Below are 57,671 nucleotides of genomic sequence, written 5' to 3'. Positions count from 1 at the left end.
ACCACGCCGCGATCAGAGCAAAGACAAAGAGACTCATCGCGAACTGAAGAAGGAATATCACTGTGGGCGTCATCTGATCGGTCCTTTCGATATGCGTTTGTTTACGTGAATTGGAGGTAGGCAGACCTTCACCCTCGAACCGCAGTTTGCGATACGCTCACCTCGGCCCGGATCGCCCCCAATGATGCGGCCGGAGCAATCTCGTGGGCTATTCCAGTGGCGACATCACAAAGCAAGGCTGAGACGGTGATCGCGTCCGGTACCTCCGATGCTACCGCTAGGCGCTTGATGTCTGCGAAAAGGTCGCTTTCCTGATCCGTGATCGCGTACTCGGACACATCTATCCCAAGCTTTTTCAGCAGCGCGTCCTGAAGGTCTGGATTGGACAGCCGCTGGGCTCCACATTGTGTGTGCTGCATCAGGATTACGTTGAACGCCTGTTCGCGGCCCTCCGTCATGACGCTCACCAGAAAGGCGAGGGTGGCGATTTCTTCGATTGCGGCGCGTGTAACCCGTCCGCCATTGTTTCGGATTACAACCGCATCACCAAGCTCCAGCCCGAGGATGTGCGCGGGATCGACCCGGGCATCGCCGCAGGTCAGAACAACCGTTCGCAACTTTGGCAGGATCGGCAGGTTAGCACTGTCAAAGCCCGCCGCGAATTCTTGGTTTCGAGTGATGAGTTCATTTTGAACGTTCATAAAAATGTCCTTTCGTCGGGTGGGTCAATCCTTCGTCTCGCGCAGTCTCAGGCGACACGCATCGGTGCGGTCTTTCTGGCGGTGGGTTGGTGACTTTCCGCCCACGCGGCGTCGTCTTGGCAATACGACGGGGACGAAAGCTGTACATAGTCTCGCTGCATCTGGGCGCGATCAAGATCGAAGGAGCGCGTCGTGAGGATCTTCAGAAAGCTGCCGATCGCGCCTATGCTGCGGGACTGGCTGCGCACCAAGTCCGGTTGATCAGCGACCTTGCGCCGTACAATGCTTTCGAAGGCTTCAGGTTCATGCCCGCTGACTTGGAACACGTCTTCGGTTGGGGCGTTCACCGCGAAGGCACCTCGCCTGTACTCTTCTGAATAGATTGCAAGCTGGGTGACTGCCGCTTCCGAATAGTTTGCTGGGCGCAGGGCTTTCAGCGCCTTGACCATCATACGCTCGGAAATGTCGACATAACGTACCCGCCGCCCCAGCGCGCGGCCCATTGCTTCAGCGATCTCGTTGGGTGACAACAGCGTTGGGCCCGTGGGACGATATGTCTTGCCTGCATGGTGTGCCGGATCCGTCAAGGCACCGACAACTACGCGGGCAATGTCTTCGTTTGAGGGGGCGGCATTCTTCTTCACGTCGCCGTCGCCGAGCGGCATCGTGAACTGCCCAAGATGGGCCGCCATGCCCAGTACCATCAGGTAGTTTTCTGCAAACCATCCGACATTCACCGTGGTTACGGACATCTCGGGGCGCATGCCGATCAGGATGTCGCCCAGGTAAACTTCGCGCGTAAACAGTGATGGGTGATCTACGCTCGAAAGCCATTGGCTAAGTGTAACGACGTGTTCAACCTCTGCTTCGTAAGCCGCAGCGGTGAAGACCGCATTGAAGTGCAGCCCGTTGGGTGCTGTCGGAGCGCATTGATACGCCCGCTGCACGCCCTTCATGGCTTTGCGCATGTCGCTCAGCGAATACTGGTCACCCACGAATAGTTCAGCGCCAGCGCGCTCAAGCAGGTCAGAACGATGATCCCTCTGACGTACGAACGCACGGACAGGAAAAGTCTTGGCTCTGAGCTGAAGTGCAACTTGCGATCCGGTCTTACCGCTTGCGCTTGTGACTAGGATCTTGGGGTTGGCAGGCACGGGCACGCTCCTTTAGATTATGGTTGCAATCTATAATTTGGATGATACATGTAATCTTAAATGTCAACCCCGTCTGGGAGCGCGAAAATGCCGAGGATGTCGGAAGCGGAGAAACAGCGCAGTCACAACAGGATACTGGATGCTGCAGCGCAGTTGTTCCGCGAACGCGGGGTCGAAGCGACCAGCGTCGCTGACGTCATGAAGGCAGCCGGAATGACACATGGCGGTTTCTACCGGCACTTCGAGTCGAAAGAGGATTTGATCGCGACAGCCTTCTGGCACGCAGTCGACGATGTGGTTTCCGACATGGAGCGCGAAGAAACCAGCGAAGGGCGAAAGAAGGAGCGCCGAAGCTACATAGCTAAGTATCTTTCCCAAGCTCACGCTCAAGATAGTCGGAACGGATGTCCGTTGGCGGCGATGGGAACAGAGCTTGCCCGCACAACGGGCGCGCCCCATCAAGTGGGCGCACAGGCGTTAGATCGCATGGCGGCCCTTTTGCAGGACACGTCGGAAACCGGTTCGGGTCAGGGCTTAGCTGCGATGGCGCTCTTGATGGGCACGATTACCCTGGCTCGTCTGACGGAATCAGAAGAAGAGGCAGACCGAGCGCTGGAAGCAGGGCGCACAGCCATAGGTTTGCTTCAGGATTATTGGCCGAAAGAAAGATCCTAACTGTGGCAGAGTATCCCGAGAATTTGACGGCTATGTTGTGGTTTGCCGTCACCCGCTATTCGACAATGCTGCAAGGTGCACGAACGGCAGCAATGCGCAGGCTGCGCTGCAGCGTCGAGTGGTGAGGCAAACGGCTGGTTTGGGCCGTGTGCGAATTCGATGTCATCTAGCCTAAATTGCCGATGCAGTGAGCATGACGATTACCCTCAGGCCAACCTGCACTCGTTATGCTGTACATTCTAGGGCAAGATCGCTATTCAGCCTGTTCCTGCAAATCATTGCAAACTTCAGACTAGAAAGGTGGTGTAAACCACATGCAGGTTAGTGTTCGCGACAACAATGTCGATCAGGCCCTTCGGGTTCTTAAGAAAAAGCTCCAGAAGGAAGGCGTTTTCCGTGAAATGAAGCTCAAGCAACATTTCGAGAAGCCGTCTGAGAAAAACGCGCGCCAGAAAGCTGAAGCGATCCGCCGCGCCAGAAAGCTGGCACGTAAGAAGTTGGAACGCGAAGGATGATGTAATCATTCCTCGACGCTGAAAAACAGCCCCTGTTGTCCGATGGCAGCGGGGGTTTTACGTATCAACGAGCTATTTGAAGTGAGAGTGCTACGAATTAGCTTCATGCAGCACGCGTTGCACATTGCCGAGAACGCAGACTGTGTTCACGGATGAAGCGCCATCCGCGAAAACACCCCACTTGCACAATTCTTTCTGCGCAGAGTCAGTCGAAGTAGTTCACCAGCGGGCGGGCGGCGCGGAAGATCTCAATCAGCAGATCGATTACCTCGTCGCAAAGCAGCAGAGCGTCTGGCAAATCTTTGCGGCATCCCAGGCCAGCCATTTTCAGATAGGGCGCGGCGGGGTCGTTACTTGCAAAGCCTTCCGGCACAGTATCCAACGCCTTTCGCGTGACAAGTCCGTCTGGGAAAGTCTTCTTAAACTCAGGGTCGTCCAAGACGGCTGTCAGGCCGCTCGGATCATCGATCAAACGCGTTCGCATTCGGACGAGCGCGGCCTTGGAAGGTTTGAAAAGCGCAGCTCCTGCGTAGCAATTTTCTGGCTCTATGTGGAGATAGTATCCGAAGCTTTCTTCGGGATCACCTGCATTGGCAAAGACATCCACGTCCGAGCGGTATAGAGCACGCCCGATGCGGTCTCGTGGTGCCTGAAAGAATTTGGTGTAGCTTCGCTTCGGTTTGATCCCGGCCTCAGCCACGAAAGGATCAAAGCGATCAGCATAGTCGTGCAGTGTCATTGCGATACCAGCGAAATTGCGCAAGGCGTCATCGCGTTCTTCGCGGTGCTCGTCCATCCAGGCTTTGCGGTTGTTCATTCCGAGATCCGCAAGGAACGCAAATGTTTCTGGCTCTACCACGGGCGCAACTCCTGTTTCGCAGTTGCCAAGAGGCTTGACTGCGTTCCCATTGCACTCTTGTAAGGCTTATTCAGAGTAACCGCCATGGATTGTAACTCAGCGCCTGACAGACAGCACCGGTGATGGAATGGACAACCACTACTTACGTGTTGTCTGTAACGTTCGGTCCCGAACAACGAAAATGCTGCGCCAACGATGAATGTCCGGTTTGGGGAGTTGAGCCACAGCTAGGGACAGGGCCATCAATGTCGGCACTGGGCCGCCCTCGAAGACGGCCCGAATTTACTATATTTCAATGGCCTCGGCGATTGCCAGCGCGTCCTCAAGTTCGACGCCCAGATATCGGACCGTGCTGTCCATTTTTGTGTGCCCAAGCATAAGCTGAACCGCCCGCAAGTTGCCGGTCTTCTTGTAGATCTGGGTCACCTTTGTTCGCCTCATTGAATGCGTGCCATATGGGCTAGCTTCTAGACCGATCGATGTGACCCAATCGCGGACGATCCGTGCATATTGGCGTGTCGAGATATGTAGACGCTCATGGAAGCGACCCGGCCAAAGGTACTCCGAGCCGACCATGAGTTCATCCTCAATCCACTTCTCGACCGAGGCTCTTGTGCCTTCGGATATTTCAAAACGCACCGGTTTCTGCGTTTTGCTTTGCAACACGGAAGCCCGTTCTTTGATCTGGCCAGATGCCATAACGTCAACGACTTTCATCTTCACCAGGTCGCAACCTCTCAGCTTGCTGTCGATCGCCATGTTGAACAGTGCGAGGTCGCGATGACTTTCTGCCAATTCAAGTCGAACACGGATTGCCCAGACATGCTTTGGCTTCAGCGGCCGTTTCTGGCCAACGATACGTCCTTTGTTCCAGGCTGGACGAAGCGCGCGAATGGCCGGTAAGTTTGGTGTTTCCATGACTGATCCTCCGATCCGCCATGCCCTCCACACCGACAACCCGACGTTGACGAAGCACCATATCACATGATTACTGCACTGCTTCTGAGGTCGGCAGTGAGCCCATCCCGTGAATTTGGTTTTCACGCTGCGTGCGCTTGCAGAACTAGAAATGCTGCAAGAGCGTGATAATCGGTGCCGCTTCGCAGCGTATAAAACTGCCGTTCATGTGGCGCGCAGCATATCGAATGAGATCAACTCACAGGCCGAATAACAAACCGGAACTCGGCGCGGAGAGGCAAAAAACAGCTTTGAAACAACTGCCCGTTTGCTCGCAACTGTAATTCTCTTGCGGGTAGACGGGCAAAGTACAGTGCCGCGACTTTCACCCGGTCGAGCGAATGCTACTAATCCTGGCGTCGAGCAACGGCAATTGTTGTGAACAGTGGACTTAGCTGCGCTTCATACTTCCGCCACTTCTCTTTTGACGATGAGTACAACGGCTGTCGCACCTGCTGAACGCTCGCAGTACGGATCCTACGTTTACTTTTATGGAACTCAAGACACGCGTCGTCCCAAGCCAAACCGCAATAATTGACCAGTCGGCGCGCCTCAGTATCTATATCATCGACCAACGCCTCGTATTTGACATTATAGTACGCACCCTTCGGCAAAACATCGCGCCAGTGATCCATGATGCGGCTGTAGTTGTTGTAGTAACGACCAAGCTCAACGAGGTCATAGCTGTGAAGCTGGCTGCGTTCAAACAGCCTCGTAAAACAGGACAAACAGGTGTCGAACGGGTTCCGTGCGACGTGGACGATTTTGGCGTTCGGCATCAGTGCGTGGATCAACCCAATGAGTTGAAAGTTGGCGGGCATCTTATCAACGATATACGGCATGTCGGGCGCGTGTTGGGTAAGAGCTTCGACATAGTCGCGCGCCCTTTGCCTCAGCCTATCACCGCTCGCGGTCTTAACAGCCTTTGGCACGTTGCTGTCGGTATCACGAAGCCGTCCGAATATGTTTTGTAAATCATTCAACTCGCCCGCTCCAAGAACTTTTGGATGGGCATTCAGGATGGACTCGGTCAGCGTTGTGCCCGAGCGGGGCATCCCCAGCACAAAGATCGGTCGGTCGCTTGGGATCGCATGGTTTTGCAACCGCTCAATCATGGAGCGGTCGAAAGTTGCGATCAGATCATCTGTCAGGCGATCTGTTTCCGCCGGATCATAGTTCGTGAGTGAACGTTTGATATCTGCACCACGTTTGAACTGGGCGAAAGCATCCTCGTGACGCTTTAATTTTTCATAACACTCGCCCAATGCATAGTGATAGGCGGTGGCCTTTTGCGGAAGCATCGAGGCCACGTCTGGCAGCGCCGCTTCCAGTGTCCGGAAAACGGGGCTGTCCGGCGTAATCTCCTCCAGTTTTGCCAGTGCGATTGTCGCACTCAACTGGTCGTCTGTCGTCGTGGCGACGCGTTCAAAATGCGCGCGCGCCTCATTGAAATTGCCACGTTCGATTTCCAAATGCCCTAGCGCCATGCGGCTGGATGACAGGTCTGGTTTTAGGTCCAGCGCTTTCTCATAGAAGCCGATTGCGGTCTCGGCATCGCCAAGATGCGCCTTGGTTAGGCCAACTTGATGACAAGCCGCCGCGCTTTCCGGGTCCAATCGCAAGGCGTGCTCTGCCTCGATCAATGCAAGCTTCGGATGATTTTTTTCAAACAGAATCTGCGACAGCCCAACATAGCTGTCTGCCTTGTCATCCTTCAGCGCGATCGCATTCCGAAAAGCACTTTCCGCCTTGTCCAGATTGTTCTCAAGCAAAAGAACTCGACCAAAGTTGCGAAGTAGATCTGCGTCATGAGGGAAACGTTCAAGCTGTGCCTCTGCCGTGCTGCGCGCCTGGGCGACTTTCTCGGCCTCTATCAGAACCGAGATCAGGTTGTTGGCGGTTTCAGACGAGCACGGATTGATCTTCAATGCCATTCGGTAATATTCTGCCGCCTTTTCTCGGTCGCCATTGTCACGCGCAATACTTCCGAGATTGTTGATGGCCCGGTCGAACTCTGGGTCCAGCGCCAAAGCTCGTTCCTGAGAGGCCTGGGCCTCAACCATGTTTTCCTGATCGTAGTGGACCAGCCCCAGATTGGAGTGCGCTGCGGCACTTCCCGGTGCCAGCCGGACGGCGCGCTTGCCGACCTCAGACGCTTGTTCCAATCGACCTGCGGATCGGAGGATCTCGGTGAAATTGGTCAGAACGTTGACATTGTCGGGCTGTAGCCGGACCGCCTCTGTCATCGCTTTGACTGCAGGCTCGACCTGGCCTGTCTGGAATGCGATCAGGCCCAGCAGCTGATGGGCCGGGGCGTATTGCGGAGCCGCGCGAATGATTTCAGTGAATAGCTGAACAGCCGGTTTCAGCTGCCCATTCTGATAATGCGTCATACCATGCCGAAAGGCACCCTGAACCGACATTTGCTTGCCCTGAGGCATTCTGAGAACTCCAATCTACAGTGCGGTCCGGCGGTTAATTCCACCGCCGCAGACCTGCCTAGAACAACCGCTGCGGCTCGTCCATGACCAATAGAAACCCTGAGCACAGCTACGATTGCCTGATTACCGACTACTCCGTGCCTAAGTATAAAATGCGTTTGTTTTTGCACGGATTCTGGCTTTGGTCATCTATCGCAACATCCGGCTCGACCTGATTAAGGCGCGCTTTTTGCACATGAAACGTCAGACAATCCGCTCCAACACTCTTGAGAATAGCCGGTTCGACAAGGTCCGTATCCTCCGGGTGCGGCCTGAAATTCTAATCGCATCCATCAGGTTCATTTCAGGCGGGACACGGCGCACAACTATTCGGATGGCATACGGTGCATCTCCCAGCCGCTACTGCCTAAACTAAATTAGAAATCGAACCAGAGCCTCCGTTGAGAGACAGCCCACGATCTCCGAAAGACTCTGACGATGGACAGGTTGAGACACCGCTTACTCTGATAGTTGGTCATGATAAAAAAGGCCGTTCACCAACTGAAAGCGGCTTTGCGCTGAATTGGTCTCTGAAATTACTCCAACTGCGCAAAGATCCGTCTTTGTGACAAACCACTATCATCCCTAAAACATCCAACGTGCAGTAACTGACAAATCACCTGTCCGGGAATTTTCTGAGAAGGTTCCGCCGCCTCGGATGGTGATCCGCGTATTTTCCTCTATTTGATAGTCCAAACCAAAGCGAACTTCAGCGGCGTAGCGATCATAGTTGAACACATGCGCCATCTGCTCATCACCACTTAAGCCAATCAAACTGGCGTTAACCTGATTGCTTGGATCAGTCAGATTTACCGATAGCCCGGCAGAGGCGTATACTCGTCCGAGGTCACCGCCCTCTCCAAATAGACGGCCAAATTCCAGGGTTGGTCTCAGCACCACGTCAGTATCATCCGAGCTTTGAATGGCCCAGTTCAGGGCGCCATCCCCAGATTCACTAAAGCCATCCTGGCGGGTGTGATACAGCCCCAATCCCATCCCCCAACGCAAATAGTTCGCTTTGAATTCCTGAAGATAAGTTACACGCGCATCAGCTGAGAAGCTGTGACTTGTCACATCTGAATTCGCTTCGTGACCCACCCCGCTGACGGTGTATTGACGCTGTTGATCAAGGTTCTGATGACCATATGCCGTTGAGAGGGAAAAAGTTAGCGGGCCGTTTTCATATTTAAGAATAGCTGCCGCAATGAACCTGTGACCATCTTGATCGAATCCAGATCCAGACAGCGTCACGTCTTCACCTTGAAGCAGCCCACCCAGGATCAACCCAGAGTCGACGATACGCTGTCCACCGGCAGTGAAGCCATACGTACTTTCGTCGACGGAAGCGCCTCCTCCTGCGTTTTCATAGTTGCTCACACTTCCAATAAAACCAACCCAGCCACAGTCCATTTCACGAAGGAAACCACCGGGGTTTTCTCGATTTAGGGAAGGGCAAGAGCGCAGGTTATTGTGCACGGTGTGGCTTGCTTGACGTGACGCGAACAGCGCGGCGCCTGTTTCGTCGACAATGTGGCCTGCAGAAATCGTTTCGAGTTCTTCCACACTTTCGGCGTTCAACAGTTCATTGAAGACTGTAGCAACTGCAGCCTGTACGTTTGATCCGCCGGCAGATCCGTCCGTCTCGGAATCAGTTGAACTGCCTGACCCTGTTGCGGCCGTATTGCCTTGCCCGAAGTAGTTGACAATGTTGGTTGTATTCTCATTTGTGCCAGAAGGCGCTGCGTTGATTGCATAGGTCAATTCGACGGCGTTTGTGTCCGAATAGGTCGTCCCGTCGATTGTGAAATCTTCGCCCGTAACGAGCGCGACATCATAGTCAACGAGCGCTGTGTCCGATACGGTCAGATCCTCTTCACTAAGGTCATCAGAAACCAAAACGAAAACTGATCCGCTGGTCCCATGTGAAACTTTGTTGATCCCGGTCGCGTTTACCTTCACAGCCCCTTCAAGAGAGGTCACCTTATTGGCAATGATCACGTCGACATTTTCATCGTCGGAGGCCGTGTTCATTTCCAGATCTATCAAAAGCGAACCAGTGCTACCCTGTGCCAGCGCACCGCCTGAAATTGTCGACGTAAAGATCTGATCCGACCCTCCGGGCGACAAGGTACCCAGATTGTTCAGGGTACCGCCACCACTACCCAGATCGACAATGGACCCCATGTTGAACACCCCACCGGACTCGTTTTGAAACGTGCTGCCCGTCGCATTTTCGAACAGTTTGATCGAGCCGGAAACCGTTCCGTAGTTGGAAATGGTGATCGCGCCCTGGCCGTCGGTGCCAGTGCTGTCGTAATCGTCGCTGGAGACATCCGTATAGATCACATACACGTCGTCTTCGCGGCTTGTGTCGGTGAAATCTTCGTCTGCAATCGTACCGTAGTTGTTGATCAGATTGCTGTTGCCGTCATAGAGCGAAATCACATGAGCATTGCCATCACTGCCGGAGATTGAGCTGCCTTCTCCGACATTGATGGAGATCGTACCAGCACTGTCATATCCAGTTGATGCGGCCAGGATGGCCCGGCTGTACTCTCCTGACACGTCAATGCTTGATCCGTTTGACAGGCTGATGTTCACGTCGCCGGATTCGTAGGAGGCGTCACCGTCATAGGTGAAATAGTCGTCCAGGTCACTGACATCAGATGTTTCATAAGACCCACTGCTGGATTGTGCGAAGACTCCAAACGAATAGTCACCGGTCGAGATGACGTTTGCGCCGTCCAGTGCCACATCTACGTCACCGCTGTCGCCTTCGGCACCGTTTGAACCTGCGAAATAGAAGGACAGTGCGATACTGCCCGCTGTACCGCCGCCGCCACCAACAGATTGCGCCCAGATGCCCACCGCGTTTTCGCCAGAGATATTGATGTCGGCATCGGTGGATTGCACCGACACGTCACCCCCGTCACCCCCATTGCCTGCGTCGCCGTCATAGTTAAAGCCGATATCAATCGAAAAATTGGAACCAAAAAGGTCGTCAACGCCTGCTCCAAACGCGCCTTCGACATCTCCGGCATCACCGCCGCCGCCGCCAACCGACTGCGCCCAGATACCGTTGGCGCGCGTCCCACTTGTGGTGATATCGCCGGAGTTTACGACGTTTACGGAACCGCCATGCCCACCTGCGCCTGCGGTCCCACCAATCTCTACTTTAGTCTTGATCGATGCCCCGGTGCCCGTACCGCCGGACCCGCCACCGCCGCCAACGGACTGGGCATAGATCGCTGTTGAATCGACACCGTAGGTGGTGATTGTGTGGCTGTTACTTACATCCACCTGGCCGCCGTCCCCGGCCGCGCCGCCGTCCCCGCCGATCGAGACAGTCCAGTTGGTTAAATAGCTGCTGTAGTTCTGGTAAAGGGAATAGACCGTGTAAAAGCTTACACCGGTGTCCCAAACATCGCTGGCAATTTCTTCGGCGATATCGACCCAGGATGTTGACCCATCCGAAGACGACGAGCTGGTCGATCCGGATTCCCCGCCGGTCCCGCCGCCGCCGCCTACAGATTGCGCGAAAATGCCGACCGAGACGTCATTTGTTGTGACAATTCTACCCTCGTTGACAACATCAACCAAGCCACCGTCGCCGCCGCTACCGCCCGAACCACCAAGTTCGACACCAACCTCAAAGCTAATGTTGGTATAATCTTCTGCACTTGAAACAAAGGCTATTGAGGTCGCCTCGGCCGAACCGCCATCACCTCCACCTCCACCTACGGACTGCGCAAAGATGCCATCGCCGCTGGAGCCATGCGTATGGATCGAGCCGGAATTAGTTACGCTGACTATATCACCGTCATTTCCTGTTCCTCCCTCGCCACCGACTGCAAGAGAGAGCGAAACACCACCACTGTTCCCAGTGCCGGCGGTGTAATCCAGAACGTATGTCGTGGCGGAACCGCCGTCGCCACCATCCCCGCCGATGCTTTGCGCATAGACGCCGGCAGCCCCATTTTTCAGAACTCTGATAGCGCCGTTGTTTGTGATATCCACCTCGGCACCGGCAGAGCCATCGCCACCTTCTCCGCCAACCGCAACCGAAACACCCAAGTCATATTCCGTTGTCGTCGAAATCCCGACCGCAGTGACGCTACCGCCGGTCCCTCCGGAACCACCAACGCTTTGCCCAAAAATGCCGTGGGCATAAATACCATCTGTGATAATCCAGTCATTGTTGACCACCTGCACTGCATCCGATGCAGCCCCTTCGGCACCGGAGCCGCCAACCGTTACTTTAATCGTCGCCGAGGATGTCGACAGGAAGTTGAAGTCAAACGTATATGCGGATCCGCCTGATCCACCGTTGCCGCCAATACTCTGAGCCAGAATGCCGTAGGCTTTCTCACCTGAGGTCGAAATTGCGCCGTTGCTTTCCACATAAACCGTACCGGCGGTGCCTCCGTCGCCGCCATCGCCGCCGACCGCAACTTCGACATCACCCGATACACCACCGGTATCAATCGACAAAATGCCGCTCAGAAGATCCGCGCTGATCACCGAGCTGCCGTTGCCTCCGGCACCGCCGATGCTTTGCGCCAAAATTCCGTAGCCCAAGTCCTGCGACGTCGTAATTGACCCATAGTTATAGACGCTTGTGTCATCCGCAGTACCGCCTGCGCCGCCGCCAGCACCGATACCGACGCTGATAGCGTCAGCTGTAAAAGCAGACGTCGCGATGACGGTACCGCTGTTTCCGCCCTCACCGCCTTGGGAATTGGCATAGATGCCCACACCGTTGTCGCCGCTGACAGTCAGATTGCCATAGTTTTCGACGTAAACGGTGCTGGCGGCTCCGCCATCGCCGCCTTCACCACCCACTGCGGCATCCACTGTCCCATAAGACGCCACATCAAAAGCCATGACCGACCCTGATTTACCACCACTACCACCGCGGCTTTCGGCATAGATGGCGCTTCCGTTTGAGCCTGAAACAGTGATGTCGCCTGTGTTCTTGACGCTGACTGCCCCGGATGTATCTCCGTCCCCGGCAAAACCACCAACCACAACTGCAACATCGGCGCCCGAAATTCCCGAACCGGAATAGGTGCTGCCAGAATTGCCGCCGCCGCCCGCGAGACTTTGCGCAAAAATGCCGTCGGAGTTTTCGCCTTTTGCGGTGATCTTGCCTGAGTTGGTCACGGACACGGCGTCTGAACTGCCGCCATCTCCGCCGTCTCCGCCCACAGAGACCGTTACCGATGCCGTCGACACAGTATCAAACGAAAAGGTCGTGCCGGAATTACCGCCGCCACCGCCAACAGATTGGGCATAGATCGCCGTAGAGTTATCTTCGCCCGTTGCCACATCGCCCGAGTTGTTCACCGTGACCGCAGCGGCATCTCCACCGCTGCCGCCGGAGGCACCGGTCGAGACAGCGATGGAATCGACCGATGGTGAATTGACAGTGTAGATGCTGCTGGATTTGCCGCCGCTGCCGCCCGATGACTGCGCATAAATGCCAAAGGAATGCGCCGATGACGTCGAAATATCGCCGGCTGAAGTTACGCTGACCGCCCCGCCATCGCCGCCAGCACCACCGGACCCACCGGTCGAGACGGAAACCTCCCCAAAATCATACCCGACATCAACACTCACCAGCTGGCCTGCGTTGCCGCCGCCGCCGCCATAGCTTTGCGCAAAGATACCATCAGAATGCTCACCCGAAGTCGTGATATCCGCATGCGTTTCCACGGATACCGCATCTCCGTTACCGCCGCTGGAGGCATCTTCGGTAGACCCAACCGTTAGCCCAACGCCAACACTTGCTGTAATGTTTGTGACACTGCCGGAATTGCCGCCGCCGCCGCCGCCGGACTGCGCCGAAATGCCCGCTGAGTACTCCTCGGTCGTGGTGATTGAGTACGCGGTGTCATCCTTATCAGAATACCTGACTGTGCCGCCGTCACCGCCATCGCCGCCGGTCGAGCCCACAACAACGCTGACCTCTACGCCGATATCCATGGACGAGGCGCCCTTACCGCCACCGCCGCCGATGGACTGCAAATCGACACCGTCGGAATCTATGCCTGAAGTAGAAATATTTCCAAGAACATGCTCGACCGATACTGCACCAGAACTGCCGCCGTCACCGCCGGACCCACCGACACTGCTAAATAGACCATCTGTCGAATGCCCCACGCCACCGCCGCCACCGAGCGACTGAGCGATCACGCCTTCTGAATAGTCGCCCGTCGTCGTGAGGTCAGCGGCCAGCGACACGGTAACTTCGCCACCATCTCCTCCGGTTCCGCCTGTGCCGCCGATTGACGCCAACCCTGTTCCGCCGCCGCTTTTGCCACCGCCGCCGCCAACAGATTGCGCGCTGATGGCTGCCGAGTAATTATTTGTCGTTGTGATTGTCGTGTCGTTGTTGCCCTCGACCGAAACGCCAACTGTACCGCCGTTGCCGCCAGCACTGCCATCGCCTCCGACAGATGAGATGGCGTCAGCCGAGCCGCCTTTACCGCCGCCGCCGCCAATGGACTGCGCTTCGATGCCAACGGAATATGTCCCGGCCGTTTCGATGGTACTGCCGGATAGCACTGTGACCGTAACACTACCTCCATCGCCTGCACTTTCCGATGACGCGCCCCAAGCAACAAAGGTCCCACTGGAATCTCCGGCATCGCCTGAAAACCCGGCTACCGATTGTGCAAGAATGCCGCTGGACGTGGTTGTGTCATCGTCACCATCGTCATCGGAATCATCCCCATCGCCGGTCGTTGTTAGGGTCCCTCCGAAAGTGACGTTGACATCACCTGCATTGCCAGAGCCACTGGCCGATCCACCGTCGCCATCAAAAACGTCGGCGTTGCCGCTACCGCCGTCCCCACCGGCACCACCGTAGGATCGCGCAAGAATACCAATTGAATCTTCGCCAAGCGTTGTCAGCGTTGCGTCTTCGATTACGACCGTGACAGTTCCGCCATCTCCGCCCGAAGCACCATCGCCGCCATAGGCATCACCGAGGATGTTGGTCGCATCTCCACCGTCGCCGCCATCGCCGCCCCGGCTGATCACCTCGACAGCGTGCGCCAATTGGCCGTCTGTCTCAACGATCAGTGTAGACCCTTCAGCTTGAGAAACATTCGCATCTCCAGCTCGGCCGCCGTATCCTCCGTCACCGGCATAGGCCGCAGAACCATTTTCGGCTTTACCCCCATCATTCCCGTCACCGCCAGAGCTGAGGACATAGATACCGGCTTGGTCCTCACCATTGACGTTGATATTGAGGTTCGCATTCAAATTTATAGTCAGTTCCGCCGCCGCGCCATCACCCCCATTGCCGCCATTGCCGCCCGTACTATTGGTGATCGTCAAGTAATTCTTGCCGTGACCGCCGGAACCACCTTTGCCCCCAGATGCCGTGACTTCCACGGCCGTAAAGCCGTCGCCGCTGACAGTACCTTCTACAATGGTTAGGCTTTGCGCTCCTTCAAGCGTGCCGCCATCACCACCATTGCCACCATTGCCGCTACTGGTGGCACTGGTCCTGTCCTCGCCCGAGTGACCTTTCCCGCCCGCGCCAGTGAATGACATGACAGGCGTATCGTCGCCCCCGCTGACTTCGATGGTGGAGTCGCTTCCGTCGTAATAGACAAGGATACCGTTGACGTCGTCGCCATCATCGCCGTGGCTGTTGCCTTCATCGCCGGTATTATCCACCCAGAACACATAAGTGCCTTCGTATTCGGACGAGTCGATATCGTTAAAGATGATTTCACTGATATCGTCATCAAGGTCGGTAGCGTCAATGTTAGTTTCCAAAACATCGCCGGTACAAAAATACTCAGCGGACGAAGTATCGCTTGTGTCACAGGACGCCGCAGTGGCTGACGAGGCTGTTAATATCCAAATGCCCATTAGACCGACCGAAGCCAAAGGCAAGTTCAGATAGCCCGACGTTTTGAAGTGCGCGCCAACTCGGATCAAACCAGTTACACTTTGCAACGCAGTCGTCGCCTTGAGAAAGCTGACACATTCACTGTACGCAAGGCGTGTCTTAAGACCATTCATTCGGTTTCTCCAACTGATTGCTTGGTGATTTCGGATAGCGCCAGAGGTTTTAGAACGACCATTGCAGCCCGGCCCGGAAATTTGGCCCTTGCGCGTCGCTGCCGATCTCATGTTCAGCATTCGCTTCGAATTTCATACCTGTGAGAAACTCGTGCTCGTATCCAACCAGAACACTTGCGCCTGTGAAATTGGTGGAGGCAAAGGACAGCGACTGCGTTGATGAGAATACGGTCACCGCGGCCTCGGTATCGCCCAGATCCCGGCGCAGAACGCCGGACAGTTGACCAATCACAAGACCGCCGTTGCTCAGCGATTTCTCGGCCTCGGCTCCCAGACGGGCCTCGATCACATCGGTGGTGCTATCACCGACAGTGGCGTTGGCTGAGGATCCGGTTTCGGTGTAGCGGTTATCCTTCTGACGGGTATAGCGGAGGTCCCCAAAGCCCAGCAGGCCAAAACCGTCACTAACATCAACCGCGCGCTCGACCCCGACATAAGCTGTAAACAGCGTGCCGTCGTAATCCGCATTTGCATCCGCGCTGCCGTCGATCTGGCGCGACTTTTCGGTCGATAGCCAGCCATATCCCAGTCCGGCCTCAAGGGTGTAGGCGCCAATCTGACGACCCACAGAGGCGTTCAGATAAAAGCCGTCAGTGTCGAAGTCGGTCAAATTGGTGTCTCCATCCGAGCGGAAGACGCCCAGGCCCAGGGCAAGGGCAAGGCCATTTTCCAACTGGCCGGAATACCCGGCGCTGCCATTAAACAGGGTGACATCGGTATTTGTGTCAGGCAGGTTCTCGAACCTGCGCGATGCGGCATCGATCATAACGTAGGGGCGGAAAGCGCCAAAGGTCAGAGCAGATACATGGCCCGTGGTTGTCTTGCGTGAGACCTGTGCATGCGACCCATAGCGCAGCGCGTCTGTGGAAGAACCGACTACACTGCCATAGAATGCGGTCACCTCGGCCGAGTTCAACACTTCGGACGCATCAACACTAGCGTAGACCGGGTTGAGCCCACCTTCATCGTCGACAAACCACGCCGACCGGCCATCAGACACTGTGGTTGTGAACGTTCCGGCAGCAGTCGCCGCGTCCTCGAAATAGAACACGTTGCTGCCGCCGCGGGCGTCAAGGTTCACATCATGCGCTGCGACCCGCATGGTGCCAGTCACTCGATCCTCGGTATCGACATTCAGCGTACCGCTGCCACCTTCCAGATAGATGGCATAGGCGTCGCCGCTGTCGGACGTGGCCGCGATCGTGCCCACATCGGTGATCACGCCATCGAAGTTGTCGATATAGATACCAAAGGCATCCGCTCCCGCACCGGAGGCGGTCGCGCTGATCGCCCCGCTGTTGGTCATTGCGCCGGATGTTTCACTGATAAAGACCCCAGTTGCGACGGTGGATGCCGCGCTGGACCGTGCATTCGTCGCAGAGACCTGGATTGTGCCGCTGTTGGCGAAATCCCCGTCAAGCGTATCAAACATTCTGGAACCCGCCGCGCTAATAAAGGAGCCGTCGCCCTCGGCGATTGCGACAAGCGTGCCAGAGTTTTCGACGTTGCCGGTTAGCGTACCTCCGACCGATGCGGCCACGGCACTTGCCCCATCGCCGCCATCAAGGTTCTCTGCCGTTACGCTTATCGAACCAGAATTGGTCAGATCGCCGTCTATGCCCTGCGCGTAAATTCCAAAAGCATAGGCAGAAGACCCCCCATCAGCAGAAGCCGAGATCGTGCCACTGTTGGACAAGGTTCCATTCATGGTGCCGTTGATGTTGATACCAGTTGCAGTCGCGCTGCCGTTCCGATTGCCGGTGACAACTGCGCGGATAGTACCGGCGTTCTCGATGTCAGAGTAAACGTCACGGCGGACAAAAATCCCTGACGCATTGGCCCACGATCCGCTCGTATTTTCAACACGACTCAGGATCGATCCGCTGTTGAGGATGCCTTCGCCTTCACCAAGAGTCCCACGGATCACAAGTCCTTCCGCAACTGCAAATTCAGCGCTGCCGGTGGAATTTGCAATCATTGTCCCGGAGTTTTCGAACGAGCCGTTCAGATCGTCGTTAAGATAGACACCATTGGCCGTCGCGGAAGAGCCGTCATATGCTGCCGCAGACACGGCAATTGTTCCTGAGTTCCCAATGTCCCCTGTTACCTGACCATCGACGAAGAAACCATCTGCCTCAACAACTTCGGTTCCGTTTGTAGCAACAACTGCTATCGAGCCAGAGTTGGTAAAGTTACCGCTGAGATCGCCGTCAAAGTAATATCCTCCCGCCATTGCATCTGTAGCCCCATCGCCTTGGGCATAAACTGATCCGCTGTTGGCAATGTCGCCGGTGAAATTGTCACCGACATACAAGCCGTAGGCCTCAGCTCCGCCCGAGCCGGAAACCGCACCAATTGTCATAGAGCCCGAGTTCGAAACATCGCCGCTCATCGGGCCAGCAATATGAATCCCTGACGCACCAACCGTGACCTCACCATTGGCAGAGGCACTGATCGTACCGCTGTTGTCAAAATCACCGGATGCATTGCCGATGTGGACGCCGGTTGCGACAGTGGATGCCGCACCGGTTCGCGCATTGTCTGCGAGAACGCTGATCGTCCCACCGTTTGAAAAATCACCGTCAAGCGTGTCAGCAATGTAAATACCCGCCGCGCTCATAAAGGAACCGTCGCCCCTGGCGGCTGCGACGAGTTCGCCAGAGTTTTGGATATTTCCAGTTAGCATACCTATGATCGTCACAGCTTCGGCATTTGCCCCGACGCCGCTGTCAATGCTCTCCGCAGTTGCGCTTATTGACCCTGAATTGATCAGATCTCCGACCCAATCTATGTTCATGTACAATCCATTAGCATAGGCAGAAGACCCTCCATCCGCGGAAGCCGAGATAGTGCCGCTGTTGGACAAGGTGCCATTCATGCTACCGTTGATGTTGATACCAGCTGCAACTGCGGTGCCGATCCGGTTGCCGGTGACGACGGCGCCGATTGTGCCGGTGTTGCCGATGTCAGAGTAAACGTCGCGGCGGACAAAGATACCTGTCGCATCGGCAAAGTGTCCGCTTTTGTTCTCGACGCGGCTCATGATCGATCCGGTGTTGAGGATGCCACCGTCTGCACTCAGATTCCCGCGTATCACCAGCCCTTCCGCAACAGCAGAATCATCGCTGCTGATGATATTTGTCACAATTGTCCCGGAGTTTTCGAAGATGCCGTTCAGATCACCGTCAATGTAAGAGCCCGCGATTGTTGCGTCTGTGGCCGCATCGCCTTGTACGTTAACCGATCCACTGTTGGTAATGTCGCCGGTAAAATCGTCACCGACATACAAGCCATAGGCTTCGACCCCGCCAGAACGAGAAACCGCGCTAACCGATACCGAACCTGAGTTCGAAAAATCGCCGCTCATCTCGTTGTTAACATGAAAACCTGACGCGCCGACTACAGTTTCACCGTTGGCAGATGCGCTGATCGTGCCGCTGTTGGAGATATTTCCGGACATACCCCCGTTCACGACAAGACCGTCTGCAAAGGCCAATCCAATAGCATTGGATGTACCGTCATCGGCAATTGAAGCAGTTGAAATAGTTCCTGAATTCGAGAAATTTCCGTCAAAGTCTTCGTCGATGAAAAAACCGGCGGCTCCTGCCAGCGCTATATGCGTGTCCGTATCCAGCCCCAGGTTCGCGGTTGCCGCGCTGGACGAGACCGAGCCGGAGTTGGAGATATTGCCGGTCATGTCCTCATCGACGTACAAACCATATGCTTCGGCTTCAGATTCCTGCGTATTGGCGTGCGCTGTGATGGTACTTGAATTGGAAAAACTTCCGTCGAGGTCGCCCAAAACCTCGGTTGCGACAGCGGTTGCATCAAATTGCGCAGCAGCCTGCAAGACGATGCTACCGCTGTTGGCGACATCGCCCGTCACTCCGCCAGTGACATGCAGGCCATAAGCTTCAGCATCGTCGGTCCCGCTGTTCGCCTGCAGCAAAATCGTCCCACTGTTGTTGAAATCACCGCTCAGCCCACTGCTGATTTCGGCAAAAACAGCTTCGGCGCCGGAACCGGTTTCAGCAAGAAGTGTGACTGTTCCGCTGTTGGAGATGTTGCCGGTCATCCCTCCGGAGACAACAAGCACAAGGGCTTCTGCCTCTTCGGTTTGGTCATTCGCAACTGCTGTGACCGTGCCAGAGTTGCTGAAGCTACCCTCCAAGCCTCCAGAGATATCGAACCCGATCGCTGTCGCAGAGGATTGCCCGACGGCATTCAAGCGGATGGTGCCGCTGTTGGTGATGTCGCCAATCATTCCATCGTCGACATCAAGAGCCAGTGCTTCGCCCTCCCAATCAAAACCGTCAGCAATCGCGATGATCGTACCGGAATTGGTGAAATCCCCATCAAGGGTCCCGGATACTGCAAATGCAATTGCCGTTGCAGAACGTTCCGCGTCAGCCTGTAGTGAGACGCCACCAATGTTCGTGATATCGCCATCCATGTCGCCTTCAACTCGGAAGGCAAAAGCTTCGGCTCCGTTAGCCTGACTGCTTGAATCCGCGGTGATCGTACCTGAGTTGGAAAAACTTCCGTCGAAGTCGCCCAAAACCTCGGTTGCGACAGCGGTTGCATCCAATTGCGCAGCAGCCTGCAAGGCAATGTTACCGCTGTTGTTGATGTCGCCGGCCATCTCGCCATCGACCCCAAGAGCAAGGGATATCGCATCTTCAACCTGCCCGTTTGAATTCACGGTGATCGTGCCGGAATTTGTATAGTCTCCGTCCAAATCCCCGAAAAAAGCAAACGCAATGGCTGTTGCGGAGTTCTGCCCATCGCCTTGCAATGAGATTGTTCCGCTGTTGGTGATATCCCCGGCCATCCCGCCGTCGACGATAAGCGCTGCGGCCAGTGCGGTTTCGCTAATTGAATCGGTCGCCTGTAATGTGATCGTTCCGCTATTTGCAAAGCTGCCGTTCAAGCCACCTTTTATGCCCGCGAAGATTGCCGTCGCGTCGTCTCCGCCCTCGGCCACGATATTGGCAGCGCCGCTGTTACTTATGTCGCCGGTCATTTGCCCGGCAACATTCAGCGCATAGGCGCCCGCTTCATTGTCAGTTGAAATTGCGGTTACTAAAATGGTTCCGGAATTGCCAAAGTTACCGTCCAGAGTCCCGGACAAATCGAATGCACTGGCAGATACCGATGCAGACGCATTGCCTTGAATGGCAATAGTTCCACCGTTGCTTAGATCGCCGCTTGTGTCCCCTTCGACATAAACACCTGCGGCATTGGCTTCGCCTGTCGCACTTTCAGAAACAGCCGTAATCGTGCCGATGTTCGTGACATTGCCGACCTGGTCACCTTCGACATTGTAACCCCAGGCGTCCGCATCACCTGCGGCTTCGCTTGCCTCAGCTGAGATCGCACCGCTGTTCTCAAACACACCGGTTACAGTCCCTTGAACCTGTATTCCGACAGCATCAGCTTCACCAATTGCATCGCTACCCGTCGCATTGATTGTGCCGGAATTGAGTAAGTCGCCGCCCAAGTCTTCGCCGAACAGGATACCGATGGCCGACAGGTCGACAGCGTCCTCTGCCGTGGCGGAGATCGTGCCAGAATTGGCGACACTGGTGTTTACACTGTCGTCGAACCACATTCCAATCGCGAGAGCCGACGAAGCGTCGCTCCCCCGCGCAGCAATCGTCCCAGCGTTCAATACAGACGCTGTTGATTCGACTTGTTTTTGAATAAACATGCCGACTGGATTAGCAGATCCTGTGCCCGTAGTTTCAACATCAACCTCAATTGTACCGTTGTTGACATAGGTTCCGGCAACGGCTCCGCCAAAATTGATACCGGTGCCGGCGGCAAGCGACGTGGACAGAAAGTCAATGTCGATTGTACCGTTGTTGATGACCTGACCCGTTTGCTCCAGCTTACTACTCAGGGTAACGCCAAGCCCGGCCCCGGCAGAGGATGGTCCTGAAATCGTGCCATCATTTGTGAAGGTACTGGAATAGGCAGGGCGAATTTGAACAGCGACGAAAATCCCAGCGGTCGTAGTCAGATTGACCGCGCCCGTTTCGGTAATTGTCAGGTCTTCATCGTCAGCAAGAACAACCCCTGTGTTCTGTGACCCCGAGATAACCTCGGCTGCCGAAATCCCATTCGACAGTACTACCACAGACACTGACGCCAGGAGCAGCGAGGGAGCTATACTTGCGACCGCTCCTTTCCATTTTACCAAACGCCCGCCTCGTGCCGCGACCTGAGGGGCGCGCCGTTCACTTATGCAATTTTTCACAGGAGACCTTTTGAATGTTGAGCTTACTGAACAGGCTCAAATTCGGCATTTTGCACCGGCATTGAATCCGCCTGGCAGTCGGTATGTGAGATATGTCTCGTTCTGAATTTCCACCGCATCCTCAACCTCTGAGCTGACGCACAGTAAGACTTGGCCAACCTTGCGGGATCAAGGACAGTTCACGCAATCGACCGGACAGTTTGCGCCAATCAGTGCCTCTGGACGCAGCAAAGGCATTCGAAGTGGAACTCCGGATCAAATAATTGTCATTCCTGCAGTCGGTCGCTAGACGAACAAAATGTATCGTGGCAGCGATATGCTGCAGCTGCCTGAGCTACCTCCTTTCCAGAAATGCGCAACGCCGCGTTTACTCCGCCTTGAAATGAAGAACCACAAAATGCCGCAAGCAGATAATCCGTTAGATCATAAGACCATCGCGGTCGCCGCCGCCAACATGATAAGCTACGCCATTTCAAGGGGTGTGCCGGTCACGGAAATCATTGAAGAACTGGGCATTGATCCGGCCCAATTGCTTGATCCGAACGCGAAGATCAAGGAAGATGATTTCCCCAAAATCATGAACATGATGGCGGCGTCTTTGCCCGGGGAACCGTTTACGCTGGACCTTGCCAAAGTCACGCCGTTTTCGATCCTTGGTTATATAAGTTCAGCGGTCGAGTTCGCACCAAGCGTCCGCGACGCGTTGGAAATGCTGGTTCAATACAGATCCGTTTTGTCGGACCGGTTGCACCTAACACTTGAAGAGACGGCCTCACATGCGCGCCTCGGCTTTTATCATCCGATGGACGAATGTGATAATGGCGCGATGGCAGAGTTTGCTTGTGCATTTTTGTATCGAACGCTGTGTGAATGGTTTGAGCTTGCTGACGCTATTTCTGAAGTCCATTTTGCGCATAAGCCATTGCTGAAGCTTGAGATGTACGAAGAATTCTTCGGCGCAAAGGTATCGTTCGGACAACCACGAAATGCATTGGTCATAGAAAGAGAGGCCCTGAACAAGCCTAGCCGGCTATCCAGCAAACCTCTGCATGACTACGCGCGGGCGCATTTGGATCGTGTGCATAAAGAGAACGGTCTCTCGAATCTGGGCAATCAGGACCTGCAGAAAGTGCATGACGCAATTTGCGAGAATGCTGCCGTTGGCGAATATAGGGCAGCTGCCCTTGCGGAAAAGCTGCACCTCAGCCTGAGGTCTTTGCAAAGACTTGCCGGTCAACATGGTAAGGAGCTGCGCGAAATGCTCGAGGAGGTTCGCGCAGCAAATGCCAAACGTCTTCTCGCCAATCCCGATTTAGGTATCGATGCGATTGCTCATCTTCTGGGGTACTCGGACGACAGGGCGTTCCGACGATCTTTCAAACGTTGGGCAAACCAATCTCCATCGCATTACAGGGACACGCTCAAGACCGATAACTCTTGAGCGCGGCCACGTGGTGCTTTCGATATATGCATCATTGGGCCAAGTATGTATGCCGCGTGTTTGGCTTGCCCATGCCAATAGCGAAACGACGGTTGGCAAATTAGATAGAATTGCAAAGGCAACTTTTTGGTTCTAATGACCGCTTCCGCGACTTTGGTTATGACGCAACAAGAATCCCGCCGCGCGTGTGAATGGATGCTGCGGCAGCAAAGGTCGAAATACTAAGGTCGGCTTTAGTCCGCAACTGTGAGTTGGGTGTTTCCTGATTTCGCACTTGCAGCGAAAGTCCGGTGTGGCGGGCCGCGCCGCAGAAAATGATGGGTTCGATCAACGGCAGGTATGGGCCGCAATGTCAGTTGTACGTTGTCGCCGGCAGAAAGCTGTGATCACTGTAACTTCTGGCCTTTGCCTTGGAAACCAGAGTTTGGTCTTGGGCGGTTTCGATGTCTTTAGCCAAACCGTGTTTCCGGGTAGCTGGCAACATTCATCTGACGTTCACTTTCATATTAGGTCAGGTTCATCTCAGCCGGCCATATTGTCCTACTGGAAGTAAGGAGCGCTTTTTCACCGAAGCATTCGACGGGCAAAGGATCAAATGTGTCAAAGACTGGCAGTGGAGCAGCGCAACGTGGGTCAAGGGCAACCGCCTGCGTCAAGTGCGCCCTTTTCTTGGCCTTCACATTTTTAGTTGGCCTCAGCCTGTTCAATGGAGCCATAGCACAAACGGCTAGTTTCCGGTCTGTTGATACGAATTCGGACGGAGTTTTGAGCTTGAATGAGCTTACCACAGCATTTGGAGAATCCGGCGCGCGGAGGCTTCTTGAGGACATTGATCGTAATGAAGACGATCGTATCACGATCATTGAGTTGCGCCGTGGTGTAGATAATGGACAAGGCGAAAAAAATGAGCGCGGCGAACGTGAAGGTCGAGAAAACAGGAGTGGCAGGTCAGGCGAACAGGATGGAGATGATCGTAGTGATGATCGCGATGATGATGGAGACGATCGTGGTGATGGCGGAGACGACGATAGAGACGATGACGACTAAATGAAGGCCCACTGCTATGTTTGTTCCTCTGACCGTTTGTGAGAGCAAACCGGAATTCATACTGCATGAAAATACGCAGCTTAAAAACGTAGCTCCAACAGCACGTGTTCATTTGCCGTTCATTTGACCGCATGCTGACCTTTCATCCCACTTTGCAATTCTTCTCACGTCGCACTGGCAAAATGATTTCATTGAACAGCCAGTCACGGAGCAAAGCATGACACAGTTTCTTCAAACCTCCCCTGCCGCTTGCGAAATTGCAAAATGGGCATTTACAACCCGCAGGGTTGATCGGTCCGATGTACACGGGCTTACCACGCAGATGGGCCGCGCAAAGGCAGGAGATCTTATTCTTTGTGAGATTGCCGAAATTGGACATCACAAGAAAATTCAGTTGGCGGAGCGCCGCGCCTCGGTCAGCTACCCTGGTGACTATGTTGTCCTTTGTTTGGGCGACCGATACGCACCAGATCAGTTTCTTGCCAGCGCGGTGATTGATGACGATCTTATCGATCTGGTCGCAGGCGGTGGTGTCGCTGGCCGAGTGGACGCCGCGCACATACGTATGGATGATCCGACGCGACTAAAACCCATCGGCCTTCTGTCCAATGCCTCAGGTCATGTGATTAACGTATCAGACTACGCGTTGCCCTCGCTGCCGAACAACGAACACGTTACGGTCATTGGTGTCTTCGGGGCCTCGATGAATTCCGGAAAGACAACGGCTGCGTCAAGCCTTGGTCATGGCCTAACGCGTTCGGGTTACTCCGTTGCCGGTGTGAAAGCGACTGGGACCGGAGCCTTTGGTGACTTCAACAGTTTCGAAGACGGAGGCGCTCCGGCGCTCGACTTCACGGACGTCGGTATGGCCACGACATATCGGATGCCGCTAGAAACGATTGAAGCCGGTTTTGATACGCTGGTTGCAACCGCAGCTGAGCGTGGCGCCGAGGTTGTGGTGGTTGAGATCGCTGACGGTGTGTTCCAGCAGGAAACACGGGCTATCTTGCAGTCTTCGCGGATTCGGGATCGGTTGGACGGCATCCTGTTTGCTGCACCTGACGCACTAAGTGCTCTGGGCGGTGTGACCGTTCTGAACAAGGTGGGTCTCAGCCCATTTGCGATATCCGGGATGGTCAGTTGTTCGCCATTGGCCGCAGCCGAAGCTGCTGAGGTAACCGGTCGCCCGATTTTATCACGCGAAGATCTTTGGTCGCCCGCGACCATAACCCAACATGTTGCACCGCTGATGCGACGTGAAACTGTCAACGTGGCCGCATGACCCCCCTCACGGAACTGGCCACAAAGGACCGCATCGTTGATGCGGTCCTCCTTACAATCTGCGGTATTGTGCAGGCTGTTGCACTGGCGTTCGCAGCGTTTGCGACGCGTGATGCCTTTACCGCGCTTCATGCAGGCCACGCTCTTGCAATGAGTACGGTCCTGCAACTGGCGATCTCCGGAATTATCGCAGCTGCGTGCTTGTTTTTTTCAAGATACCGCGCAGAAGCTCTCGGCCAAAGTTACGCGATTTCTTTGCGCCGAGCGTTGTATAAGCAGATAGCCCGACTTCCCAAATCTCGGCACGAAAAACGCCGGGTTGGTGCACTGTCCTTGCGTTTTGTCGGGGACCTATCTGCGGCGCGCCTATGGTTTGGCCGTGGTTTACCAGACGTTTTGTCAGCAACCTTTGTTATTCCGGGTGCCGTATCCGTTCTCTACTTTCTTGATCCTGCCCTTGCGGTCTATGGCATTGCCTCACTCAGTTTCGCGCTGCTTATCATGGGAATGCTGGCCTGGCATCTGGCTCGTCGGCATAAAAAACTGCGTCGCAAACGTGCCAATATCGCGATTTCCATGATTGAGCGCATAGCGATTGCGCCTGAACTGGACATGATGGGTCGAACCAATCGCGAATTGCGCAAACTTGACAAACAAGGCGCATCGTTGCGACGCGACGCATTGGCACGTCGAGGCAGAACCGCGAGCCTCCAGGCAGTATTGCAACTCGGTGTGGCGCTTACCGGTCTTTTGATGCTTTGGCTGGCAAGCCAAAACGAAACAGCACCGGCGACAGTGGCTGCGAGCCTTTCTGTTTTGGCGCTACTTGCCCTTCCGTTGCAGAGCCTTGCCGGGGCGTGGGACTATTATTGCGCCTGGAGCGTTGCACGCGAAAAGGCAGCGACGCTACTTTCGGAACCGGTGTTGATGCGAGCTGGTGTAGATCATGGCGCGCCCCCTGAAATTGAAGTCACCGGGGAATTGGATGGAAACTCTATCTTTTTTGCGGTGCCGCCCGGTTCAACTTCAACATTAGTAGGGCAGCACGCAAACAGTATCGCGCGGTGTATTGCGGGCCTTGATAAGAATGAGGGCATCGCGGTTCGCTATGGTGGGCAAGATAGAGCCTCAAAAATTGCCTTTGTCGGGGGCGACCATGTCGGGCTCCAAGGCAGTTTGCGTCGTTCGGCAACACTGATGTGTTCGAAAAGACCGAATGATCAGAAAATAACAAAGGTCATGCAGAACTTTGGATTATCCGACCTGCTTCGGGCACCTGGTGGCCTGGATCAGCGGGTGGCGGAAAATGGTAACGGGCTGTCACCCTTCCAAACATTGAGTATTGATCTCGTGCGCGCAGTTCTTGGCAAAGCTGACGTCGTCGTAATCGCTTCTGTCAGGTGGGGTTCATGCAGGGATCGCCAGGCCAAATTGCTTGAAACTATGCAGAAGCTTTCGTCGGCCACCATCATATTGGCCGAAGATGCCGCCTCGCCTAATGTGAAACAGAATTCAAAGGTCGTCTGAAATGCGTTCATCTACTCTATTTGGGATTTACGCTGCTGTTCTGGTAGCTTTCTTAGGCGGTCTTGCCGGACTCACCCTGTACAGCCTCGAAAAAACGCGATGGTGGGACGCCCGGATATCACTGGCCCAAGAATCCTATGGGCTGCATCTGCGGCTTGAGGCGGATCTATACCGTCTGTTCAAGCAACACGGCGACGCGTTGCTTATCGGAGACCGAGACGATGGCGTAAGCGAAGAAGAGCTGCAGGCGAAAATCGACCAGACATTAGATTCGATCCGAATGACTATCGCGCGTGAAATCCAGATGGTGGGTGATGAGGAGATCGAAGAGCTCGAACTTCTCGATGAGATCGAGGACGATATCGAATCCGTCAATGCAGCAATCGCGAACCTTTCAACCAATGGAAGCCGTATCGAGACATTTGTTCGGATTGAACGCTTGGCCGCGCTGCTGGACGGCGACATTGATGATGAACTCGATCAAAAAATTCAGGCTGCCCTTGATGAAGAGGCCGAGGAGGTCGACGAGGTATTGAGCGAGGCAGCGGCCTTCAGAAAATGGAATGAACGATTGGTTTACTTGATCGTTCTTGCCGCAATTGGCGTTTTGCTTGTGGCGCTCGTGTCGTTCAACCGCCAGATCAGAAAGCCACTTACGCGACTTGCAGACGGCATTGGGCACCTGCGTGGGGCCGATTATTCCAAGCCGGTAAGTCTCGGTGGCAGCCAAGAGTTCAGAGAGTTGGAAACCGTTCTGAATAGTATGGCCGAAGGATTGGCTGCTCGCGAAGTCAGCCGCGCCGAGCAAAAGAGGCAACTAGAAGACACCGTTGCCGCCAGAACGTTCGAGCTTCAGCAACTCATCGATAAGCTTGAGACAGGCGAAGAGAACCGCAAACGTTTGATGGCCGATATCAGCCATGAGTTACGAACGCCTTTGGCAATCATCCTCGGCGAGGCTGATGTCACTCTACGGACATCAGAAACGCTGTCAGAAGACGCTTCAGATTCACTTGCCCGTATTCGAGATTCCGCAAAGCACACAAACCAAATCGTGGATGACATGTTGACCGTCGCCCGGTTTGAGGCTGGCCAGCTCAGACTGGATCGTAAGGAAACGGATCTACGAAAAATACTGCACGATGCAGTGGCGATGTTCCCCGATCCGGTTCAGGTCGAATGCCCAGAAAGCAAGGTGATCGCTTCGGTTGACGAGGTTCGACTTCGACAGTCCGTACTGGCATTGCTGCAAAATGCACGACGATATGGAGGCCCAACAATAAGCGCGATGTTGGAAGAAGGGCTCGCGTCTTGCAAGATCACAATCGAAGATGACGGTCCCGGCCTGAGCGCGGTGGAAAAATCCCAAGCATTCGACCGGTTCTTTCGGGGATCGAACGCATCGGGGCAGGGGATCGAAGGCAGCGGCCTCGGGCTACCGGTCGTGAAGTCGATTGTCGAGGCTCATGGTGGGACAGTTGACCTTCAAGATCGCCAGGAAGGCGGGTTAATGATCACCATAACTCTGCCCAAGTCACCTCGGATGAAAGTTGTACAGACCGATGCCCTACCAGAAACCGGCTAATGCGTGCCAGTCTGCTTCAAAAGCAAGTTGGGCAATCGGTTAGGTCGCACACCACTGCGCATCGTCGCGGTTGTGAGCATAGAGATAATTGAGGCGTACTATGAATATTTTGCTTGTCGAGGACGAAGCCCGTGTAGCTGATTTTATACGTCGCGGATTGTCCGCTGAAGGCTGGTCTGTAGATCACGTACCAAGTGGCGAAGATGCTTTGGAGCACGTAGCTGCCAGCAACTATGACATCATCTTGTTAGATCTGATGTTACCAGGGATTCAGGGGCAAGATGTCTGTCGCAAACTGCGCGCCAGGAAATCAAAGATCCCGATTTTGATGCTGACCGCATTGGACAGCCCAGAGGAAAGAGTGGAAGGGCTAAAAATTGGCGCAGACGATTATCTTCCCAAGCCGTTCGACTTTGACGAACTGATAGCGCGGGTTGAAGCGCTGCATCGCCGTGCCAACAGCTATGCGAACGATCTTAGCGAAACTGTGATTACCTGTGGGGCGCTTACCTTTGACCGGCGTTCGCTTCAGGTTGCCGTTGAAGGTCAAGAAATCCAGTTATCCAAGAAGGAGCGCGACCTGCTTCTTCTGTTTCTGACCAATGTTGGGCGCGTGTTATCCAGAGAGCGGATTCTAAACTCGGTTTGGGGCATGAATGAAGATCCATTGACCAATGTGGTTGATGTCTATGTCGGGCGTCTCAGGCGCAAAATCGGTGCGGAAGGTCAGCGGATCGTGACACTCAGGAACGTCGGTTACCGTATGACCTGAACATTACTATTGGGTCTGACTCGGGAAGTGGTCACTTAAGAAGAAGTCTGCGTTTGAGTGCGGCGCAAATATCGTTGCTCCTACTCTGGATCGATCTCGGGTTTGTATGGACTGCCCTCAAAGACTGGTTTTGCCGACTCTGCGCAAGAGAATGCCACCAGCCCATCAATGCCAACAGGACGCTTTACTTTTGTGTGGGTCACGGTCTCAATTATGGCCCCTTAAGTCGATTGAAAGGTCTCTTCATGACGCGAGTGTTGCCTGTTCTGGTAATTCTGATGCTGTCAGGATGCATATCAACCACCGGTTTTGTTGCAAAGATTTGAGCCCGTTGAGTTGTTTCAGCAATCGCTTGTGAGTCAGATGGCGAGCTCAGCGAACTGCTTAAATGGACAGAGTCCGGGCGTGAATTGGCCCTTGCGGATCATATGCGACACTTCGATTCCGTCGAGCGTTGCTGCAGCTGAAGCGAAGGCCTTGAACCCCAGCATTGGCCGCGTGCGTCTCTTGATGAAACGGTGGTCCTGTTCCACGATATTATTCAAGTATTTCCGCCTCACCATCTCAATTGGGATCGGGCAGCCAAAGCCTTTGAGCATTTTGTTGATGGCCTTGATGCCGGCGGTGTTGGCACCGCTCTTGTCGATCACAATCTTCCTCGGCAATCCATTGATCTCCAACATCCTGGCGAAGAACTTGGTGGCGGCTGGTTTGTTTCGACGTCGTGAAAGCATGAAATCAAGGGTCTTGCCGTGCTTGTCGACAGCTCGATAGAGGTAAACCCACGCGCCTTTAACTTTGATGTAAGTTTCGTCCATTCTCCACGAACGATCACATGGCCCTTTGCGGCGACGTGCTGCCTCAGCGATTGCACCAGAATACCGTGTTACCCATCGGTTTAGCGTAGTGTGATCCACTGAAACACCGCGCTCGGCCATGATTTCTTCCAGATCCCGGTATGACACACCGTATCGGACATAGAAAAACACCGCGAACAGGATCACATCCTTCGGATATTGCGCGCCTTTGAAGGAAATCATGAACTGACTTTCGACTGATAATACCGAAAGTCATTCACCCGCAGCATCTGACCTCGTCAACAGCCAAAAGTATGCAACAGATCCTGTCTCTGCTGTCCGAAAGCAGGAAGCTCGCCTGAAGCTTCATCAAAATGGTGATCATCAGACCCAATGAACAACATCTGAAAATCCCAACCATTAGCGAGCTGCCAATCTCTGCAAGATTCTGATGGAGTTCTTGGCTCTTGTCGTGGGCAAGGTGTGCAGCAAAATCGACGAAATCATCCGTGAGCGAATAGAGGATGATCAGGCCTGCGAAGAACAAGTAAGACCCAAAGGCGTTTAGCAAGAAGACGAGTCCGGAAAACGCTATTGCGTTCGGTACGGAAACCAGATCAGGTTGAAATATAGCTATTCTTCCCCACTCCACCGGCCAACTTCCTGTGTTCCCTGTCAGCAAGGGGATCAGGTGTGTTTCCATCCAATTGAAAGCCGAGGCTATCAATATGGTCACAACAAACACCGCCCAATACACATAGGACATTGCTGTGACCCTGCTTGCCCAATTGGTTCGTGGTGATGTGGAACTCAACCTTGTCACTAAGTCAGCTCGCCATTCTGCTTTCCACAGCCTCAACAGATTGATCAAAACTGCGAAATACGCTGGCAGAAGCACAAGGAAAACAACTGTCCAATTCGGAGCCCACAAAAAACCAACTTGCTTTGTCGGACCTGTTGGGGGTGTGAACTCAACGCTGTGAATGTTCAATGAAAACGACATAAGCCCCAGCGCTGTAGCAGCGGCGAATACCACGGCCGGCAAGCCCAATGATGAATGGGTGCTGAACATCGCCTCTGTTCGTCCCGCTAGTCCCGAGATACTCGTCGGCTCCCTCGGTGTTTCCCGTTTCGCTGCGTTTTCAATCGCGTCTTGGTCACCTTCCTTGGCAGTGCCAGAAGAAAACTGCAAATCGCGCGTTTGAATGCTGCGCTTCTCTCGTCGCTTTGTTGCCAATCGCCTGTTGGCGGCATTAAGTTCCGCCCTCCACGCGATGATAGCGTCAGGATCGCCACAGCCGAATACGCGCGCCAGCCAGCGAATGTTGTCGGTGCTAATTCCTCTGTCGTTATCCTGAAACCAATGCTGAACTGTCCGTAGCTCGATGCTCGACTGATTGGAGTCAAACTGAGAGATGGTGCTTGCAAGTAACTCTGGCGTCCATGAGCCCACAGGAAGTCCCGTCTGGTCAGCGGGTAAGCCAGCTCCCACAGAAACCAGATACTTGAACAGTTCCTTGAAGTCGCTGCCGTCTTTCAGCGGAGGAACAAAATATTTACCGTGCTTTATCAATTGATTACACGCTTATGGTTCGTTCCGTTTCATCCTGTTTCGTTCCGGTTCGTGCGATTGTCAACGAGCCGCCTTACTCTTCTCAAAGTTGAGCCAGAATCCGCTCTTTGCTTTGGGATGAAGGGCAACAACCATGCAACAGAAAGAGCCCTACCAATCTTGTTGTGCTGGGATTGAAGGATCGGGCCTACGAACACCGAGGATTGACGATGGCGACAGAACAACAAAACGAACGAGCAAAAAAAGGCGAGCCTATCATTGAAGTTCAGGACGCCCACACGGGCAAAACGATGGCGGTCGTTTATGCATGGAACAACGGACAAGTCAGTGTCGCGTCAGACAGCGGGTTAAGAGTTGTGGAACTTTCGCCTGCCGCCCGTCTTCGCCTTTGAGAAGACTTTCCGAAGCTTAACCAGCGTTCAATTTTGACGCTAGGTGCGCGGCGACCGGTCAAAGAGATTTAACATAGTTTAGCTTATAACCCCAAAATCACATTTTGCACCGCTATCCGAAATATCTGCTGTATTGAATTCTCAGAAACATCTGGTCTTGTCATTAAGCCGACAGGTCCCTGGGTTAGTTCTGTATTGATTGGCAACCTGATCAGTCGTCCGTCGGCTATTTCATTAGCAACCACCCCTCTGGAGATAATCCAGATTGCGTCGGTTTCGCGCGTATAGACACGGCCGAAAGCGCCGGAAACTGTCTCCAAACGATTGGGGATTTCTCCGATCCCATTGGCAATCAGGAAACGGTCGACCAATGGACGGATCGCTGATCCTTCAGGTGGATAGATAACCTGCCAGTCACCGATACGGCTCAGGTTGGGATTCTTCAACAAGGGGTGGCCGGGTCTGACAACAAACTCGACCTGTTCGTTGTAGAGCTGCGTGAAGGATATCCCCTGCATTGTTTTCGGTCGGCCCAGGCGGCCAATGACCATATCAAGTTCTCCAAGGCGCAAACGATCCACAAGATAAATGTGCGGACCGTCGATGATCTGAAGAATTGCATCCGGGGCAAGTTCGCGGAACTCTTTAACAACTTTCGGCATCAACCACGCCGCAACACTTGGCAAAGCGCCAATTGTCAGCTTTTCCTTCTCTTTTCTGCCGGTTCTTTCGACACCATCCAAACCCTGTTGAAGGCTGGCTAATGACATTTGTGCGAAGTGCAGAAAAACCTGTCCTGCCTTGGTCAATTCCACGCCTGATCTGTCGCGCCTCATTAGTGGGGCGTCGACGATTTCCTCGAGTTCTTTCAGGGTTTTCGAGATTGCGGGCTGCGTCAGGTGGAGCTTCTCAGCCGCGTGCTTGAGGCGTTTTGCACGCGCGATCTCTATAAAGGACTGAATGTGTCGAAATTTTATGCGACGATCGATCATTTACTTATCCAAATGAGAAACTAAAGTCGCCATTAACTCATTTTACTTTTCAAATCAATCATACCATCCTGTGCTCAGGAGGTCCCAATATGAAAACACAGGTTCTCATAGTCGGCGGTGGTCCGTCGGGTTTGCTGCTTAGCCAGCTGCTTCACCGCAAGGGCATTGATACGGTCGTGCTAGAACGTAAAACCAAGAAGTATGTCCTTGGGCGCATCCGGGCCGGTATCCTGGAAACAGGCTTTGTGGATCTTATGCGAGAGGCCGGTGTTGCAGCGCGGATGGACAAGGAATCTTTTGTTCATGATGGCACCATTATCTCCTACGGGGACACTCAATTCGGCATCAACTTCAAGGAACATACCGGCAGCCATGTTGTCGTATATGGTCAGACCGAAGTGACCCGCGACCTTTATGAAGCGCGTGAAGCGATGGATGGAAAAATCATCTTCAACACCGAAGATGTCACGATCCACGACGCCGACAGTGACGCGCCTTACGTGACTTATTCAGTGGATGGTACAGAGCATCGGATCGACTGTGAGTTCGTCGCCGGATGTGACGGGTTCCATGGCGTCAGCCGCCAGACAATTCCGCTGACCGTTCGCAAGGAATACGAAAAACTATACCCGTTCGGCTGGTTGGGCATTCTTTCGGAAACTCCTCCGGTTAATCACGAGCTTATATATTCGGGTTCAGACCGCGGTTTTGCCCTGTGTTCGATGCGCAACGAAAACCTGAGCCGCTACTATATTCAGTGCTCGCTGTCGGATTCACCCGAGGACTGGACCGACGACGCCTTCTGGCAGGAACTCAAACGCCGCATCCCAAGCGAATTTGCCGAAAAGCTGGTGACTGGCCCGTCGATTGAGAAATCCATCGCGCCGCTGCGGTCTTTCGTGACCGAGCCAATGCGCTGGGGGCGCCTGTTCCTGTGTGGGGATGCTGCCCATATCGTGCCGCCGACCGGGGCCAAGGGGCTGAATACCGCTGCCAGCGACATCCATTACCTCTATAACAGTTTGGTTCAATTCTACGAGGACAGCGACAGTGAAGGTATCGACCGGTACTCCGAAAAGGCGCTGGCCCGGATCTGGAAAGCGGAACGCTTCAGTTGGGCAACAACCAACCTGTTGCACCGGTTCCCGAAGCAGAACGCATTTGACCTGAAGATGCAGCAGGCGGACGTGAACTTTCTTAGGGACAACCGCGAGGCGCAGTCTGTCTTTGCCCAGAACTACGTGGGTCTGCCGTACTGATGCAGGTGGCGGCGCTGGATAACGCCTGCCTTCACTGGCGCGAGGATGGCGATCCGAACGGGTTTCCCGTGGTGTTTGCCAACTCGCTGGGCACTGACTTGCGAGTGTGGGACAAGGTTGTTCCACTGATGCCCGAAGGTCTGCGCCTGATCCGGTTTGACAAACGCGGGCACGGTCTGTCGTCCTGCCCACACGGCCCCTACACGACTGTAGACTTGTCGCGGGATGCCGAAGACCTTTTGGATCATCTCGGCATTACCGGTTGCGTTTTTATAGGGCTTTCGATCGGCGGCATGATCGGCCAGTCACTGGCCGCCAGTTGCCCGGACCTCGTGCGCGGGCTTGTCCTGTCCAACACAGCCGCAAAAATGGGTGACCCCGAGATGTGGCAAAACCGGATCGACGCGGTACGTGCCGACGGAATTGCGGCATTGGCAGATCCAATTCTGGAACGCTGGTTCAGTCCGGCATTTCGGGAAACCGACGAATTGAAGGCATGGCGTCATATGCTGACGCGCACCCCTGCCGAGGGATATATCGGCTGTTGTGCTGCTATCGCGGGAACCGATCTGAGCGAAGCCAGCGCAGACCTGCGTCTTCCCGTTCTCGCGATTGGCGGATCGGAAGATCTGGCCAGCCCGACAGAGATTGTTCGCGGTACCGCTTCGCTGATCCCGGGGGCGCAGTATAGTGAGATCGCAGGGGTAGGACATCTGCCCTGTGTTGAGGCCCCTGAACAATTTGCCGCTTTGGTTGGTGATTTCATTGAGGAGACATTGCATGGCTGACCGGTATCAACGAGGAATGGAAGTGCGGCGGTCGGTTCTTGGCGATGCCCATGTTGACCGCGCCGAAGCCTGCAAAACTCCGTTTGATGAGCCGTTTCAGACCTTAATCACCGAAGGAGCATGGGGTACGGTCTGGGCGTCGGACGGAATCTCGGACCGGGAACGTTCGATGCTAACCCTGGCACTGCTGGCCGCGCTGGGGAATTTTGAAGAAATTCCAATGCACATTCGTGCCACGGCCAATACAGGTGCCAGCAAACAGGATGTGTTGGAGGCGTTCCAGCACGTGGCCGTTTACGCAGGTGTGCCACGCGCCAATCACGCACTGAAGCTGGCCAAACAGACCTATGACGAAATGGAACAAAACTGATCCGGAAGACGCGCGAACGTTTCCGCAGCTAAAAGGAGAAGGCAGACATGGTGAAACCCGGCGAATTCTACCAACGTGACCGTGAATGGCAGCCCCCTGCCTATGTTCAGAACTACAAGACATCGGTTGCACGCTCTCCAAAACAGGCTTTGATCAGCCTGCAGAATTCGATGAGTGAGATTACTGGCCCGGTCTTCGGCCATGACGATGTTGATCCGATCGACAACGATCTGCTGTCGAACTACGCCAAACCGGGCGAAAGCCCGATTGGCGAGCGGATCATCCTTCACGGGCGGGTTTTGGATGAAAACGGACGACCGCTGCCCAATACGCTAGTCGAGATGTGGCAGGCAAACGCAGGTGGACGGTATCGGCACAAGAAAGACACTTATCTTGCGCCTATCGACCCGAACTTTGGCGGCTGTGGGCGCACGATCACCGATGAAAACGGTTATTACTATTTCCGGACCGTCAAGCCGGGTGCCTATCCGTGGCGCAACTGGGTCAACAATTGGCGGCCCGCTCATATCCACATGTCGATCTTTGGTACAGCATTCGCACAGCGCCTGATTACACAGTGTTATTTCGAGGGCGACCCGCTGATCCATCAATGTCCGATCGTCAAAACCATTCCCGACCCGGATGCAATTGAGCGCCTGATCGCGCCGCTGGATCTGAACGCGACGATCCCGCTGGATACCATCGCCTACAAGTTCGACATCGTCTTGCGTGGACGCCGCTCAACCCTGTTCGAAAACCGTCTGGAGGGAAACTGATGCCGCAAGAGCTGAACTATCTCAAGGAAACCCCATCCCAGACCGCCGGTCCTTATGTGCATATTGGGCTTGCCCCCGGTGCAGCAGGATTTGATATCTACAAAAGCGAGCTGGGCTGGGATATCGCAGGTCCCGATGCCAAAGGTGAGCGAATCCGGATCGAGGGCGTGGTTATCGACGGCACAGGTAGTCCGGTCAAGGATGTGTTAATCGAGGCGTGGCAAGCCAATGCTGAAGGCATCTATGCCCATCCTGAACACCCCGGAGAGGTGGAAGAAGGGTTTCGCGGCTGGGGTCGAGTAATCACGGACTTCGAAACCGGCGAATGGGGGTTTGATACAGTCAAACCCGGCCCCGTCCCCGGACGCTCGGGCACGATGATGGCCCCACACATAAACCTCTGGGTTGTGGCTCGCGGCATCAATATCGGCCTCAATACCCGCCTGTATTTCAGCGACGGAGAGGACGCCAATGCCGCTGATCCCGTGATCAATCTGGTCGAATGGGAAAACCGTCGCAAAACACTCATTGCTCAACGTATCGAACGGGATGGGCAGACCGTCTACCGGTTTGATATTTGCCTGCAGGGCGAGAACGAGACCGTCTTCTTCGACATCTGAGCAATCGGCCTGCCCCTGCTCTCTCCCTTCATGCTTCGGGGCAGGCCACTTTTCACAAGGGAAGTGAACATGAGCAAACCCTGTATCATCTGCGTTGCGATTACTGGTTCATTGCCAACCAAGGCCAATAACCCCGCTGTTCCGATCTCGATTGAAGAGCAGATCGAAAGCACGCATGCAGCTTTTGAGGCGGGCGCCACCATCGCCCATTGCCATGTCCGAAACGACGATGGCACGCCTACAAGTGACCCGGAACGGTTTGCCAGATTGGTCGAAGGTCTTAACCAGCACTGTCCTGGCCTGATCATCCAGCTATCCACCGGTGGCCGGTCTGGAGCTGGTCAGGAACGGGGTGGGATGCTTCCGCTGCGCCCTGACATGGCATCTCTTTCTGTCGGCTCGAACAATTTTCCGACGCGCGTTTACGAAAACGCCCCTGATCTGGTGAACTGGCTGGCGTCTGAAATGCAGACCTACGGCGTAACGCCCGAAGTCGAGGCGTTCGATCTGTCGCATATCGTCCAGGCCATAAAGTTGCATCAGGATGGCAATCTATATGGAAAGTTGTACGTTCAGTTCGTCATGGGCGTGAAGAATGCGATGCCTGCAGATAAGGACGTCTTTGATTTCTACGTTAAAACCATGCAGGACCGGGCACCGGATGCGGAGTGGTGTGCGGCCGGTATTGGGCCCAACCAGATCATCGTCAACGAATGGGCCATTGCAGCGGGAGGGCATACCCGCACGGGTCTCGAGGACAACGTCCGCATCGACAAGTCCACTCTTGCGCCTTCGAACGCCGCTCTGGTGGAAAGAGCGGTTGACCTGTGCAACAAGCATGAACGTCCAGTTGCGACCTGGCGGCAGGCCCGAGACATACTGAACGTCCCTTTGCGATCTGAATTCAACTCGTCAGTAGCCAACTCGAGTCAAACATGACCCAGAGCGCCAGTATATTTGACCATTCTTGGTTGAGCGCATTGTTTGCCGACGCCGAGATAGATGCGGCACTTGGTGCCGATGCGCAACTGGGCACAATGCGCGAAATCGAGGCCGCTTATTCCCGGGCACTCGGTGAATGCGGTCTGCGTGACGCGAAACTGGCCGAGCGTGCAGCGCAGCACGTTCTGTCGGCGGAACTTGATGAGGCCGGACTAAAAGAGGGCACCGCACGCGACGGGCTTGTGATCCCTGAGCTTGTACACCAACTCAAGGCAGATGCGCCGGACGATATCAAGCCAGTCATTCACAGCGGATTGACGTCACAAGATGTGATCGACACCGCGCTGGTACTGAACCTCCGGGACGCCATTGCAATTCTGGCAGACCGCTTGCAATCGGTCTCTTCGGCGATTGAGGAACTGGAAGTGACCTTCGGTGAGAATCCGTTGGCCGGGCGAACACGAATGCAATTGGCGCTGGAAATAACCGTGTCCGACAGGCTGAAAACCTGGAGGACACCGATTAAAACCCATCTGAAACGTTTGGCGGAAATCGAAACGCGCCTGATCCGATTGCAGCTCGGCGGCGCCGTAGGCGACCGAGCCTCCTGGGCCGAACATTCTCAGCAGATCGCCGACAGCATGGCCCGCGCCCTGCATCTGCCCTCGCCCGGCCGATCATGGCACACCGACCGTACTGCAATTGCGGAGTTTTCCGGCTGGCTGTCCCTGATAACGGGCACATTGGGAAAAATGGGGCAGGACATTGTGCTTATGGCGCAGCAAGGCGTTGACGACATCCGTCTCAAAAGCGGTGGCAGTTCGTCTGTCATGCCGCACAAGCACAACCCTGTCTTAGCCGAATTGCTGGTAACTCTGGCGCGTTTCAATGCCACGCTGTTGCCGGGCATGCACCACGCCGTGGTTCACGAGCAAGAACGTTCCGGCACCGCTTGGGCGTTGGAATGGATGTTGTTGCCGCAAATGGTTGTGGCAACTGGCCGTGCCTTGTTGGTCGCAGCCGAAGTTGTGCGGGACATCACTGAAATGGGATCCAAGCCGAAAAGCTGATCCTGTGTAACCAGCCGTAGCTCTGACACAAGCTGCGCAGACGCAAACTGTAAGAAATAGGAGGAGCCAATGAACCGAGTTCTGAAAACGACAATTGCGGCACTGGTGCTGGCGAGTGCAGCGACCACTGCGATGTCGCAAGAAGTAACAATCCGAGTTCATCACTTCATGTCACAGAAAGCACCGCTTCATTCGAAGTTTCTGGTGCCTTTCTCGGAACAAGTCGCAGAAGCGAGCGATGGCCGGATCAAGGTAGAGATTTTTGACAGCATGTCGCTGGGCGGGCGTCCGGGGGATCTTTATGATCAAGCAGTTGACGGCGCCGTTGAAGCGGTTCTGACCCTGCCCGGCTATACTTCGGGCCGGTTCAATCGGGCCGAAGTATTCGAATTGCCATTCATCATGCAGGATTCAGTCGCGACATCGAAAGCGTTCTACGATTTGATCGAGACTGAATTACAGGACGGCGAATTCGAAGAGGCCAAAATCCTGGCTGGCTGGGTCCATGGGCCGGGGGTCATTCACAGCGAAGAGCCCATCGCCAAACTGGAAGATCTGGCAGGGAAGGAGATGCGAGGACCAACCCGGCTGGTCACGGATCTGTTGGGGGAACTGGGCGCAACACCGGTCGGAATGCCATTGCCCAAAATACCCGAGAACATGTCCAAAGGCGTGATTTCAGGTGCCGTTATCCCTTGGGAAGTAGTGCCATCCATCAAACTACAGGAACTGGTACCGAACCACACCGAATTGTCAGGAGATCGGGCGCTTTACACTGCGGTTTTTGTTCTGGCGATGAACTGGGATGTTTACGAGGAATTGCCCGACGATCTGCGTGCAATCCTGGATGAGCAAACTGGCAAAGCGCTGTCCGAATTTGCCGGCCAGGTCATGGTCGACGCGGATGCAGGAGGCAGGGGTACAGCTGAAGCCAACAACATCATCCAACTGGATGAGGCTGAAGTCGCGCGTTGGATCGAAGCCGCGCAGCCTGTTTATGATCGTTGGGTCGAGCGGGCCTCAGGCGAAGGATTCGATGGGCAGGCCGCCATTGATCAGGCCAGAAATCTGATCTCTGACAACCAATAGAACACTGATCGGCCCTGCCCGGCAGGGCCGCTGTTTCCTACCGGGTTTTTCTTATGACACTCTTTGAACGCACAGAGCATGGTATGACGAAACTCGCAGCAGGGTTGGCTCTGCTGGGGGGCATGGGCCTGATCTTTGCCACCGTTGCCACTTGTCTGAGTATCCTGCTCAAGCTTCTGCGCAGGGCATTGGATTTTGTTGCAGATTCTACTGTGATTGGAGAGAACCTGCCTTGGCTGCGTCCGATCCTTGGCGAAGAGGAGCTTGTGACATATGGTGTGGGTTTTGCGCTGTTTGCCGCCCTGCCCTGGGTGATGATCCGCAAGGGGCACATCAAGGTAGATCTGTTCGAGCCGGTTTTTGGCAAGCGATTCAACAAGGTGCTGGATCTTTTGGGGGATACCCTTCTGGCAGCGATTGCATATCTCATTCTGACGCGACAATGGTTTTTGATCTTCAAAAAAGCACGAGGCTCAAAAGAGTCGCTGGCTGAGCTTTTGGTTCAGGGCAATTTCTCTGAAATCGCGGAACGGGTGCGCAGCAGCCAGGAATCTCAGATATTGGGATTGCCGCTCTGGCCCACGTATGTGGTGGCCGAGATATGTATCCTGATCTTTTTCATAGTCGCGCTATTCTGCGTTTGGCGCAGTTTTCGGGCGTTATTTAACTCACACGCGGCGAGGGTCTGAGGCATGCTGGAGCTACTGACCGCCACGTTCACCGATCTGCAGATCGGCCTGCTGAGCTTTGGGGTTTTGCTTGTCCTGATCGCATTTCGAATTCCATTGGCTGCAGCCATGTTTGCGGTCGGCTTGCTTGGAACCTATCTGGTCGCTGGCAACATGCGGATGATGGACAGCCAGCTCAAGACTTTCGCCTATGGCACGTTGACCAATTACTCGCTTTCTATCATTCCGCTGTTCCTGTTGATGAGCGAGTTTGCCATGCGCGGGGGTATGTCGTCCGCCTTGTTCAAAGCCGCAGAGGCCTGCCTGGGTCACAAGAAAGGCGGCCTTGCGATGGCAGCAATTGGCGCCTCAGCCGGGTTTGGTGCCGTCTGCGGATCTTCTCTTGCCACGGCGTCGTCAATGGGTCGCGTTGCGCTGCCCGAACTACATCGCGCCGGGTATTCCGGCGCACTGTCAACTGGTGCGCTGGCTGCGGGTGGAACGCTTGGCATTTTGATCCCGCCCTCGGTCGTGCTGGTCGTCTATGCGATTTTGGCGGAAGAGAATATCGAGAAGCTTTTTACCGCCGCATTTGTCCCCGGCATCCTCGCCATGCTGGGTTACATGCTGACGGTCGCCATTTACACGAGGATGGTTCCGGGCTCGGCAGGCAGTATCGAAAGGTTGCCGTACAAAGACCGGTTTCGGGCGTTGATACCTGTCTGGCCGGTGATCGTTATTTTTACCCTGGTGATCGGTGGGATTTACACCGGGGCTTTTTCGCCGACCGCCGCGGCGGCCGTCGGAGTTGCCGGCACCGCATTGGTTGCGTGGTTCAAGCGGGCCCTGACATGGGAAGCGGTAAGAGACTCCTTGCTTTCAACGGCCCAGACCTCGGCAATGATCTTCTTCATCATTTTGGCGGCAGGTGTATTCAATTCCTTCCTGTCTTCCGCGCAGGTGCCACAAACGCTTGCGGCATACTTCTTCGAAGCGCAGGTCAGTCCCTGGACAATCCTGATCGGAATGCTTTTGCTCTATCTTGTGTTGGGCACGGTGATGGATTCGCTTGCGATGATCTTCCTCACGGTTCCAATATTCATTCCGATCATAACGCAGCTGGATTTTGGCATCCCTCCGGCAGAAGTGGGAATCTGGTTCGGAATTCTGGTTCTGATGTCGGCGGAAATCGGGTTGATCACACCACCTGTTGGCATGAACCTGTTTGTGATCAATGCGATGTCAAAAGGCGTCGGGATCGGACAGACTTATCGTGGTGCACTGCCTTTTGTTTTGTCGGATATTATTCGGATCACAGTTCTGGTGGCGTTCCCGTCGATTACGATGTTTATGGTCCGCTTGTTCTTTTCCTAAACGCGTGAATGTGAAAATCTCATGATACCCAAGGGGGAACTCTGAACGGGTGACTCTGACGATGATCAGGTTTCGAAATGGTTAACGCCAGTCGCACGGGCCAGATTATCCAGCGCACGTTTTATCGAACATCTGCGGCCCAAGAACTATGTAGCTTCTAACCCGGCGATGCTGCAACATAGTCGAAAACAAGTTTCTCTTTCCTGACGTCATCCGGTTGGCAGCTTGCATTCCTGCTGACGTATTCACCTTCGAGAGTGACCTGTGTGCCTTGTGCGAGAATCGAAGTGCCGCGTGCGACGATCGCCCGAAAGATTTTTCAATTCCAAGCTAAAGCGTTCTTTCAATGAATGACCTTTTGGCAAGAAAATGGAAACTATTTTTGGGTTGTCATTACCAGACCGGCACCAGAAATGTCTGCACCTTCGCAACCCCATCATTGCTCGACTGGGCGATCAGTTGACCCAGCGCGCGTTGCGCTTTTCGAGGAAGGCGTCGATTCCCTCCGCAGCCTCCTCGGTTTCCCAAGTGTCAGCAAGCCGCCGAATGGTGTCGTCTATTACCCTATCGTCAATACGCGGGCCGAGTGCACGGGCCAGATTCTTGGCTGCGCCCACCGCCCCGGGTGCCACCGATAGATACGGTTTGACTTGCGCTTCGACCGCCGCATCCAGTTCATCGGCATTCACTGACGCAGCCACCACCCCCAGTTCGACCGCTTCGTCCGCTTTGAATATCCGGGCTGACATGAATACGCGGCGGGCCATGCCTTCACCCAGTCGCGCAAGTACATATGGCCCGATCGTGGCAGGTATCAGACCCAACCGCGTTTCTGTCAGGCCAAATTTCGTGGTGGCATCGGTGATGGCAACATCACAAACACAAACCATGCCGATACCACCGCCAAACGCGCCACCGTGGATCCGGCCAATCAGGGGTTTGGGCATTACATTCAGGGCATTCAGCATTTCGGCAAGCTTGCGTGCCTCGTGCATACGGGTTTCGCGATCCGCCTTGATCTGATCCATCATCCACCCAAGATCGCCACCTGCACAAAACACGTCGCCCTCGCCCGACAGCACGAATATCCGGGTCAGAGCCAGCGTTTTGCGCCAGTATGGTCAACTCAGCGATCATCTGTGCTGACAGGGCGTTGCGCTTGTCCGGCCGGTTCATCCTGACATACAGAACATTCCGCTCGTCCCGGGCGACGTTCAGAGTTTCGAAATCGTTCATGTGCTGCTCCTCAGTGTCTTTGCGAATGTTGCGGCGTCGGTCAGTCGTGCCCTATCAAGCCCGGTTTCAAATCCGCGCCGCGCCATCAGATCGGCCACAAGCTCGGTCGCCACATTGCCCTTTGCGCCAGGCGCGTATGGGCAGCCACCAAGCCCACCGACCGCCGCGTCGAACACCCTGAGGCCGCGCTCAAGACACAGATCAAAATTGTCCAGCGCCCGCCCCTTGGTATCGTGGAAATGACCGGCCAGTCGCCCTGCCGACACCGCGTCCAGAACGCGCGTTAGCATCGCATCGGTGGTTTCCGGTCTTGCCGCTCCGATGGTGTCACCCAGACTGATCTCATAACATCCCATGTCAGCGAGCGATTTTGCCACCCGCGCCACTTTGGCCGGGTCAACCGGACCGTCATAGGGGCAATCGGTCACACACGAGACATAGCCGCGCACGGGAATTCCGGCATCCTTTGCCGTGTCGACAACCGGTGCGAACCGCTCCAGGCTTTCGGCAATCGAACAATTGATATTCTTCTGGCTAAAGCCTTCGGACGCAGATACAAAAATAGCAATTTCATCGGCATTGGCATCCAGCGCGCCGGCCATACCACGCATGTTCGGGGTGAGAACCGCATAGGAAACGCCTGACTTACGCGAGATACCTGCCATGACCTCGGCGGCATCGCCCATCTGAGGCACCCATTTCGGGCTGACAAAGCTTGTCACCTCAATCTTGCTTAAACCACAATCGGAAAGGGCATTGACCAGTTTGATCTTGTCCGCCGTGGAAATCTGCTTTTTCTCGTTTTGCAGCCCGTCACGCGGCCCCATTTCAAAGATAGTGACTGGTTCTGACATGAACGCGCGCTCCGTCTATTTGGTATGATCCGGGATGCGACCGAAGCTTATCTGCCGGTCTTCAGGTGTTTCTTGGCCTGATCCTGATTTTGAAAAATGTGCGGTTTCGCATCCCGGAGCAGTTTTTCGCCAAGCTTCATTCGCATGAATGCTGAGCTCGAATACCGAGTGACCGAGCGATAGTATTTCTCTTCCAGCGCTCGCACCATTTCGGCGTACTCGCTTTCGATATCCTCATCGATGACGGTGCCGTCATAGCTTACAATGGTATCAACCTGTTGCAGCAACCCTTCGCACAATTCAGTGACCCGGTCGCGGATCGCCTGCACATCCGCAGGCCATTTGATCCGCAACTTGCCGAGGTTGATAAACAGGCGATTGTCCGCCTCCAGCACGATCCGTTGGGGCATATCGAGATGCAGCAAATCTTCACGCAATTTCATTGGATCGGGAGCGAAGATGCGTTCGTCCATCTGGACCAATTCGCCTATCTCGGGACAAAAAGCCATATGAGCCAGAATGTCCCGCTCCAGATCGATGCCAGGAGCGATTTCGATCAAGGTCAGCCCGCCTTTGCGCAGCTCGAACACGCAGCGTTCGGTTACATAGAACACCGTCCTGTGTCCATCCGAGGCCTGTCGGCCCGAAAAGGTAATCTGACCGACGTCGCCGCGAAACTTGCGTGCCTTGCCTTCCTGGAGGATCGCGAGCTTGCCGTCTTCCAGTGCGATCTGCAGCCCACTTGCGGTAAAGGTTCCGGCGAAAACCACTTTGTGAGCATTCTGGCTTATGTTGATGAACCCACCGGCCCCGGCCAAACGCGGGCCAAAACGGGACACGTTGACGTTGCCCGCCGCGTCCGCCTCGGCCATGCCAAGCACCGCCAGATCCAGACCACCGCCATCGTAGAAATCGAACTGGGTGTTCTGCGGGATGATCGCATCAGTGTTGACGGCGGCGCCGAAATCCAGCCCCGAGGCTGGCTGGCCGCCAATTACCCCCGGCTCGGCGGTCAGCGTTACATACCGCAGCAGATCCTCTTCGCCGGCCACCGCCGCCACGCCCTCTGGCATACCGATGCCCAGATTGACTACACCGCCGATCGGAAGCTCGAATGCGCAGCGCCGGGCAATGATTTTGCGCGCATCCAGCGGCATCGGCTCTACCGCGCCCGCAGGGGCCCGCAATTGCCCGGCAAATTGCGGTGAATAGTCGGTTGCATAGGTCTGCACATGGTTTTCGGGTCGCGCCACAACCACCGCATCGACAAGAGCCGATGGCAGCACCACCTTGCGCGGGTCCAGCGAGTTGTCTTCTGCCAGACATTCGACCTGAACGATCACGACGCCCCCTGAGTTGCGCACGGCCATGGCCTGTGACAACGAGTCGATGGTTAGCGCCTCACGTTCGAGCGTGACGTTGCCAAGCGAATCCGCTGTGGTGCCGCGCAGGAACGCAACGTCGATCGGCAAACCGTGGTAGAACAACAACTCTCGCCCGGCGATTCTGATGCGTTCGACCAGAGCCTCGGTGGTTGTTGCGTTAATCTGGCCACCTTCCAATTCAGGGTCGACAAAGGTGCCCAGCCCGACATGGGTCAGCGTACCGGGCTTGCCCGCCGCAATGTCGCGGAACATGTGGCTGATCACCCCCTGGGGCAGATTGTACGCTTCAACCCGGTTTTCGACCGCAAGCCTGGCCACTTTCGGGATCAACCCCCAGTGACCTCCGATGACCCGTTTGAGCAGCCCCTCATGGCCCAAGCGGTTCAATCCCCGATCACGTCCGTCGCCCTGACCAGCCGCAAACAGCAGCGTTAGATCTCGCGGTGCGCCATCGTCAAGGAACCGCTGCTCGAGCGCCAGCAAAAGCTCGTCCGGGACCCCAATCCCGACAAACCCCGAAGTCGTGACCACATCGCCCGAATTCACCAGCGCTGCGGCTGCTTTTGGAGTGATGACCTTGTCTACCAATGGCTTTCTCCAGATTTAATGTGCCGTCCAGCCTCCATCGACCGGCAGGGCAGCGCCAGTCAGCGAACGGGCTGCGTCAGAGCACAGGAATACCGTCAATGCGCCCAGCTCGGTCGTGCCAACAAATTTCTTGGTGGGTTGTGCAGCCAGCATCACATCGCGGATCACCTCGTCTTCACTGATACCTCTTGCCTCAGCCGTGGCAGGTATCTGTTTTTCGACAAGCGGAGTGCGCACGTAGCCCGGGCAAATCGCATTGCAGGTGATGCCCATCTCGGCGACTTCCAGCGCAACGGTCTTGGTCAGGCCGACTACGCCGTGCTTGGCCGTCACATAGGCCGATTTGTAGGGCGAGGCGACAAGCCCGTGGGCCGACGCCAGATTCACGATCCGGCCCCAGCCACGTTTCTTCATGCCAGGCAGTGCGGCACGGGTCGTATGAAAGGCAGAAGACATATTGATTGCGATAATCGCATCCCATTTGACGATGGGGAACTCATCCACGGGGGCAACATTCTGGATGCCCGCGTTGTTGACCACGATATCGACGGACCCGAATGCCCGTTCAGCGCCAACAACCATAGCTTCGATCTGTGTCGGATCGGTCATATCGGCGCCATCGAAAATGACGCGAACGCCCCATTTTTCCTGCAGCTCCTGTACGACAGGTTCGACCTGTTCTGCGGGTTCGATACCGTTCAGAACGATGTTTGCGCCCGCTTCGGCAATACTCCGCTGCAACGGTATGCAGTCGCGAACAACAAGTTGAGCCGATTAGGCGGTTTTCCAAAGATTTATTATGAACGCTACGGGGATTGTTACTCTCCATAATCGCCATGTTAACCCACAATACTTCTCCCTATCTGTCTTTCATCAAAACAAGGAACGAGGGCAGACATGGCGAGCTCTGATGCACCTATTTCTATTGGTCAGGTATCACTGGTCGTAAATGACCTTGAACTTGCGACGAACTTTTACAGCAAGATAGTCGGCCTCCACGTTCTGACTCAGGATGGCGAAAGCGCAAAACTGGGTGCTGGCAACAAACCTCTGATCGCCCTTGAAAAAGACGCGGCAGCGCGAAGTTACCCAAACGAAGCGGGCCTGTTTCACACAGCTTTCCTATTGCCCAATCGATCTGACCTGGGAAGCTGGCTCTTGCATGTCGAAGAACTGGGGATTCGGCTTGATGGTGCTTCTGATCATCTGGTCAGCGAAGCACTCTACCTTCAGGATCCTGAGGGGAATGGGGTCGAGGTCTATTGGGACAGACCACGCTCTGACTGGCAGCGATCCGGCGATCACATTCAGATGGATACGCGCCGCCTTGATCTTGAAAACCTTGTGCACACGGCCTCGAGCGCCTGGACACAGGTCCCGACCGACACCGTCATAGGCCACGTTCATCTTCAAGTGGGCGACGTATCCAAAGCGGATGCCTTTATGACCGAACATTTAGGTATGACCAAGACATTCGGAGTCCCGTCAGCCGGCTGGTATGGGTCAGGGGATTATCACCATCATCTTGCTGCAAATGTCTGGAAATCTCCAGGTGTGGCAACGCGCCCGGCAAACGCCACCGGATTGTCTGAGATCGAGTTGCTATCCGACACCAATGCGCTGCAGACGGGCTTCGTGAACGATCCCTGGGGCAACCGTTTCTCCGTCAAGAAGGCGCAGATGCGCGCAACCTGACAAACATCTTCCAAAACCAAGAGGAACTATCAAATGTCCACAAAAGAAATCGTAATCAATGCGGTGACAGCTATTTTCACCAACTTCGACCCGGATGCAGCACAACAGTTGCTGGCTGAAAACTACATTCAACACAATCCTGCTGTTCCCACCGGTGCAGCGGCAATTCTGGGTTTTATACCTGCATTGCAGGAAAGCGGTCTGAAAACCGAGACACACCGCGTCATTGCAGAAGGCGACCTGGTTGTCCTGCATAATACGTACCATAACGCTCAGGTCTTCGGAGCTGAAACTCTCGTCGGCTTCGATGTATTCCGTGTCGAGGACGGCAAAGTGGCCGAACATTGGGATAACCTGCAAGTACCAGGTGAACCGAACCCATCGGGGCACACCATGACAGACGGTGCAACCGAGGTCTCCGATCCCGACAAAGCGGCGGACAACAAAGCGCTGGTAACGGACTTCGTTGAAACCGTCCTGAAGGGTGGCGACGCCTCGAACATTACGGACTTCATCTCTGCTGAAACCTACATCCAGCATAACCCGGCCATCGCTGACGGCCTGGACGGGCTGGGATCGGCATTGGCCGCAATGGCCGAAAACGGCATCACAATGGTTTACACCGATACACCAATTGTCGTGGCCGAGGGCAATTTCGTATTCACAGCCTCAGAGGGTACTCTGGGCGGTGCACCGACAGCATTCTTTGACCTGTTCCGAGTTGAAGACGGCAAAATCGTAGAGCACTGGGACACGATCTCTGAGATCCCGTCCGAAATGGCCCACGACAACGGAAAATTCTGACATCCGATCCTTATGCCTCCTTGCGACATTCGCCGGGAGGCACCATCAGGGAACAAAGCAATGCTGCAATATGCTGATCTGATCAAACTAAGAGTGCCCTTTGTGCCGGCAACCGGCGCTGCCGATCTGACAGGTGCCGTGTCAGCGATCAAAGCAGACCCAGCTTCCCGCGAATTCTGCAGCCGCCATCATGTCCCCTATTCTCCGGCAGATCAAAGACGATGGGTGCAGGCTGCTCTTACAATGCGAGCGACCGGAGCGCTGTCGGATGAATTGACAAACTCAGTTGATCGTTTGCTACAATCTGAATTGGCCCAAAAGAACATTGTGGATGCGGCGTCTCTGCCACGTGCTGCCGGCCCCCACTCTTTTGGCGAAATGATCAGCATCTGGGACGGCGATATCACAACACTAAAGATTGATGCGATAACCAACGCTGCAAACGCGCAGATGCTGGGATGTTTCCAACCTTTTCATGCGTGCATCGACAACGCCATACAATGTGCCGCCGGGCCTCAGCTGCGCGAAGATTGCGCCATGATCATGTCCCAACAAGGTCGGGATGAACGGACAAGTGAAGCTAAAATCACGCGCGGATATAACTTGCCATCAAAATTCGTTCTGCACACGGTTGGCCCCATCGTTCCAATCCATCGACCCACCGCCGAGCAAGCACAGCAATTGGCGAGTTGTTACACGTCTTGCCTTTCTCTGGCGGCACGAGCCGGGGTAAAATCGCTTGCCTTTTGTGCAATTTCGACAGGCGTTTTTGGATACCCGCCTGAAGAAGCCGCTGACGTCGCCTTGCGAACGGTTTCGGATTGGCTGCAAGCCCATCAGGGACATTTTGAACACGTCGTTTTCAATACATTCGGCGATGCAGCCACTGAAATCTACGAAAGGAAATTTGCGTCATGGATGTGATAACGCAAGCGGCGCAGATTGTGGCGGACGCGGACGCGATTTTGATAGGTGCAGGCGCAGGTTTGTCTGCCGCAGCGGGGCTTGATTATACGAGCGAAGCAGAATTCGCTGAACGCTTTCCGGGCATGTCGCAATACGGAGCCCGTTACCAATATCAGCTGATGGGATATCCCTTTCCTAACGAAGCGTTGAAATGGGGATATTATTCGGTGGCGCTGGACTATGTATACAGGGCGCAAACGACTGAGGTTTATCAAAATTTGCGCGCCATTGTAGGTGGAAAAGCACATTTCGTCATGACCTCAAATGTTGATCGATATTTCCACAAGAACGGATTTGCCGAAGAGCAGATTTTCACACCCCAGGGTGACTATGAACGGTTCCAGTGTTTCAACCGTTGCCATGACGGCACGTGGGATGGAAAGCCTTTCGTCGCTGCAATGCTCCCGCACGTGAACCGGAAAACTCAGATGGTCGAAGATCCGAATACGCTGCCGACCTGCCCCCGATGTGGTGGGCAGGTATTCATGAACGTGCGCGGCGGCAACTGGTTCGTGGAAGACCCTTACAGGCCGCAAGCGCGACGGTTTCCTGAATGGCTTTCAGAACGGGAAGGAATGCAGCTTGCCCTGATCGAAATTGGCTCAGGTTTCAACACGCCTAGTGTGATACGGGTGCCGATGGAAACGATATCATCGCAACTTCCAAATGCAACGCTTATCCGCATCAACCGCGACCACGCCAACGGCCCCAAAGGCACAGTTTCTATTCGAGCAACAGCGGATCAGGCGCTGGCTCAAATTTTGGAAGTGCTCGAACGGGCCATGGAACCTGAGCTCCGATGAGGATGAGTGCCGCCTCCATGAAAAATTGGTATTTTATTGCCGCTGAAAGGAAATCGTTGTGGATTTTTTGGCAACACCAACATTGAAAAAAAACAGGCGCGCCCCGACAGGATTTCAGGATTTCCTGACGTCAAGTTGCGCCGGCTAACCCTTCACGAATACGATTCCATAGATGCGGAGGTACACAGATGCCAGACTCTCCCATGACCGTGGCTCTTGATGCGGAAGAGTTCAAACAGGACAGATACGGGTTTATCGAACATTTGCGGGCACAGTCCTTTTACGCACGCACACCCGATGGAGGGACGATATTCTACAATCAGGAAGACGTTGCAGAGATATTTAAATGCAGGGATTTCCGGTTCTATTTTGAGGGGATTGACGAAACAAAGAGCCCCTACTTGAAAAAAGCGATTGATCACGAACTTCTTAACATGCACGGGGTAAGCCATGATCGCTTGTCACGACTGGTAAAAATCGCTCTGCGGGATCGGATCGTGGACGGGATGCGCCAATCCATCGAAGCGATTTCCAGGGATCTGACGGCGGCCTTTCCAAACACAGGCGAGGTTGAGTTTTGCGCGGATTTCGCCGACCCGTTGCCTTCACGGGTGCTGGGGCCAATGTTTGACGTACCTTACGTGGAAACAGAAGGCCTGAACGACTGGATCAAGGTGGGTGGCCGCAAGCTGGATGCGCTTCAAACCGGTGTCGGGATAGAAAAAGTCGAAGAGGCCAATCGCCGAATTCACACCTACTTGCGCGATCTGCTGTCTGAACGCCGCGAAAATCCAGGTGAGGATTTGTTCAGCGAACTTATTCAGGCTGAAATTGACGGCGACCGAATGTCTGAAGATGAGATTGTCTACTTGTCCGCCGAGCTGGCCTCGGCCGGGGTGGACACAACGCGGACACAGCTTCCCCTGATCCTTCTGGCGTTGCTTCAGCACCCTGATGAACTTGAAAAACTCCGAGCGGAACCCGGTCTTGCGCTGCGCGCTGTTGACGAGGGTATGCGTTTCGCGCCGCTTCCATGGGCCATTCCACATCAGGCAACCGGGGAATTAGAGTATAAAGGCCTGAAGTTCCGTAAAGGGGATGTCGCCTATGCGCTTGTGCCGGGTGCCAATCGGGACCCGTCGGCCGTCAAAGATCCTCAAAACTTCAATATCACCCGCGAGGGGCGCTCACGCAATTTCTCGTTCGGAGCGGGCATGCATGCGTGTCCCGGAGCGCAACTGGCAAGGATGGAAATGTCTGTGGCGCTTCATGACCTCGTATCAGAGTTTTCAACCATCCGCCTGCTTGAGCGACCGGATTGGGAACCGGGTCATGAGGGCCGCGGGCTGAGGACGCTGAAACTCCATGTCGAGCGCGGGGCAGAGCACCGCCGCCCACAATAGCGCGTGTCTCTTACAGCAGAACCAGACCCGGAGCCTTTCATTTCAAAAGACAACCGGGTCCGGTTGGCGGTTCAGGAAGTAAGTTCAGAACATCCCGTTATCGTTTTTGGAGTGGTCCGGGATCACTTGCAGGACGTCCCAATGCTCGACGATTTTGCCTTTTTCATCCAGACGAAAAATGTCCATTCCCGCGTATTCCAAACCTTCGGGCCAGATCTGGTGGCAATGAAGCACGACGTGATTACCCTCGGCTATGGCGCGTTTTACGACGACTGACTTCACCGGATACTCATCCGCCATCTTGATGAAGTAGTCGATAAATCCCTGCTTTCCGTCTTCAACATCCGGGTTATGCTGGATGTAGTCATCTCCGACATATTGTTCGATGGCTTTAGCCGGTTCGCAATCGTTGAACATCATCTCATAGAACGCGATGACATTCTTCTTGTTTTGCTCCAGATCGTTTATCATTTCTGCTCCTCAGAATGGGAAATGCTGATTTGGGTTTTCAATTGTCACCCACCGAACCGAGGTGAATGCGTCGATCCCGGAACGGCCTCCAAATCGACCATATCCGCTGTCTTTTACACCACCAAAAGGCATCTGCGCCTCATCTGATACGGTTGGTCCATTGATATGGCAGATCCCGGACTCGATGCGGTCAGCAACAGACATGACACGTGTGATATCGCTGCCGTAAACGGCGGCTGACAGACCATATTCCGTGTCATTGGCAATACGGATGGCTTCTTCGTCGTCCTTGACGCGGATGATGGATTTCACCGGGCCAAAGCTCTCTTCGCTGTAAATCCGCATCTCCGGCGTAACATTGTCGATCAATGTCGCTTCGACGATGGTTCCGTTGCGGTTGCCGCCAGCAACGACTTTACCGCCCTTGCCGGTAGCATCGGCGATGAGGTCATCCATCTTCTCTGCAGCCTGTGAGCTTACCAACGAGCCCAGCACGACATTTTCGCGCGGGTTGCCCGCCGGAAGGTTGGAAGCTTTGGTTGCCAGAGCTTTGACAAATGCATCTGCGATCCGGTCCTGAACGATGATCCGCTCGGTCGACATACAGATCTGGCCCTGGTTCATGAAAGCCCCGAACGCCGCCCCGTTTACGGCCGCGTTCACATCAGCATCATCAAGGATGATCAACGGCGCCTTTCCTCCCAATTCCAGCAGCGCTGGTTTGAGGTTGCGGGCAGCACGTTCCCCGATGATCCGACCAACTTGGGTTGAACCCGTAAAGTTCACATGTCGCACCCGCGCATCGTCAATCAGGGCACCAACAATTTCGGGCGCATCCTCTGGTGCGTTGGTGATCACGTTCAACACGCCGGGTGGAAAGCCTGCGTCCTTAAAGGCCTGACCGATGGCAAGCTGGACAGCCGGGCACAGCTCCGAAGCTTTCAGAATGGCAGTGTTGCCGCAGGCAATCGCGGTGGATACAGCACGTGTGCCCAGAATGACCGGCGCGTTCCAGGGTGCAATTCCGACGCAGACGCCCAATGGCTTGCGCTGCGCCATTGCCAACGTTCCGGGTTTGTTTGCCGGGATGACCTCGCCGGAAATCTGCGTTGTCAGGGACGCAGCCTCGCGCAGCATACCTGCAGCCAGCATGCAGTTGAATCCAGCCCAAATAGACGTGGCACCGGTTTCGGCAACCATAGCGTCAACGATCTCACCGGTATTGGCTTCCAGGGCTTCGGCAACTTTCAACAACAGGCCGCGCCTTTCAGCCGGGCTTGTCTTTGACCATACCGGGAACGCGTCTGCCGCCGCCTGTACCGCCTTTTCGACATCCTTCACACCCGCTGCCGGAGCAACGGTGGCAACCTCACCAGTGACCGGGTCAGCGCGCTCAAATGTTTGGCCGCTTTCCGCAGGCACATCTTCTCCGTTGATCAACATTGAAATGTTCATCTTACTCTCCTGAAATCAGATTGGTTGTAGCGCTCAGTTCAGACCGTTGCTCGTCGCGTCGATATTGGCCCGCATACCACCATCACTTGCGATATTGGTGCCGCGCAGCCAGACGGAACCGTCGGACAGCAGAAAAGCTACAATCGGTGCAATGTCTTTGGCCGTACCCGGACGGTCCATGATACGCATATCTTCTTCCGCGCGTTCCCCAAGTGTCTCAAGAAAATCACCCAGAATTGGTGTATCTACAGGCCCCGGACTGACTGCGTTCATACGGATACCCCGGTCACGCCAGGTCCAGCGGTTTTCAAGCGTCCAAGCAACAAGCGCCTGTTTGCCAAAGAAATAGCTGTTTTCAGCGGTGATGCCATGGGTTTTGCAGAAAGCCTCGACACCGTCGAAATCCAAATCTTCGGCCACCCTGATCTTGGCGACCTCGCCTTCCCAGCCGATCCCGGCCAATGACGCCAGATTCACAATCGAAGCATTGTCGGCCAAACTGTCGACCAGACCCAAGGTCAGTTTTTTCAAGGCCACAAGGTTTACAGTTACGACAACTTCGGGCGGTGCCGTGGGCGGAACCCCTGCAATGTTGGCCAGACCATTGGCGTTATAGCCCTTCAGCGTTTCGATCAGAACAGCCACGCCGGCTGCATCCATCAAATCCACCTGATGAAAGATATCCAGTTCCACCGAAGGTTCGTTCCGGTCGACGCCGATGACTTTTGCACCATGCTGTTTCAGTTGCACCGCAGTTTCGGCACCAATACCCGAGGCGACACCCGTTACAATAATAGTTTTGTCCTTCAACATGTCTTACTCCTCATCATGTGTTTGATTTTTCGACGATATAGCCGGTTGGAATTGCCTCTCCCGGCAGGCGCGGACCGATCCAGCCCCACACCCCTTTGGGCAGGAACAAAGCGAAAAACACGGCCACTGCCCCAAGCCCGACAAGGTACCAGGCGCCATAGGCGGCAAAGAAGGTTTCGATCACAAAGAACAACACAGCCCCAATGATGGCGCCTTCGATCCGGCCAAGCCCGCCTACAAGCACCATGAAAAGCATGTACGCGGTCCACTGCACTCCGAAGAAGGCGCGTGGCTGAAAGTTCGATGCTGAGGCCAGCCATAAGGCACCGGCTGCTGCCGTTCCTGTTGCGGCCAGAACAAAGACGATGCGTTTCGTCTTCATCACGTTCACACCGATCGAGCGTGCCCCGATTTCATCATCGCGAATGGCCGTAATGGCAGCGCCTGTGCGGCTGCGCAGGAGCACAACAAGAATGACGAAAACAGCAATTGTAATTCCCAAAGCCATCCACAGGGTGATCATGCTGCGGGTCTGAATGTCATATGCGTTCAGTGAAATCAGCGATGTGCCGGTCTCGCCCTGAATGAGCGGGTCAAGATTCACACACAGATGCGCCAGAGAAGACAGAACCCACATACCGATTGCAAACTCACCATCCTTCAACGAAAGCATGAACAGTGAGGTTATCCATCCAAGTGCGGCTCCGAATGCTATGGCAATCAGAAGGGCGAGATAGGGATCAACTCCGGCATCCGCCAATCGAATGGTGGCATAGGCCGCTGTGCCAAAGAACAGTGTCTGACCGATCGAAACCAGCCCGGCGAACCCGGCAAGTGCATTCCACATCACCGCCAGCAAAACATAGACCAGCAGTGCCACAGCCCGGCCGCTTCCCCCTACACCGAAAACCCATGGTGTTGCGGCCAGCGCAACCACAGCAATAATAATTGCGATCATGGTCATATTTGCGGTGGTACCACCGCGCGTAACAGTCAATTCGGAGGTTGTGTTCATGTCTGCGCTCCTTTCCCAAGAAGTCCGGGCAAGCTGAAACCGTTGCCGCCGAGACGGATGAAAACAGCTGCAAGGAACGCCAAGTGCCCGCAAATCAGAAAGCCCTGAGGGTGGATCATCGCGCCGATGGATTGAGCAATCGCAAGGATCATCGCTCCCGCCATCACGCGCCACATGGACCCAAGCCCGCCAATCACCACGGCTTCGAAAGCGAATAGCAGCTGCGCGGAACCATCATATGGGCCCCATGCGCTGCGCAAGCCAAGTGCTGCTGCTGCCAGAACCCCGGTCGCAAGTGCAATGCCTGTGGCGATGGCCAGCGTGCGGCCTGTATCAATACCCAAGAGCGATGCGGTGGCCCGGTCTTGGCTGGTCGCCTGAATGCGCCGCCCAAGATCGGTTCGGTTCAGCAACCATTCCAACGCGATAATCGTCGCAATCGCTGCCATCAGAATGTAAACGCTGATCTGTCCGATATAGATATTTCCTGGCAGTTCGAATGACGCCCAGGACAGATCGCCGACCAAAGGCGCAAGCGAATTGCTATCCGCGCCAAACGCCTGAAACATCAGGTTATCCAGAATGATCGCCATGCCGAAGGTTGCCAGAAGGGGCAACAGTTCACCCCCCTGAGAGGCTTTGGACAGAACAAACCGGTGCAGAAACAGCCCGAGTCCGAACATCACGCAAATCATGATGACGATAGCGAGATAAAGCGGGATCGCGAGATTTGAACTCAGGACCAGCAGGCCAAACGCCGCCAGAATGATGAGCGCACCATGGGCCAGGTTGATTACATTCATCACCGAGTACATGAAGGCCAATCCGATAGCCAAAACGGTGTAATATCCGCCGAGCAATATGGCGTTGATCAGTTGCGAAGTCATTTAGTGGCCCTCCTCATGCCCAAACGACGCCGAGGCCATTTGCTCCAGAGATGTTTCGGAAGGCTTCGCATGCAGGGTCACGTTGCCTTCGCACATGACGATGATGTCATCCGCTGTATTGAGAGTTCGGGAGAGATCCTGTTCGACCACGACAATGGCAAGTCCCATGTCGCGCACTTGTTTCAGCGCGTCATAGGCCAACTCAACTGCAGCAGGTGAAAGTCCGAGTGAAACTTCGTCCAACATGACGGCAACGGGATCGCCCATCAGGGCTCTGCCAATGGCAACCGCCTGTTGTTCGCCGCCCGAAAGTTTGCCAGCCGGGGATTTGTCCAGCTTGGCCAGGTTTGGGAAGGCTTCAAAGATTGCTTCGACGGTCCATGGCCCTTCGCGGCTGGTGGACATGCCCAGCATTAGGTTTTCCCGCACGGTCATCTGCGGGAACAAACGCCGGCCTTCCGGCACAAGGGACAAGCCCGAACGAGCGCGATGATGCGCCGGCAACTCCGAGATATCGACTCCGGACAGCACCACTTTCCCCGAGGTTGCCATGTGATCTCCGGCAATACTGCGCAACAGCGTCGTCTTTCCTGCGCCGTTGGCACCGGCGACAAAGATCATCTCACCCGGTCTGGCGGTAAGGGAAACACCGTGTACGGCCTGCAACTGCCCATGTCCGGCCACGATATCGGAAACTTCGAGCGTACTCATGCTGCTGCTCCAAAGTAGGCGACCTGCACTTCCGGAGAGTCGATGACAGCCTGTGGTTCCCCATCCGCTATCACTTCACCACCAGCCATGCAGACCAATCGGCTGCAGGTTTCCATCAGCAAGCGCATGATATGTTCGATCCAGATGATGGTAACGCCGCGCCCATGAATTTTGCGGACCAAGGCAACCAGGTCGTCTCCTTCAGTGTCCGTCAACCCGCCTCCGATCTCATCAAGCAACAGAACCTTTGGGTCTGTCGCCAGAGCGCGCGACAGTTCCAGTCGTTTGCGATCGAGAAGGCCCAAAGTCTCACCACGGCGGTTCGCGACATGGGACAGGCCGGTTTCCTCCAGAGCCTCCCACGCTGCCGCTACCGGATCATCGGGCATCTCGTTACGGCCGTGCTCAACCGCAACAAGAACGTTTTCAAACACGGTCATCCCCAGAAAAGGGCGGGGTACCTGATGGGTGCGCCCCAGCCCGCGATGGCAGCGTTCCGCCGTATCAAAGGCGGTGACGTCT

The 57,671-nt window shown here is 54.9% G+C and carries 45 protein-coding genes and 1 pseudogene (2 of these 46 cut by a window edge); 24 read left to right on the top strand and 22 right to left on the bottom strand.

What is annotated here, in order from left to right; translation table 11 throughout:
* The 3 genes in view from QMP16_RS17435 to QMP16_RS17425 are tightly spaced (at most 55 nt apart) and all read right to left on the bottom strand, a layout consistent with a single transcriptional unit that may run on beyond the window.
* On the bottom strand, positions 1 to 73 hold the start of the coding sequence (locus QMP16_RS17435) for a hypothetical protein (RefSeq protein ID WP_282153416.1). The gene continues 416 nt to the left of window position 1, outside the view; 73 of the gene's 489 nt are visible here — the first part of the coding sequence; it begins with the start codon at positions 71 to 73; its stop codon lies off the left edge, out of view.
* Between the two features lie 55 nt (positions 74 to 128).
* Positions 129 to 701 (bottom strand): carbonic anhydrase, encoded by a 573-nt coding sequence (locus tag QMP16_RS17430; RefSeq protein ID WP_282153415.1) that lies wholly within the window; start codon positions 699 to 701, stop codon positions 129 to 131.
* A gap of 47 nt (positions 702 to 748) precedes the next feature.
* The gene (locus tag QMP16_RS17425) at positions 749 to 1,855 is read right to left on the bottom strand and encodes an NmrA family NAD(P)-binding protein (RefSeq protein ID WP_282153414.1); all 1,107 of its coding nucleotides are present in this window, start codon (positions 1,853 to 1,855) and stop codon (positions 749 to 751) included.
* A gap of 87 nt (positions 1,856 to 1,942) precedes the next feature.
* On the opposite strand from QMP16_RS17425, the gene QMP16_RS17420 reads away from it, so the two are divergent.
* Positions 1,943 to 2,530: a TetR/AcrR family transcriptional regulator gene (locus QMP16_RS17420; RefSeq protein WP_282153413.1), complete on the top strand. Its 588-nt coding sequence runs from the start codon at positions 1,943 to 1,945 to the stop codon at positions 2,528 to 2,530.
* A gap of 314 nt (positions 2,531 to 2,844) precedes the next feature.
* Positions 2,845 to 3,045, top strand: a complete 201-nt coding sequence (gene rpsU, locus QMP16_RS17415) for a 30S ribosomal protein S21 (RefSeq protein ID WP_040700433.1) — start codon at positions 2,845 to 2,847, stop codon at positions 3,043 to 3,045.
* Between the two features lie 205 nt (positions 3,046 to 3,250).
* Here rpsU and QMP16_RS17410 read toward each other — a convergent pair whose 3' ends face one another.
* From QMP16_RS17410 to QMP16_RS17390, 5 genes are all read right to left on the bottom strand, one after another.
* Positions 3,251 to 3,904, bottom strand: coding sequence for a DUF2461 domain-containing protein (locus QMP16_RS17410; RefSeq protein ID WP_282153412.1), 654 nt, complete (start codon positions 3,902 to 3,904; stop codon positions 3,251 to 3,253).
* A 285-nt stretch (positions 3,905 to 4,189) separates the two neighbouring features.
* Complete coding sequence (locus QMP16_RS17405) at positions 4,190 to 4,822, bottom strand: tyrosine-type recombinase/integrase (protein ID WP_282153411.1); 633 nt, start codon at positions 4,820 to 4,822, stop codon at positions 4,190 to 4,192.
* A 386-nt stretch (positions 4,823 to 5,208) separates the two neighbouring features.
* A complete protein-coding gene (locus QMP16_RS17400) occupies positions 5,209 to 7,302 on the bottom strand; it encodes a tetratricopeptide repeat-containing sulfotransferase family protein (protein WP_282153410.1) in 2,094 nt (697 codons plus the stop codon).
* A 624-nt stretch (positions 7,303 to 7,926) separates the two neighbouring features.
* The gene (locus QMP16_RS17395; RefSeq protein ID WP_282153409.1) at positions 7,927 to 15,381 is read right to left on the bottom strand and encodes a hypothetical protein; all 7,455 of its coding nucleotides are present in this window, start codon (positions 15,379 to 15,381) and stop codon (positions 7,927 to 7,929) included.
* 49 nt (positions 15,382 to 15,430) lie between these two features.
* Positions 15,431 to 21,586, bottom strand: a complete 6,156-nt coding sequence (locus tag QMP16_RS17390; protein WP_282153408.1) for an autotransporter outer membrane beta-barrel domain-containing protein — start codon at positions 21,584 to 21,586, stop codon at positions 15,431 to 15,433.
* Positions 21,587 to 22,082: 496 nt separating this feature from the next.
* On the opposite strand from QMP16_RS17390, the gene QMP16_RS17385 reads away from it, so the two are divergent.
* From QMP16_RS17385 to QMP16_RS17360, 6 genes are all read left to right on the top strand, one after another.
* Positions 22,083 to 23,141: an AraC family transcriptional regulator gene (locus tag QMP16_RS17385; protein ID WP_282153407.1), complete on the top strand. Its 1,059-nt coding sequence runs from the start codon at positions 22,083 to 22,085 to the stop codon at positions 23,139 to 23,141.
* Between the two features lie 886 nt (positions 23,142 to 24,027).
* Complete coding sequence (locus tag QMP16_RS17380) at positions 24,028 to 24,192, top strand: hypothetical protein (protein ID WP_282153406.1); 165 nt, start codon at positions 24,028 to 24,030, stop codon at positions 24,190 to 24,192.
* A gap of 213 nt (positions 24,193 to 24,405) precedes the next feature.
* The gene (locus QMP16_RS17375; RefSeq protein ID WP_282153405.1) at positions 24,406 to 25,470 is read left to right on the top strand and encodes a hypothetical protein; all 1,065 of its coding nucleotides are present in this window, start codon (positions 24,406 to 24,408) and stop codon (positions 25,468 to 25,470) included.
* Positions 25,467 to 26,996 carry an ABC transporter transmembrane domain-containing protein gene (locus tag QMP16_RS17370; protein WP_282153404.1) on the top strand — a complete coding sequence of 510 codons (1,530 nt, stop codon included), beginning with the start codon at positions 25,467 to 25,469 and terminating at the stop codon, positions 26,994 to 26,996. Before QMP16_RS17375 ends, QMP16_RS17370 begins: the two co-directional genes overlap by 4 nt.
* Before the next feature lies 1 nt (position 26,997).
* Positions 26,998 to 28,581 (top strand): sensor histidine kinase, encoded by a 1,584-nt coding sequence (locus QMP16_RS17365; RefSeq protein WP_282153403.1) that lies wholly within the window; start codon positions 26,998 to 27,000, stop codon positions 28,579 to 28,581.
* 100 nt (positions 28,582 to 28,681) lie between these two features.
* The gene (locus QMP16_RS17360) at positions 28,682 to 29,353 is read left to right on the top strand and encodes a response regulator transcription factor (RefSeq protein WP_085822290.1); all 672 of its coding nucleotides are present in this window, start codon (positions 28,682 to 28,684) and stop codon (positions 29,351 to 29,353) included.
* 359 nt (positions 29,354 to 29,712) lie between these two features.
* On the opposite strand, the gene QMP16_RS17355 is transcribed toward QMP16_RS17360, so the two are convergent.
* A complete protein-coding gene (locus tag QMP16_RS17355) occupies positions 29,713 to 30,393 on the bottom strand; it encodes an IS6 family transposase (protein WP_282153402.1) in 681 nt (226 codons plus the stop codon).
* A 34-nt stretch (positions 30,394 to 30,427) separates the two neighbouring features.
* Positions 30,428 to 31,723, bottom strand: a complete 1,296-nt coding sequence (locus QMP16_RS17350) for an RcgA family putative transporter (protein WP_282153401.1) — start codon at positions 31,721 to 31,723, stop codon at positions 30,428 to 30,430.
* Positions 31,724 to 31,932: 209 nt separating this feature from the next.
* On the opposite strand from QMP16_RS17350, the gene QMP16_RS17345 reads away from it, so the two are divergent.
* Positions 31,933 to 32,115 (top strand): hypothetical protein, encoded by a 183-nt coding sequence (locus QMP16_RS17345; RefSeq protein WP_282153400.1) that lies wholly within the window; start codon positions 31,933 to 31,935, stop codon positions 32,113 to 32,115.
* A gap of 83 nt (positions 32,116 to 32,198) precedes the next feature.
* Here the strand turns inward: QMP16_RS17345 and pcaQ are convergent, their stop codons facing one another.
* Complete coding sequence (pcaQ, locus tag QMP16_RS17340) at positions 32,199 to 33,107, bottom strand: pca operon transcription factor PcaQ (RefSeq protein WP_282153399.1); 909 nt, start codon at positions 33,105 to 33,107, stop codon at positions 32,199 to 32,201.
* An 89-nt stretch (positions 33,108 to 33,196) separates the two neighbouring features.
* Here pcaQ and pobA point away from each other — a divergent pair, with 89 nt between their 5' ends.
* The 10 genes from pobA to QMP16_RS17290 all read left to right on the top strand — a co-directional run bounded on the left by pobA (position 33,197) and on the right by QMP16_RS17290 (position 42,063).
* Entirely contained in the window at positions 33,197 to 34,366 is a 1,170-nt protein-coding gene (gene pobA / locus QMP16_RS17335; protein WP_282153398.1) for a 4-hydroxybenzoate 3-monooxygenase, read from the top strand.
* Complete coding sequence (pcaD, locus tag QMP16_RS17330; protein ID WP_282153397.1) at positions 34,366 to 35,154, top strand: 3-oxoadipate enol-lactonase; 789 nt, start codon at positions 34,366 to 34,368, stop codon at positions 35,152 to 35,154. The genes pobA and pcaD overlap by 1 nt, the downstream gene beginning before the upstream one ends.
* On the top strand, positions 35,147 to 35,524 hold the full coding sequence (pcaC, locus tag QMP16_RS17325) for a 4-carboxymuconolactone decarboxylase (protein WP_282153396.1): 378 nt from the start codon (positions 35,147 to 35,149) through the stop codon (positions 35,522 to 35,524). The genes pcaD and pcaC overlap by 8 nt, the downstream gene beginning before the upstream one ends.
* Positions 35,525 to 35,571: 47 nt before the next feature.
* A complete protein-coding gene (gene pcaH, locus QMP16_RS17320; RefSeq protein WP_282153395.1) occupies positions 35,572 to 36,300 on the top strand; it encodes a protocatechuate 3,4-dioxygenase subunit beta in 729 nt (242 codons plus the stop codon).
* Positions 36,300 to 36,920 (top strand): protocatechuate 3,4-dioxygenase subunit alpha, encoded by a 621-nt coding sequence (pcaG, locus tag QMP16_RS17315; protein ID WP_282153394.1) that lies wholly within the window; start codon positions 36,300 to 36,302, stop codon positions 36,918 to 36,920. Before pcaH ends, pcaG begins: the two co-directional genes overlap by 1 nt.
* Positions 36,921 to 36,989: 69 nt before the next feature.
* Positions 36,990 to 37,859, top strand: coding sequence for a 3-keto-5-aminohexanoate cleavage protein (locus QMP16_RS17310; RefSeq protein ID WP_282153393.1), 870 nt, complete (start codon positions 36,990 to 36,992; stop codon positions 37,857 to 37,859).
* The gene (locus QMP16_RS17305; protein ID WP_282153392.1) at positions 37,856 to 38,932 is read left to right on the top strand and encodes a 3-carboxy-cis,cis-muconate cycloisomerase; all 1,077 of its coding nucleotides are present in this window, start codon (positions 37,856 to 37,858) and stop codon (positions 38,930 to 38,932) included. The genes QMP16_RS17310 and QMP16_RS17305 overlap by 4 nt, the downstream gene beginning before the upstream one ends.
* A 69-nt stretch (positions 38,933 to 39,001) precedes the next feature.
* Positions 39,002 to 40,021 carry a TRAP transporter substrate-binding protein gene (locus QMP16_RS17300; protein WP_282153391.1) on the top strand — a complete coding sequence of 340 codons (1,020 nt, stop codon included), beginning with the start codon at positions 39,002 to 39,004 and terminating at the stop codon, positions 40,019 to 40,021.
* Between the two features lie 83 nt (positions 40,022 to 40,104).
* The gene (locus QMP16_RS17295; protein ID WP_282153390.1) at positions 40,105 to 40,710 is read left to right on the top strand and encodes a TRAP transporter small permease; all 606 of its coding nucleotides are present in this window, start codon (positions 40,105 to 40,107) and stop codon (positions 40,708 to 40,710) included.
* 3 nt (positions 40,711 to 40,713) lie between these two features.
* Positions 40,714 to 42,063 (top strand): TRAP transporter large permease, encoded by a 1,350-nt coding sequence (locus QMP16_RS17290; protein WP_282153389.1) that lies wholly within the window; start codon positions 40,714 to 40,716, stop codon positions 42,061 to 42,063.
* A gap of 455 nt (positions 42,064 to 42,518) precedes the next feature.
* Here the strand turns inward: QMP16_RS17290 and QMP16_RS17285 are convergent.
* From QMP16_RS17285 to QMP16_RS17270, 4 genes and pseudogenes are all read right to left on the bottom strand, one after another.
* A pseudogene (locus QMP16_RS17285) lies at positions 42,519 to 43,299 on the bottom strand (crotonase/enoyl-CoA hydratase family protein).
* Positions 43,296 to 44,153, bottom strand: a complete 858-nt coding sequence (locus QMP16_RS17280) for a hydroxymethylglutaryl-CoA lyase (RefSeq protein ID WP_282153388.1) — start codon at positions 44,151 to 44,153, stop codon at positions 43,296 to 43,298. Before QMP16_RS17280 ends, QMP16_RS17285 begins: the two are co-directional and overlap by 4 nt.
* 47 nt (positions 44,154 to 44,200) lie before the next feature.
* Positions 44,201 to 46,126 carry an acyl CoA:acetate/3-ketoacid CoA transferase gene (locus QMP16_RS17275; RefSeq protein WP_282153387.1) on the bottom strand — a complete coding sequence of 642 codons (1,926 nt, stop codon included), beginning with the start codon at positions 46,124 to 46,126 and terminating at the stop codon, positions 44,201 to 44,203.
* A gap of 15 nt (positions 46,127 to 46,141) precedes the next feature.
* Positions 46,142 to 46,867, bottom strand: coding sequence for a 3-hydroxybutyrate dehydrogenase (locus QMP16_RS17270; RefSeq protein WP_432653413.1), 726 nt, complete (start codon positions 46,865 to 46,867; stop codon positions 46,142 to 46,144).
* A 156-nt stretch (positions 46,868 to 47,023) separates the two neighbouring features.
* Between QMP16_RS17270 and QMP16_RS17265 the strand changes: the two genes are divergently transcribed.
* The 5 genes from QMP16_RS17265 to QMP16_RS17245 all read left to right on the top strand — a co-directional run bounded on the left by QMP16_RS17265 (position 47,024) and on the right by QMP16_RS17245 (position 51,797).
* Positions 47,024 to 47,821, top strand: a complete 798-nt coding sequence (locus QMP16_RS17265; RefSeq protein ID WP_282153386.1) for a VOC family protein — start codon at positions 47,024 to 47,026, stop codon at positions 47,819 to 47,821.
* A 33-nt stretch (positions 47,822 to 47,854) separates the two neighbouring features.
* Positions 47,855 to 48,625 (top strand): nuclear transport factor 2 family protein, encoded by a 771-nt coding sequence (locus QMP16_RS17260; RefSeq protein WP_282153385.1) that lies wholly within the window; start codon positions 47,855 to 47,857, stop codon positions 48,623 to 48,625.
* A 60-nt stretch (positions 48,626 to 48,685) separates the two neighbouring features.
* Positions 48,686 to 49,549 carry a protein-ADP-ribose hydrolase gene (locus QMP16_RS17255; protein ID WP_282153384.1) on the top strand — a complete coding sequence of 288 codons (864 nt, stop codon included), beginning with the start codon at positions 48,686 to 48,688 and terminating at the stop codon, positions 49,547 to 49,549.
* Positions 49,540 to 50,394, top strand: a complete 855-nt coding sequence (locus QMP16_RS17250) for a hypothetical protein (RefSeq protein ID WP_282153383.1) — start codon at positions 49,540 to 49,542, stop codon at positions 50,392 to 50,394. The genes QMP16_RS17255 and QMP16_RS17250 overlap by 10 nt, the downstream gene beginning before the upstream one ends.
* 188 nt (positions 50,395 to 50,582) lie before the next feature.
* Positions 50,583 to 51,797 (top strand): cytochrome P450, encoded by a 1,215-nt coding sequence (locus tag QMP16_RS17245; protein ID WP_282153382.1) that lies wholly within the window; start codon positions 50,583 to 50,585, stop codon positions 51,795 to 51,797.
* An 84-nt stretch (positions 51,798 to 51,881) separates the two neighbouring features.
* On the opposite strand, the gene QMP16_RS17240 is transcribed toward QMP16_RS17245, so the two are convergent.
* The 7 genes in view from QMP16_RS17240 to QMP16_RS17210 are tightly spaced (at most 33 nt apart) and all read right to left on the bottom strand, a layout consistent with a single transcriptional unit that may run on beyond the window.
* Positions 51,882 to 52,268 (bottom strand): nuclear transport factor 2 family protein, encoded by a 387-nt coding sequence (locus QMP16_RS17240; RefSeq protein ID WP_348774610.1) that lies wholly within the window; start codon positions 52,266 to 52,268, stop codon positions 51,882 to 51,884.
* 9 nt (positions 52,269 to 52,277) lie between these two features.
* Positions 52,278 to 53,723 carry an aldehyde dehydrogenase gene (locus tag QMP16_RS17235; protein WP_282153381.1) on the bottom strand — a complete coding sequence of 482 codons (1,446 nt, stop codon included), beginning with the start codon at positions 53,721 to 53,723 and terminating at the stop codon, positions 52,278 to 52,280.
* Between the two features lie 33 nt (positions 53,724 to 53,756).
* Positions 53,757 to 54,536 carry a coniferyl-alcohol dehydrogenase gene (locus QMP16_RS17230; protein ID WP_282153380.1) on the bottom strand — a complete coding sequence of 260 codons (780 nt, stop codon included), beginning with the start codon at positions 54,534 to 54,536 and terminating at the stop codon, positions 53,757 to 53,759.
* Between the two features lie 13 nt (positions 54,537 to 54,549).
* Complete coding sequence (locus QMP16_RS17225) at positions 54,550 to 55,551, bottom strand: branched-chain amino acid ABC transporter permease (protein ID WP_282153379.1); 1,002 nt, start codon at positions 55,549 to 55,551, stop codon at positions 54,550 to 54,552.
* Positions 55,548 to 56,438, bottom strand: a complete 891-nt coding sequence (locus QMP16_RS17220) for a branched-chain amino acid ABC transporter permease (protein WP_282153378.1) — start codon at positions 56,436 to 56,438, stop codon at positions 55,548 to 55,550. The genes QMP16_RS17225 and QMP16_RS17220 overlap by 4 nt, the downstream gene beginning before the upstream one ends.
* Positions 56,439 to 57,149, bottom strand: a complete 711-nt coding sequence (locus QMP16_RS17215; RefSeq protein WP_282153377.1) for an ABC transporter ATP-binding protein — start codon at positions 57,147 to 57,149, stop codon at positions 56,439 to 56,441.
* Positions 57,146 to 57,671: the 3' portion of an ABC transporter ATP-binding protein gene (locus tag QMP16_RS17210; protein WP_282153376.1), read on the bottom strand. It continues 206 nt past the right edge of the window; only the last 526 of its 732 coding nucleotides appear in the window; the start codon falls outside the window, past its right edge; the stop codon is at positions 57,146 to 57,148. The genes QMP16_RS17215 and QMP16_RS17210 overlap by 4 nt, the downstream gene beginning before the upstream one ends.

Source organism: Ruegeria atlantica (assembly GCF_947495585.1).
GTDB classification, from domain to species: domain Bacteria; phylum Pseudomonadota; class Alphaproteobacteria; order Rhodobacterales; family Rhodobacteraceae; genus Ruegeria; species Ruegeria atlantica_G.
This window is presented reverse-complemented; position numbering and strand designations above follow the sequence as displayed.

What these genes read in the sequence shown, in the direction of transcription:
- QMP16_RS17430 (WP_282153415.1), bottom strand. Translation starts at nt 701, where the DNA reads ATGAACGTTCAAAATGAACTCATCACTCGAAACCAAGAATTCGCGGCG.
- QMP16_RS17420 (WP_282153413.1), top strand. Translation starts at nt 1,943, where the DNA reads ATGCCGAGGATGTCGGAAGCGGAGAAACAGCGCAGTCACAACAGGATA.
- rpsU (WP_040700433.1), top strand. Translation starts at nt 2,845, where the DNA reads ATGCAGGTTAGTGTTCGCGACAACAATGTCGATCAGGCCCTTCGGGTT.
- QMP16_RS17405 (WP_282153411.1), bottom strand. Translation starts at nt 4,822, where the DNA reads ATGGAAACACCAAACTTACCGGCCATTCGCGCGCTTCGTCCAGCCTGG.
- QMP16_RS17400 (WP_282153410.1), bottom strand. Translation starts at nt 7,302, where the DNA reads ATGCCTCAGGGCAAGCAAATGTCGGTTCAGGGTGCCTTTCGGCATGGT.
- QMP16_RS17395 (WP_282153409.1), bottom strand. Translation starts at nt 15,381, where the DNA reads ATGAATGGTCTTAAGACACGCCTTGCGTACAGTGAATGTGTCAGCTTT.
- QMP16_RS17385 (WP_282153407.1), top strand. Translation starts at nt 22,083, where the DNA reads ATGAAGAACCACAAAATGCCGCAAGCAGATAATCCGTTAGATCATAAG.
- QMP16_RS17380 (WP_282153406.1), top strand. Translation starts at nt 24,028, where the DNA reads ATGGACAAGGCGAAAAAAATGAGCGCGGCGAACGTGAAGGTCGAGAAA.
- QMP16_RS17375 (WP_282153405.1), top strand. Translation starts at nt 24,406, where the DNA reads ATGACACAGTTTCTTCAAACCTCCCCTGCCGCTTGCGAAATTGCAAAA.
- QMP16_RS17370 (WP_282153404.1), top strand. Translation starts at nt 25,467, where the DNA reads ATGACCCCCCTCACGGAACTGGCCACAAAGGACCGCATCGTTGATGCG.
- QMP16_RS17365 (WP_282153403.1), top strand. Translation starts at nt 26,998, where the DNA reads ATGCGTTCATCTACTCTATTTGGGATTTACGCTGCTGTTCTGGTAGCT.
- QMP16_RS17360 (WP_085822290.1), top strand. Translation starts at nt 28,682, where the DNA reads ATGAATATTTTGCTTGTCGAGGACGAAGCCCGTGTAGCTGATTTTATA.
- QMP16_RS17355 (WP_282153402.1), bottom strand. Translation starts at nt 30,393, where the DNA reads ATGATTTCCTTCAAAGGCGCGCAATATCCGAAGGATGTGATCCTGTTC.
- QMP16_RS17345 (WP_282153400.1), top strand. Translation starts at nt 31,933, where the DNA reads ATGGCGACAGAACAACAAAACGAACGAGCAAAAAAAGGCGAGCCTATC.
- pcaQ (WP_282153399.1), bottom strand. Translation starts at nt 33,107, where the DNA reads ATGATCGATCGTCGCATAAAATTTCGACACATTCAGTCCTTTATAGAG.
- pobA (WP_282153398.1), top strand. Translation starts at nt 33,197, where the DNA reads ATGAAAACACAGGTTCTCATAGTCGGCGGTGGTCCGTCGGGTTTGCTG.
- pcaD (WP_282153397.1), top strand. Translation starts at nt 34,366, where the DNA reads ATGCAGGTGGCGGCGCTGGATAACGCCTGCCTTCACTGGCGCGAGGAT.
- pcaC (WP_282153396.1), top strand. Translation starts at nt 35,147, where the DNA reads ATGGCTGACCGGTATCAACGAGGAATGGAAGTGCGGCGGTCGGTTCTT.
- pcaH (WP_282153395.1), top strand. Translation starts at nt 35,572, where the DNA reads ATGGTGAAACCCGGCGAATTCTACCAACGTGACCGTGAATGGCAGCCC.
- pcaG (WP_282153394.1), top strand. Translation starts at nt 36,300, where the DNA reads ATGCCGCAAGAGCTGAACTATCTCAAGGAAACCCCATCCCAGACCGCC.
- QMP16_RS17310 (WP_282153393.1), top strand. Translation starts at nt 36,990, where the DNA reads ATGAGCAAACCCTGTATCATCTGCGTTGCGATTACTGGTTCATTGCCA.
- QMP16_RS17305 (WP_282153392.1), top strand. Translation starts at nt 37,856, where the DNA reads ATGACCCAGAGCGCCAGTATATTTGACCATTCTTGGTTGAGCGCATTG.
- QMP16_RS17300 (WP_282153391.1), top strand. Translation starts at nt 39,002, where the DNA reads ATGAACCGAGTTCTGAAAACGACAATTGCGGCACTGGTGCTGGCGAGT.
- QMP16_RS17295 (WP_282153390.1), top strand. Translation starts at nt 40,105, where the DNA reads ATGACGAAACTCGCAGCAGGGTTGGCTCTGCTGGGGGGCATGGGCCTG.
- QMP16_RS17290 (WP_282153389.1), top strand. Translation starts at nt 40,714, where the DNA reads ATGCTGGAGCTACTGACCGCCACGTTCACCGATCTGCAGATCGGCCTG.
- QMP16_RS17280 (WP_282153388.1), bottom strand. Translation starts at nt 44,153, where the DNA reads ATGTCAGAACCAGTCACTATCTTTGAAATGGGGCCGCGTGACGGGCTG.
- QMP16_RS17265 (WP_282153386.1), top strand. Translation starts at nt 47,024, where the DNA reads ATGGCGAGCTCTGATGCACCTATTTCTATTGGTCAGGTATCACTGGTC.
- QMP16_RS17260 (WP_282153385.1), top strand. Translation starts at nt 47,855, where the DNA reads ATGTCCACAAAAGAAATCGTAATCAATGCGGTGACAGCTATTTTCACC.
- QMP16_RS17255 (WP_282153384.1), top strand. Translation starts at nt 48,686, where the DNA reads ATGCTGCAATATGCTGATCTGATCAAACTAAGAGTGCCCTTTGTGCCG.
- QMP16_RS17250 (WP_282153383.1), top strand. Translation starts at nt 49,540, where the DNA reads ATGGATGTGATAACGCAAGCGGCGCAGATTGTGGCGGACGCGGACGCG.
- QMP16_RS17245 (WP_282153382.1), top strand. Translation starts at nt 50,583, where the DNA reads ATGCCAGACTCTCCCATGACCGTGGCTCTTGATGCGGAAGAGTTCAAA.
- QMP16_RS17240 (WP_348774610.1), bottom strand. Translation starts at nt 52,268, where the DNA reads ATGATAAACGATCTGGAGCAAAACAAGAAGAATGTCATCGCGTTCTAT.
- QMP16_RS17235 (WP_282153381.1), bottom strand. Translation starts at nt 53,723, where the DNA reads ATGAACATTTCAATGTTGATCAACGGAGAAGATGTGCCTGCGGAAAGC.
- QMP16_RS17230 (WP_282153380.1), bottom strand. Translation starts at nt 54,536, where the DNA reads ATGTTGAAGGACAAAACTATTATTGTAACGGGTGTCGCCTCGGGTATT.
- QMP16_RS17225 (WP_282153379.1), bottom strand. Translation starts at nt 55,551, where the DNA reads ATGAACACAACCTCCGAATTGACTGTTACGCGCGGTGGTACCACCGCA.
- QMP16_RS17220 (WP_282153378.1), bottom strand. Translation starts at nt 56,438, where the DNA reads ATGACTTCGCAACTGATCAACGCCATATTGCTCGGCGGATATTACACC.
- QMP16_RS17215 (WP_282153377.1), bottom strand. Translation starts at nt 57,149, where the DNA reads ATGAGTACGCTCGAAGTTTCCGATATCGTGGCCGGACATGGGCAGTTG.